55 protein-coding genes and 3 tRNA genes (1 of these 58 running past the window's edge) are annotated in these 57,671 nt (G+C 40.2%); 21 read left to right on the top strand and 37 right to left on the bottom strand.

Features of this window, described 5'->3' with window-relative positions:
* Positions 1–20: 20 nt before the first annotated feature.
* Positions 21–587, bottom strand: coding sequence for a D-glycero-beta-D-manno-heptose 1,7-bisphosphate 7-phosphatase (gene gmhB / locus PR809_RS15280; RefSeq protein ID WP_102139911.1), 567 nt, complete (start codon positions 585–587; stop codon positions 21–23).
* A 168-nt stretch (positions 588–755) separates the two neighbouring features.
* On the opposite strand from gmhB, the gene metN reads away from it, so the two are divergent.
* The 6 genes from metN to proS all read left to right on the top strand — a co-directional run bounded on the left by metN (position 756) and on the right by proS (position 6,387).
* Entirely contained in the window at positions 756–1,787 is a 1,032-nt protein-coding gene (metN, locus tag PR809_RS15285; protein WP_102139912.1) for a methionine ABC transporter ATP-binding protein MetN, read from the top strand.
* The gene (gene metI / locus PR809_RS15290) at positions 1,780–2,433 is read left to right on the top strand and encodes a methionine ABC transporter permease MetI (protein WP_004257375.1); all 654 of its coding nucleotides are present in this window, start codon (positions 1,780–1,782) and stop codon (positions 2,431–2,433) included. Before metN ends, metI begins: the two co-directional genes overlap by 8 nt.
* 59 nt (positions 2,434–2,492) lie before the next feature.
* Positions 2,493–3,314 (top strand): MetQ/NlpA family lipoprotein, encoded by an 822-nt coding sequence (locus tag PR809_RS15295; protein WP_004257378.1) that lies wholly within the window; start codon positions 2,493–2,495, stop codon positions 3,312–3,314.
* Positions 3,315–3,440: 126 nt separating this feature from the next.
* Complete coding sequence (gene rcsF, locus PR809_RS15300; RefSeq protein WP_102139914.1) at positions 3,441–3,842, top strand: Rcs stress response system protein RcsF; 402 nt, start codon at positions 3,441–3,443, stop codon at positions 3,840–3,842.
* A 7-nt stretch (positions 3,843–3,849) separates the two neighbouring features.
* Positions 3,850–4,569 carry a tRNA (N6-threonylcarbamoyladenosine(37)-N6)-methyltransferase TrmO gene (tsaA, locus tag PR809_RS15305; RefSeq protein WP_195697652.1) on the top strand — a complete coding sequence of 240 codons (720 nt, stop codon included), beginning with the start codon at positions 3,850–3,852 and terminating at the stop codon, positions 4,567–4,569.
* Positions 4,570–4,668: 99 nt separating this feature from the next.
* Positions 4,669–6,387: a proline--tRNA ligase gene (gene proS / locus PR809_RS15310; protein WP_102139915.1), complete on the top strand. Its 1,719-nt coding sequence runs from the start codon at positions 4,669–4,671 to the stop codon at positions 6,385–6,387.
* 65 nt (positions 6,388–6,452) lie between these two features.
* Here the strand turns inward: proS and chbG are convergent, their stop codons facing one another.
* The 7 genes from chbG to PR809_RS15345 form a co-directional block, all read right to left on the bottom strand.
* Positions 6,453–7,208, bottom strand: a complete 756-nt coding sequence (gene chbG / locus PR809_RS15315; protein ID WP_206275846.1) for a chitin disaccharide deacetylase — start codon at positions 7,206–7,208, stop codon at positions 6,453–6,455.
* 55 nt (positions 7,209–7,263) lie between these two features.
* Positions 7,264–8,601 (bottom strand): 6-phospho-beta-glucosidase, encoded by a 1,338-nt coding sequence (locus PR809_RS15320; protein ID WP_206275845.1) that lies wholly within the window; start codon positions 8,599–8,601, stop codon positions 7,264–7,266.
* 109 nt (positions 8,602–8,710) lie between these two features.
* Positions 8,711–9,577, bottom strand: coding sequence for a transcriptional regulator ChbR (gene chbR, locus PR809_RS15325; RefSeq protein ID WP_102139918.1), 867 nt, complete (start codon positions 9,575–9,577; stop codon positions 8,711–8,713).
* A gap of 10 nt (positions 9,578–9,587) precedes the next feature.
* A complete protein-coding gene (chbA, locus tag PR809_RS15330; protein ID WP_102139919.1) occupies positions 9,588–9,935 on the bottom strand; it encodes a PTS N,N'-diacetylchitobiose transporter subunit IIA in 348 nt (115 codons plus the stop codon).
* Between the two features lie 43 nt (positions 9,936–9,978).
* Entirely contained in the window at positions 9,979–11,337 is a 1,359-nt protein-coding gene (gene chbC, locus PR809_RS15335; RefSeq protein WP_036957985.1) for a PTS N,N'-diacetylchitobiose transporter subunit IIC, read from the bottom strand.
* Positions 11,338–11,451: 114 nt separating this feature from the next.
* Positions 11,452–11,772, bottom strand: a complete 321-nt coding sequence (locus PR809_RS15340) for a PTS sugar transporter subunit IIB (RefSeq protein WP_102139920.1) — start codon at positions 11,770–11,772, stop codon at positions 11,452–11,454.
* A gap of 406 nt (positions 11,773–12,178) precedes the next feature.
* Complete coding sequence (locus PR809_RS15345) at positions 12,179–12,835, bottom strand: copper resistance protein NlpE N-terminal domain-containing protein (protein ID WP_166264474.1); 657 nt, start codon at positions 12,833–12,835, stop codon at positions 12,179–12,181.
* A gap of 271 nt (positions 12,836–13,106) precedes the next feature.
* On the opposite strand from PR809_RS15345, the gene rof reads away from it, so the two are divergent.
* The gene (gene rof, locus PR809_RS15350; protein WP_102139922.1) at positions 13,107–13,370 is read left to right on the top strand and encodes a Rho-binding antiterminator; all 264 of its coding nucleotides are present in this window, start codon (positions 13,107–13,109) and stop codon (positions 13,368–13,370) included.
* A gap of 63 nt (positions 13,371–13,433) precedes the next feature.
* Here rof and tilS read toward each other — a convergent pair whose 3' ends face one another.
* The 19 genes from tilS to rpsB form a co-directional block, all read right to left on the bottom strand.
* The gene (gene tilS, locus PR809_RS15355) at positions 13,434–14,786 is read right to left on the bottom strand and encodes a tRNA lysidine(34) synthetase TilS (protein WP_206275844.1); all 1,353 of its coding nucleotides are present in this window, start codon (positions 14,784–14,786) and stop codon (positions 13,434–13,436) included.
* A gap of 13 nt (positions 14,787–14,799) precedes the next feature.
* A complete protein-coding gene (locus tag PR809_RS15360; protein ID WP_206275843.1) occupies positions 14,800–15,687 on the bottom strand; it encodes a DMT family transporter in 888 nt (295 codons plus the stop codon).
* Positions 15,688–15,807: 120 nt separating this feature from the next.
* On the bottom strand, positions 15,808–16,767 hold the full coding sequence (accA, locus tag PR809_RS15365) for an acetyl-CoA carboxylase carboxyl transferase subunit alpha (RefSeq protein WP_166264467.1): 960 nt from the start codon (positions 16,765–16,767) through the stop codon (positions 15,808–15,810).
* 12 nt (positions 16,768–16,779) lie between these two features.
* A complete protein-coding gene (gene dnaE / locus PR809_RS15370) occupies positions 16,780–20,262 on the bottom strand; it encodes a DNA polymerase III subunit alpha (RefSeq protein WP_206275842.1) in 3,483 nt (1,160 codons plus the stop codon).
* Between the two features lie 11 nt (positions 20,263–20,273).
* Positions 20,274–20,867: a ribonuclease HII gene (rnhB, locus tag PR809_RS15375; RefSeq protein WP_206275841.1), complete on the bottom strand. Its 594-nt coding sequence runs from the start codon at positions 20,865–20,867 to the stop codon at positions 20,274–20,276.
* Positions 20,867–22,018 carry a lipid-A-disaccharide synthase gene (gene lpxB, locus PR809_RS15380; RefSeq protein ID WP_166264465.1) on the bottom strand — a complete coding sequence of 384 codons (1,152 nt, stop codon included), beginning with the start codon at positions 22,016–22,018 and terminating at the stop codon, positions 20,867–20,869. Before lpxB ends, rnhB begins: the two co-directional genes overlap by 1 nt.
* Positions 22,019–22,062: 44 nt before the next feature.
* On the bottom strand, positions 22,063–22,860 hold the full coding sequence (gene lpxA, locus PR809_RS15385) for an acyl-ACP--UDP-N-acetylglucosamine O-acyltransferase (protein ID WP_102139929.1): 798 nt from the start codon (positions 22,858–22,860) through the stop codon (positions 22,063–22,065).
* A gap of 1 nt (position 22,861) precedes the next feature.
* Entirely contained in the window at positions 22,862–23,314 is a 453-nt protein-coding gene (gene fabZ, locus PR809_RS15390; protein ID WP_004257450.1) for a 3-hydroxyacyl-ACP dehydratase FabZ, read from the bottom strand.
* A gap of 128 nt (positions 23,315–23,442) precedes the next feature.
* On the bottom strand, positions 23,443–24,480 hold the full coding sequence (gene lpxD / locus PR809_RS15395) for a UDP-3-O-(3-hydroxymyristoyl)glucosamine N-acyltransferase (RefSeq protein WP_102139930.1): 1,038 nt from the start codon (positions 24,478–24,480) through the stop codon (positions 23,443–23,445).
* Positions 24,481–24,483: 3 nt separating this feature from the next.
* On the bottom strand, positions 24,484–24,978 hold the full coding sequence (skp, locus tag PR809_RS15400; protein ID WP_004908780.1) for a molecular chaperone Skp: 495 nt from the start codon (positions 24,976–24,978) through the stop codon (positions 24,484–24,486).
* Between the two features lie 89 nt (positions 24,979–25,067).
* Complete coding sequence (gene bamA / locus PR809_RS15405) at positions 25,068–27,482, bottom strand: outer membrane protein assembly factor BamA (RefSeq protein ID WP_102139931.1); 2,415 nt, start codon at positions 27,480–27,482, stop codon at positions 25,068–25,070.
* Between the two features lie 42 nt (positions 27,483–27,524).
* On the bottom strand, positions 27,525–28,877 hold the full coding sequence (gene rseP, locus PR809_RS15410; RefSeq protein ID WP_102139932.1) for a sigma E protease regulator RseP: 1,353 nt from the start codon (positions 28,875–28,877) through the stop codon (positions 27,525–27,527).
* An 8-nt stretch (positions 28,878–28,885) separates the two neighbouring features.
* A complete protein-coding gene (gene cdsA / locus PR809_RS15415) occupies positions 28,886–29,746 on the bottom strand; it encodes a phosphatidate cytidylyltransferase (protein WP_102139933.1) in 861 nt (286 codons plus the stop codon).
* Between the two features lie 9 nt (positions 29,747–29,755).
* Positions 29,756–30,511: a polyprenyl diphosphate synthase gene (gene uppS, locus PR809_RS15420; RefSeq protein WP_102139934.1), complete on the bottom strand. Its 756-nt coding sequence runs from the start codon at positions 30,509–30,511 to the stop codon at positions 29,756–29,758.
* Between the two features lie 186 nt (positions 30,512–30,697).
* On the bottom strand, positions 30,698–31,891 hold the full coding sequence (ispC, locus tag PR809_RS15425) for a 1-deoxy-D-xylulose-5-phosphate reductoisomerase (RefSeq protein WP_102139935.1): 1,194 nt from the start codon (positions 31,889–31,891) through the stop codon (positions 30,698–30,700).
* Positions 31,892–32,040: 149 nt separating this feature from the next.
* A complete protein-coding gene (gene frr / locus PR809_RS15430) occupies positions 32,041–32,598 on the bottom strand; it encodes a ribosome recycling factor (protein WP_102139936.1) in 558 nt (185 codons plus the stop codon).
* 110 nt (positions 32,599–32,708) lie between these two features.
* Positions 32,709–33,437: a UMP kinase gene (gene pyrH, locus PR809_RS15435; protein WP_004257499.1), complete on the bottom strand. Its 729-nt coding sequence runs from the start codon at positions 33,435–33,437 to the stop codon at positions 32,709–32,711.
* A gap of 121 nt (positions 33,438–33,558) precedes the next feature.
* Positions 33,559–34,410, bottom strand: coding sequence for a translation elongation factor Ts (tsf, locus tag PR809_RS15440; protein WP_004908761.1), 852 nt, complete (start codon positions 34,408–34,410; stop codon positions 33,559–33,561).
* A 142-nt stretch (positions 34,411–34,552) separates the two neighbouring features.
* A complete protein-coding gene (rpsB, locus tag PR809_RS15445) occupies positions 34,553–35,278 on the bottom strand; it encodes a 30S ribosomal protein S2 (protein ID WP_102139937.1) in 726 nt (241 codons plus the stop codon).
* A 657-nt stretch (positions 35,279–35,935) separates the two neighbouring features.
* Between rpsB and map the strand changes: the two genes are divergently transcribed.
* From map to PR809_RS15465, 4 genes are all read left to right on the top strand, one after another.
* Positions 35,936–36,733: a type I methionyl aminopeptidase gene (map, locus tag PR809_RS15450; protein ID WP_166264459.1), complete on the top strand. Its 798-nt coding sequence runs from the start codon at positions 35,936–35,938 to the stop codon at positions 36,731–36,733.
* 109 nt (positions 36,734–36,842) lie between these two features.
* Complete coding sequence (glnD, locus tag PR809_RS15455; RefSeq protein WP_206275840.1) at positions 36,843–39,479, top strand: bifunctional uridylyltransferase/uridylyl-removing protein GlnD; 2,637 nt, start codon at positions 36,843–36,845, stop codon at positions 39,477–39,479.
* 62 nt (positions 39,480–39,541) lie between these two features.
* Entirely contained in the window at positions 39,542–40,369 is an 828-nt protein-coding gene (gene dapD, locus PR809_RS15460; protein WP_102139940.1) for a 2,3,4,5-tetrahydropyridine-2,6-dicarboxylate N-succinyltransferase, read from the top strand.
* A 418-nt stretch (positions 40,370–40,787) separates the two neighbouring features.
* Positions 40,788–41,168, top strand: coding sequence for a DUF3461 family protein (locus tag PR809_RS15465; RefSeq protein WP_004908747.1), 381 nt, complete (start codon positions 40,788–40,790; stop codon positions 41,166–41,168).
* A gap of 83 nt (positions 41,169–41,251) precedes the next feature.
* On the opposite strand, the gene PR809_RS15470 is transcribed toward PR809_RS15465, so the two are convergent.
* Genes PR809_RS15470 through PR809_RS15480 form a run of 3 tightly spaced genes read right to left on the bottom strand, consistent with a single transcriptional unit; the run spans position 41,252 to position 42,827 of the window.
* Complete coding sequence (locus PR809_RS15470; RefSeq protein ID WP_102139941.1) at positions 41,252–41,704, bottom strand: flavodoxin; 453 nt, start codon at positions 41,702–41,704, stop codon at positions 41,252–41,254.
* A 21-nt stretch (positions 41,705–41,725) separates the two neighbouring features.
* Positions 41,726–42,484 carry a tRNA pseudouridine(65) synthase TruC gene (truC, locus tag PR809_RS15475; RefSeq protein ID WP_206275839.1) on the bottom strand — a complete coding sequence of 253 codons (759 nt, stop codon included), beginning with the start codon at positions 42,482–42,484 and terminating at the stop codon, positions 41,726–41,728.
* Positions 42,485–42,491: 7 nt separating this feature from the next.
* Positions 42,492–42,827, bottom strand: coding sequence for a YqcC family protein (locus tag PR809_RS15480; RefSeq protein WP_102139942.1), 336 nt, complete (start codon positions 42,825–42,827; stop codon positions 42,492–42,494).
* Positions 42,828–43,079: 252 nt separating this feature from the next.
* Between PR809_RS15480 and PR809_RS15485 the strand changes: the two genes are divergently transcribed.
* Positions 43,080–43,976 (top strand): DUF535 family protein, encoded by an 897-nt coding sequence (locus PR809_RS15485; RefSeq protein WP_206275838.1) that lies wholly within the window; start codon positions 43,080–43,082, stop codon positions 43,974–43,976.
* Positions 43,977–44,453: 477 nt separating this feature from the next.
* Here the strand turns inward: PR809_RS15485 and syd are convergent, their stop codons facing one another.
* Positions 44,454–45,014, bottom strand: a complete 561-nt coding sequence (gene syd / locus PR809_RS15490; RefSeq protein ID WP_102139944.1) for a SecY-interacting protein — start codon at positions 45,012–45,014, stop codon at positions 44,454–44,456.
* A gap of 146 nt (positions 45,015–45,160) precedes the next feature.
* On the opposite strand from syd, the gene queF reads away from it, so the two are divergent.
* The 3 genes from queF to xni all read left to right on the top strand — a co-directional run bounded on the left by queF (position 45,161) and on the right by xni (position 48,231).
* Positions 45,161–46,006, top strand: coding sequence for an NADPH-dependent 7-cyano-7-deazaguanine reductase QueF (gene queF, locus PR809_RS15495; protein WP_206275837.1), 846 nt, complete (start codon positions 45,161–45,163; stop codon positions 46,004–46,006).
* Positions 46,007–46,090: 84 nt separating this feature from the next.
* Positions 46,091–47,458: a nucleotide 5'-monophosphate nucleosidase PpnN gene (gene ppnN / locus PR809_RS15500; protein WP_102139946.1), complete on the top strand. Its 1,368-nt coding sequence runs from the start codon at positions 46,091–46,093 to the stop codon at positions 47,456–47,458.
* A 17-nt stretch (positions 47,459–47,475) separates the two neighbouring features.
* A complete protein-coding gene (xni, locus tag PR809_RS15505) occupies positions 47,476–48,231 on the top strand; it encodes a flap endonuclease Xni (RefSeq protein ID WP_102139947.1) in 756 nt (251 codons plus the stop codon).
* 55 nt (positions 48,232–48,286) lie between these two features.
* Here the strand turns inward: xni and rlmM are convergent, their stop codons facing one another.
* Genes rlmM through PR809_RS15520 form a run of 3 tightly spaced genes read right to left on the bottom strand, consistent with a single transcriptional unit; the run spans position 48,287 to position 50,747 of the window.
* Positions 48,287–49,390, bottom strand: coding sequence for a 23S rRNA (cytidine(2498)-2'-O)-methyltransferase RlmM (gene rlmM, locus PR809_RS15510; RefSeq protein WP_102139948.1), 1,104 nt, complete (start codon positions 49,388–49,390; stop codon positions 48,287–48,289).
* Positions 49,383–49,778: a DUF423 domain-containing protein gene (locus tag PR809_RS15515; protein WP_004908716.1), complete on the bottom strand. Its 396-nt coding sequence runs from the start codon at positions 49,776–49,778 to the stop codon at positions 49,383–49,385. The genes rlmM and PR809_RS15515 overlap by 8 nt, the downstream gene beginning before the upstream one ends.
* 27 nt (positions 49,779–49,805) lie before the next feature.
* Entirely contained in the window at positions 49,806–50,747 is a 942-nt protein-coding gene (locus PR809_RS15520; protein WP_102139949.1) for a transcriptional regulator GcvA, read from the bottom strand.
* A gap of 699 nt (positions 50,748–51,446) precedes the next feature.
* Between PR809_RS15520 and csdA the strand changes: the two genes are divergently transcribed.
* Together csdA and csdE are read left to right on the top strand one after the other, a co-directional pair.
* Positions 51,447–52,652, top strand: coding sequence for a cysteine desulfurase CsdA (gene csdA / locus PR809_RS15525; RefSeq protein ID WP_195697664.1), 1,206 nt, complete (start codon positions 51,447–51,449; stop codon positions 52,650–52,652).
* An 18-nt stretch (positions 52,653–52,670) separates the two neighbouring features.
* Positions 52,671–53,129 (top strand): cysteine desulfurase sulfur acceptor subunit CsdE, encoded by a 459-nt coding sequence (gene csdE / locus PR809_RS15530; protein ID WP_206275836.1) that lies wholly within the window; start codon positions 52,671–52,673, stop codon positions 53,127–53,129.
* Positions 53,130–53,170: 41 nt separating this feature from the next.
* Here csdE and tcdA read toward each other — a convergent pair whose 3' ends face one another.
* Both tcdA and mltA read right to left on the bottom strand, forming a co-directional pair.
* Positions 53,171–53,986 carry a tRNA cyclic N6-threonylcarbamoyladenosine(37) synthase TcdA gene (gene tcdA / locus PR809_RS15535; protein WP_102139952.1) on the bottom strand — a complete coding sequence of 272 codons (816 nt, stop codon included), beginning with the start codon at positions 53,984–53,986 and terminating at the stop codon, positions 53,171–53,173.
* A gap of 30 nt (positions 53,987–54,016) precedes the next feature.
* Positions 54,017–55,138, bottom strand: a complete 1,122-nt coding sequence (gene mltA, locus PR809_RS15540) for a murein transglycosylase A (RefSeq protein WP_195697666.1) — start codon at positions 55,136–55,138, stop codon at positions 54,017–54,019.
* 232 nt (positions 55,139–55,370) lie between these two features.
* On the opposite strand from mltA, the gene PR809_RS15545 reads away from it, so the two are divergent.
* The 3 genes from PR809_RS15545 to PR809_RS15555 all read left to right on the top strand — a co-directional run bounded on the left by PR809_RS15545 (position 55,371) and on the right by PR809_RS15555 (position 55,680).
* A tRNA-Met gene (locus PR809_RS15545) sits at positions 55,371–55,447 on the top strand.
* 61 nt (positions 55,448–55,508) lie between these two features.
* Positions 55,509–55,585, top strand: a tRNA-Met gene (locus PR809_RS15550).
* Positions 55,586–55,603: 18 nt separating this feature from the next.
* Positions 55,604–55,680: transfer RNA gene (locus PR809_RS15555), tRNA-Met, on the top strand.
* 135 nt (positions 55,681–55,815) lie between these two features.
* Here the strand turns inward: PR809_RS15555 and amiC are convergent.
* Positions 55,816–57,066 carry an N-acetylmuramoyl-L-alanine amidase AmiC gene (gene amiC / locus PR809_RS15560; protein ID WP_102139953.1) on the bottom strand — a complete coding sequence of 417 codons (1,251 nt, stop codon included), beginning with the start codon at positions 57,064–57,066 and terminating at the stop codon, positions 55,816–55,818.
* Positions 57,067–57,428: 362 nt separating this feature from the next.
* On the opposite strand from amiC, the gene argA reads away from it, so the two are divergent.
* Positions 57,429–57,671 carry the 5' end (the start) of an amino-acid N-acetyltransferase gene (gene argA, locus PR809_RS15565; RefSeq protein WP_102139954.1) on the top strand. 1,101 nt of this gene lie beyond the right edge of the window, so only the first 243 of its 1,344 coding nucleotides appear in the window; the start codon lies at positions 57,429–57,431; its stop codon lies beyond the right edge, outside the window.

Raw genomic sequence — 57,671 nt, forward strand, 5'->3', positions numbered from 1 at the left:
TTGCTTATCACTCAAAACGACTATTTTTTGATTCTTTTTAAGGCTTCTGGCAGTTCTGCAATGCTACTAATAACAATATCAGCGTTATTTATTCCTTCATCTGTTACAGCTTCGCCACTTTTTACTAATACCGTTGTGCCAACTTTAGCTGCTTTTCCTGCTTGTATATCAGCGAGCTTATCACCCACCATAATAGAAGAAGCCATATCTATATTTAAAAATGATTGCGCATCTAATAGCATTCCAGGTTTTGGCTTACGGCAATTGCAGTCTTGGCGATATTCTTCAACATCAGCATCAGGATGATGCGGGCAAAAGTAAATACCGTCTAAGTCCACACCTCTGTCAGCTAATGACCAATCCATCCATTCAGTTAGTTGCATAAATTGGTCTTCTGTATAGATACCACGCCCAATACCAGACTGGTTAGTTACCACAACTAATGCATAACCCATTTTCTTTAATTCAATCATTGCCTCAATTGAACCTTCGATAAATTCGAAATCATCAATTTTGTGTACATAGCCATGATCGATATTAATTGTTCCATCTCTATCTAAAAAGACTGCTGGGATCCCGTTACTCACCTGTTCACTCCTAAAATTTAATCTCTTTTTAGTATCTCATGAAAAGAAATAAAAGGAGAATAGAATAAATAGAACAATCTTTATTGACTTAGACGTCTAGACGCCTTAACATCCAACATTATTAGATACACTATCTAAAAACAATTCAGATAAAGTTAGAAACTATAAATGATAAAGCTCTCAAATATTAATAAAGTTTTCCAGCAAGGAAGCCGTAACATTCAAGCGCTTACTGATATTAGCTTGCATGTGCCTGCTGGTCAGATCTATGGCGTTATTGGCGCTTCAGGTGCGGGTAAAAGTACGCTTATTCGTTGCGTGAACATGCTTGAGCGTCCAACTTCAGGCCAAGTTATTGTCGATGGACAAGATTTAACATCAATGACTGAAAAAACGTTGACGAGAGCACGTCGCGGCATTGGCATGATTTTCCAACATTTTAACCTGTTATCTTCACGTACTGTTTTTGATAACGTTGCTCTTCCTTTGGAGCTAGATAATACGCCTAAAGAAAAAATTAAAGAGCGAGTGAATGAATTACTCGATTTGGTTGGGTTAACTGAAAAGAAAGATGCATACCCAGCAAACCTTTCTGGCGGACAAAAACAACGTGTTGCTATCGCTCGCGCATTAGCTAATTCGCCTAAAGTATTGCTCTGTGACGAGGCGACAAGTGCATTAGACCCCGCAACAACGCGTTCAATTTTAGAATTATTGAAAGATATTAATCGCCGATTAGGCCTAACTATCTTATTGATTACTCACGAAATGGACGTTGTAAAACGTATTTGTGATCAAGTCGCTGTAATAAGTGGTGGGCAATTAATCGAGCAAGACAAAGTGAGCGAAGTATTCTCTCACCCGAAAACACCTGTCGCTCAAGCGTTTATTCAATCAACATTAGTGATTGATATTCCAGATGATTATAAAGAACGATTAAAAACAGAGCCAGGTAAGGACTCATCACCATTACTCAAACTTGAATTTACAGGGCAGTCTGTTGATGCTCCTTTAATTTCAATGGCTGTACGCAAGTTTGATATTGATATTAATATTTTAAGTTCACAAATTGACTACGCTGGTGGCGTAAAATTTGGGGTGATGTTAGCCGAGCTACATGGCATTAATGGTGGCGTTGAATCCACAATTGCATTTCTGAAAGAGCATCACGTGAAAGTAGAGGTTTTGGGTTATGTCTGAGAGAATGATTTATCTGCTGATTAACGGCACAATTGACACTATCACAATGACCTTTGTTTCCGGCTTTTTGGGCTTTGTTTTAGGTTTGCCATTAGGTGTATTGCTCTATATTACACGCAAAGACCAAGTAATGGAGAATGTAGGGCTATATCGAGCTCTTGCAGTTGTCGTAAATATTTTCCGTTCAGTGCCATTTATTATTTTACTGGTTTGGATTATTCCATTAACTTCGTTTCTTGTTGGGACGACTATTGGTTTAAAAGCGGCAATCGTGCCTTTAACAATTGGCGCTGCACCGTTTATCGCTCGCATGGTTGAAAATGCGTTATTAGAAATTCCAAGTGGCTTAATTGAATCAGCCCGTGCGATGGGAGCGACTCCGCTTCAGATTATTCGTAAGATTTTAATCCCAGAAGCATTACCAAGTTTAATTAATGCAGCCACTATCACATTAATTATGTTAGTCGGATATTCCGCCATGGGTGGTGCTGTTGGTGCCGGTGGTTTAGGACAAATCGCACTGCAATATGGTTATCAAACTTATAATCCTGTTGTGATGAATACCGTTATTGTTCTCCTCGTCATTTTAGTAAATCTAATTCAGTTTGGTGGCGAGTATTTAATGAAAAAAGTTTCACATCGATAGTTAGTAAAATAGCTGCGCCGTTGAGGTGCTTATAAAGTCCGTATTAAAGGGGTAAAACAATGTCTATTAAATTAAAATCTATCGCAGTTGTCGGCGCGCTATTAGGCACACTCGTTCTCACTGGTTGTGGTGAGAAAGAGAAAGATGCTAACAGCATTAAAGTTGGTGTGATCATGGGCAAAGAATTAGAAGTTGCTGAAGTCGCGCAAAAAGTTGCTAAAGAAAAGTATGGTTTAAATGTTGAGCTTGTTTCATTTAATGACTTCGTTTTACCTAATGAAGCATTGAGCAAAGGCGATATCGATGCAAATGCATTCCAACACAAACCTTATCTTGATCAGCAAATTAAAGATCGTAACTATAAATTAGTCCCTGTTGGAAATACCTTTATTTATCCAATTGCGGCTTACTCTAAAAAAATCAAGTCGGTAGATGAACTCGCTGATGGTTCACAAATTGCGTTACCAAATGACCCAACTAACTTGGGCCGTTCATTACTGTTACTACAGCAACAAGGTCTAATTAAATTAAAAGATGGTACAGGTTTAATGCCAACTGTTTTAGATGTTGTTGAAAATCCAAAGGATCTAAAATTTGTTGAGTTAGAAGCCCCTCAATTGCCTCGTGCTTTAGATGACCAAAAAATTGCATTAGCGATTATTAATACGACTTGGGCAAGTAGTGCGACACCTAAATTAACCCCAGCAAAAGATGGTTTATTTGTTGAAGATAAAGATTCACCATACGTAAATATTATTGTTGCTCGTGAAGATAATAAAGATAGCGAGAACGTAAAGAAATTTATTCAAGCATATCAATCGGATGAAGTGGCAAACAAAGCTAATGAAGTCTTCGATGGTGGTGCAGTTAAAGGTTGGTAATCTTTTTTATTATTTAAAAAGCGATTAAAATACTAGACGGCTTAACGCCGTCTAGTATTTTTTGTAATTTATAGACTATAAAAATATCACGGCATTATTTTGAACCACATAAGAAAGGTATAATTTATGAGACTGTTATTGCTCACTTTGGTGACATTTGTGTTAGCTGGGTGTGGAATTAACCAATACACGAGTCCAGGGCAAAATAAAGGTTTCACTAGTATGAAATTGTCTAAACCTGTACCGAGTGTGACAGAGCCAGACACAGCAAACGTTAAATTAATGAATAGCCCAGAAGAGTTATTAGGGATGCCTTTCAAAGATTTGGGTGTTGTCTCTGGGGAATCTTGTCGAGAAAGCGTTCAAAGCCCTCCGGCAAATTTAAATACCGCAAAAAACAGCATGTTATCACAAGCTGCCTATATTGCTGCTGATGCCGTACTTTTACATCAGTGCCAAACCATGACCTCTCCGGGGTGTTATCAGGCAACAATTTGTGAAGGCAGTGCATTACAAATTGTTGAATAAAGATCTTATGCAATCTTTTCAGTTTAATGTTATTGGGCACATTGAATCTCCGTATAAAGAAAAGTTTGCAATCCCTCGCCAACCTGGACTTGTTCAGGGAGGTGCGGGGCGCTTACATTTGCATTCGCCATTTAACGACCCTAATTCGGTACGAGGACTCAATCAATTTAGCCATGTGTGGGTTTTATTCGTTTTTCATCAAACGATGGAAAATGGTTGGAAACCACTGGTGCGTCCTCCAAGACTCGGTGGCAATGAAAAAATGGGGGTTTTCGCAACCCGTTCAACATTTAGGCCAAACCCAATAGGTATGTCACTTGTTGAATTACATGGAATAACAGTAAAAAACAACCAGGTGATCCTTGAGCTTGGTAGCCTTGATTTAGTTGATGGCACTCCTGTTATCGATATAAAACCTTATTTACCTTTTGCTGAAGCAGTATCAAACGCAACCGCAGGGTATGCGCAGGACACTCCTTCAGATGATATGCAGGTTATATTTACCCCACAAACAGAAACTGAATTAGATGCTTATCAAAATCACTATCCGGGCATTAAACAATTTATTTCACAAGTCTTAATGCAAGACCCTCGCCCCGCATACAAAAAACAATCGACTGAAACTCGTGAGTATGCAGTCCATTTATTAGATTTTAATATTCGTTGGCGAGTAATTGATGGTGTGACTGAAGTATTCGCTATCGAACCATGCGAAAAATCACGTTAACCCCTTTTGGCAAGCCTCCGTCACTGGTAGACTAGCTCACTATATACCTTGGCAAATAAATCGTTTGCCATAACTTATTGTTCTAATGGAACCTATACAATGCGTACTAGCAAATATCTGCTCTCAACTCTAAAAGAGACCCCTGCGGATGCAGAAGTTATCAGCCATCAGCTGATGCTGCGTGCAGGAATGATCCGTAAACTTGCTTCAGGTCTGTATGACTGGTTACCCACCGGTGTGCGTGTTCTACGTAAAGTAGAAACCATCGTTCGTGAAGAAATGGAAAATGCAGGCGCTATAGAGGTATCTTTACCCGTTGTTCAACCTGCAGATTTATGGCAAGAAAGTGGTCGTTGGGAACAGTATGGTCCTGAATTGCTACGTTTTGTTGATCGTGGTGAGCGCCCGTTTGTTCTCGGTCCGACTCATGAAGAAGTGATCACAGATTTAGTGCGTAACGAAATCACATCTTACAAACAATTGCCATTGAATTTATTTCAAATTCAAACCAAATTCCGTGATGAAGTTCGCCCACGTTTTGGTGTGATGCGTTCACGTGAATTTATTATGAAAGATGCATATTCTTTCCACATTAGCCAAGAATCATTGCAAGAAACCTATGATGCAATGTACGAAGCCTACACCAAAATTTTCACACGTATTGGTTTTGACTTTCGTGCTGTTCAAGCTGATACCGGTTCTATCGGTGGCAGCGCATCCCACGAATTCCAAGTATTAGCGAAAAATGGTGAAGATGACGTCATTTTCTCTACTGAATCTGATTACGCAGCTAATATTGAATTTGCAGAAGCATTAGCACCAACAACACCACGTGGCGCTCCAACAGAAGAAATGCGTCTGGTGGATACACCAAATGCAAAAACAATCGCGGAGCTTGTTGAACAATTCAATTTACCTGTTGAAAAAACCGTTAAAACATTGATTGTTCATGCGAAAAAGGATTCAGGCCATACACTAGTCGCTTTGTTAATTCGAGGCGACCATGAGTTAAATGAAATCAAAGCAGAAAAACATCCTTTAGTCGCTAGCCCATTAGAATTTGCCACTGAAGCTGAAATCAGAAATGCGGTGAATGCAGGCCCTGGATCTTTAGGCCCTGTAAATATGCCACTACCGATTGTTATCGACCGTAGCGTTGCAGTAATGAGCGATTTTGGTGCAGGTGCAAATATTGATGGTAAACACTATTTTGGCATCAACTGGGAACGTGATTTAGCATTACCACAAGCTTTTGATTTACGTAACGTTGTTGAAGGTGACCCAAGCCCAGATGGTAAAGGTGTACTGCAAATTAAACGCGGTATCGAAGTTGGTCATATATTCCAATTAGGCACTAAATATTCAGAAGCAATGAAAGCTTCAGTCCAGAATGAGGATGGGCATAACCAAATCGTCACTATGGGTTGTTATGGTATTGGTGTAACGCGCATTGTTGCCGCTGCTATTGAACAAAGCCATGATGATCGCGGAATTATTTGGCCGGATGCAATTGCTCCGTTCCAAGTGGCTATTTTACCGATGAATATGCACAAATCTTATCGTGTTAAAGAAGTTGCAGAAAAACTTTATGCTGACCTAAAAGCAAACGGTATTGATGTAATTTTCGATGACCGTAAAGAGCGCCCAGGCGTGATGTTTGCCGATATGGAGCTGATTGGTGTTCCATACACTATCGTTATTGGTGACCGTAACTTAGACAACAACCAAATTGAATATAAATCACGCCGTAGTGATGATAAAGAACTGGTTGGCCTAGAAAATATCATTAGCTTCCTAAAAGGTAAGCTCGGTAAATAAAATAGGTTAAAAGCTAGAAAATAAAGCCCAAATGTCAGTTATTTCATTGAATTTGGGCTTTTTCTTTAAATATCGCGATACGAACCAATCTTAAAACCATGCGCCAAAATCTGTGATTTTAAACTCTCAGATGTTAATACTTCCAATTCATTTAAACGTGGATAAGCATAGTTACTTTTTAGTAGTGCATTATCAATAAAAGCAGGATGGCTCATAACTTCAATAGAGTTATTCCCTTGCGCTTTAGCTTCATTAATAATCTTCAAAAACAACGCTTCTGAAATTTCATCACCATAAAACTCACTACTGAAACAGTCAGTGCTTGCCACTTGATATGATAATGGCGGCCAATTTTTCTCTAATTGGCGATCAACTCGTAACGCAACCCCCTTTTCTTGGGCGAAAGCTACAACAATTGGAAAAATACCCTCAATCATATGAACATGATGATGGCTATCAATATGGCTCGGTTTTCGACCAAAAATTTCGATAAATTTTTGATATTGCTGATTTAGTTCTTGTTCAATTTCAACCAATGGTAAGTCATTAATATCAATATCCCAAAGCCATTTACCCAACATTCCATCACGGCTGAGTGTCGGCATTGATGAGAAAGGCTTCCCAGCCGTTAAAACAAAATGCATACCCACAGCTAGATTCGGATTTTCTTGGCTTAATTTAGCTGCATGGGATATTGCGGGCATATTCATCATCGCGCTTGTTGAATGAACAACCCCATTACGATGAGATTCGATAATGCCGTAATTAACCGCTTCACAGAGTCCAAAATCATCGGCATTCACAATAAGTAATATAGCCATATGCTCTCCCTTAACACTATAAGCTATTAGCTTATTAACCTTCTTGCTCAAGCTGTTATATTGCTTTAGCAAAGTTCGGTAGATATTTTTTATGAGCGATAAGTAATTCCTTAGAAATTAAACGCGCATCGTTATCAGAGTGAATTAATGGGTTCAAATTCATCGCCAATAATACATCATTAAACTGGCCATTTACTGCGGCTTGGCTAGTGGTAATTTCAAAATTTTTTAAGGTATAAATTAAGCCAAGGACTTTATCATCAAAGTGTTTTACACGTGGGTGCGGTTTTGCACCATCACGGCCTAATATACATGTCATTTCGACTGTCCAGTCTTCAGGGATATTATCGATATGTCCATGATGTGGAATATTGACGTAGTGCTCAGTTTGTTTGTCATTGTATATCGCATTGATGACTTCACAAGCCGCATCTGAATAATAAGCTCCACCTCTTAATTCAAGCTCTTTAGGTTTTACATCTAATGTCGGGTTTTTGTATAGTTCAAAGAGTTGATGTTCAACTTTTTGGACAATTTGTGCCCTAGCGCCACCTTTATAATATTCGCCAAGCTCAATTGCTAGCATCTCCTTAGGTTTAAAGTAATACAATAAGTAAGAGCATGGGATCAGATTTAATCCACGAATTAGGCCTTCGTCAAAAGCAAGATCAGTAATGTTTTTAACTGAATTTGCACTTAACGTTCCAGAGGCAATACCCTCTAATAATTCATTAAATCGCGATGAACCATTTACAATAACATCTTTGATAAAAACCATATGGTTTAAACCAAATAAATCGATAGATAACTCATCGCTATTAGATAATTTTAAAACATCGGTAATAAACATTTTCATACCGATTGGGATATTACAAACACCAATAAAACGTTTGAAGTTGGTATGGCGATATACCGCTTCAGTTACCATCCCTGCTGGGTTGGTAAAATTAATCACCCATGCGTTAGGGCAGATCTCTTCGACATCTTTAATAATGTCAAAAATCACAGGTATAGTTCGTAGCCCTTTAAATAAACCACCAGCTCCATTGGTTTCTTGTCCTAAATAACCATGTTTTAAGGGGATTGATTCATCTAATTCACGTGCTTTTAATTGCCCAACTCTTAATTGAGTTGTGACAAAATCAGCGTCTTTTAATGCTTCTCGCCTATCAAGCGTTTTAAATATTTTGAGTGGTATATTGGCATGTTTAACCATTCGCTCGCATAAATTATAGATAATATCTAATTTTTCTTTACCTTCTTCAACATCCACTAGCCACAATTCAGTAATAGGTAATTCATGGTAGCGTTTAATAAAACCTTCCAGCAATTCAGGAGTGTAGCTACTCCCCCCACCAATAGTGACAACTTTTAATTTCTGTTTCTGAGTCATATTAACCTCATTGTACCTTTATAATAGACATAGAAAAGCACACCATCTTTATAAAAAAGATGGATATGCTAGAGATTTTTAGAAATGGAAAGCTTATTTAGGTAATAATTTAACCTACCATTTTTTGTTCAACACTAAATAGATTTTTTCGGTAATCACTCGGTGTTAATGAAGTTAGCTCTTTAAATTTTTTCACAAATAAACTTGGACTGCTATAACCTGATTCAAAAGCAATATCTGTAATTGAATAGTTAGTTATTTCAAGTTGCTTTTTAGCAAAATTAATTCTGATATCATTAATAATCTGCATTGGCGTTTTGCCATAATAACGTTTTGTTGCTCGGGTTAAGTATTCTTGTGATTTCCCCGTTATAGAGATCATATTTTGTAGAGCACTTTCACTAAACATAGCGATATCATGCATTTCTTCCAATGTACTTTTTAGCCACTGAGGTGCATCATCTCGCATACTTTTTTCACGATAATGACGCAATCGATTTACCACATTAAATGTAACTAATTCAATAAATTCATTAAATTCACTGTCGCGAAAATTTAACGATGCGATCACAGACTCTATATAAGCCATAAATTCATTTTTCAATTGATAGCCTTGTGATGCAACAAAACAACTTGGTAATAGTGGTAAATAATGTTTATCAAAAAATGATTTGCTAATACCTACATTCAATATTCGTGTTGGCCCAAAATCATAAGAGCTTTCGTGATAAGAGCCTATCGGAAGAAAAATAAAATCACCTCGCTCTAATAAAACTTTTTTTCCATTAATTATTTGATAACAACGACCCGTTAAAACGATCATATACTCATAATAATCATGTTGATGCAGTCCACTTGCACTCTCAACTTTATTATAAATAAAGACATGAAAGGTTTTATTATTAAAAAGCTCACTTTCTTGAACTAGTTTAACTTCAGCATTAGTGTCGGTTCTATTCATCAGTGCCTGCATCATGGCTCCCTCTCTAATGGTTTAATTTTTCATGTAACTCAATTAACTCTGTAATTAATTCACGGGCTAACATGGCATTCATTAAATGATCTTGTGCATGAACCAGAACTAAACTAACTTTGATCCGCCCCTCCCCCATATCACTTTCAATCAATTGAGTTTGCACTTTATGCGCCTCATTCAGCGAAGAGTGCGATTGCTCCATTAAACTTTTTGCTGTCGCAAAATCACCTTCTTTCGCCTTTTTTAATGCGGTATAAGCTAAGCTTCTTGCTTGTCCTGCATTAATAATCAGTCCCATGACAACTTCTTCAAGTTCATCTGTAGTGGTATCGTCTTGGATATCATTAAGTTCAAACATATTTTTATCTCTTTTTAATGGGAGGAGCACGCTCCTCCCTATTTTAAAACTTCAGTGCGTTAGCAATATCTTCTTCACTTTCTTCTTCATCGATTGTGTTTTGTGCTTTATTCGAAATCACAACGAATGGAAGATAAACGAGTACCGCCACACCAAGGTTAAATAATGCAAGTAATAAGGCAGCGATACTACCATTAGTATTGAAGAATGCAGCTAGCCCTGTTGGCATTGTCCATGGTGCGATATTCGTCACTGGTGGGATAATCCCTAAATAATAAGCTGCAACCATTATTCCTGCTAATAGAGGCTGAATAAGAATAAATGGAATAAACATTACTGGGTTCATAATGATCGGCAGACCAAAGATAATCGGCTCATTAATTTGGAAAATACCTGCTGGTAATGCTAATTTCGCAACCTGGCGATGATCGGCACGACGAGATGCAATAAAGATAGCAATAATTAATCCTAATGTAGCCCCGGTTCCACCTAAGAATACATAGGAATCAAGCATCGGTTTTGCCCACATATGGAAAGATTTACCCGCGGCAATCGCAGCGTCAACTGAACCATACTCTGCATATAAAGACACGTTTTCTAATGCCCACGGAGTCATTATTCCACTGTCTAATGCGGTTAATGCGAGAGAGCCGTGAATACCAAAGAACCATAATAGAGAGGTAAATACAACATATGCCCAGCCAACAACATTCCCCATAGAGGCAAGTGGTGTGGATACTGTGTCCATAATGATTTGATGGAAATTACTACTAATACCACTTAGTGCCCACGACACAATTCCCATAATCGATAAGATAATAAAACCAGGAATAAGTGCAGAAAATGAGCGAGATACGGATGGCGGTACACTATCTGGTAATCTAATCACCCAATTACGGCGAACAATAAAAGTGAACATTTCAGCAACGACTAGCCCTAGAATGATCCCTGAAATGATATTTGCCCCACCGAGCCAATTAGCACCAACGGCATAAGCACCATTGACGTCATATGGTGTGACTGTCATAAAAGAAGCAACAGCCAACAAACCAGCAGCAAGTGGATCAACCTTGCGCTCTTCCGCAAGTGCCATTGCAATAAAGAAAGGGGCCATTAAGGACATAATTCCCAATGTCCCGTTATAAACGTTTCCACCAATGGCTTTAAAACCATTTAGTGTTTCTATCGTTGAAGGCTCTAGTCTAACCCCCAAAGAATAGAAAAATGACCCTGTATCAAAGCTCAGAAAAACATTATTAATTAACACAAACATTGCCCCAACTAAGGTCAGAGGCATAATTCGAATAAAACCATTCTTTATTGCATTAACATGAGGTTGCTTTCCCAATCTAACCGCGAATGGAAGGAGTACCTTTTCAAGCGAAGTGATAAAAAGACTCATAAAAATACCCTCAATTTTTTGAGTGTGCTCCATTCTTAACTCATTACGTTATATTAATAGCGTTAATGTTGATGGAGTTATTATGTTGTAGAGGTAGTAAATAGCTTGTGGGTATTAGCTTGCTGTCTGTTTTCTTATAATTGCAACAGCGGCTTTTAGTACACCAAGCCCATCCACTTTTCCGTATAAAAGTGAATCAATAACTTCAACTGGCTTATTAGGCAATAATTTCTGAATATCAGATAACATCCATGCAATTTGCGGGCCCAGCAATATGACATCCGCATCTACACCTTTTTCTGAAGCTAAGCTTTCAGGGAAGGCTTCTATATTGACAGGTACATCGTATTTTTCTGCTTGCTGTCTCATTTTGTTAACTAGCAGTGAGGTAGACATTCCTGCAGAACAAAATAGATAAATATTTTTCTTATTCATTCCTTATCCTTTGATTCGTTCTATTTTTCATTACCGCTGTGACTTATAAATTTTCTTATAGACTTATCATGTAATCAAACCTTGCACACTAAAGAAAATAATTATCTCTAGTTGAATGGAGTATACTGCCTTCCCTGCATTTCCGATAATTCAAACTAGCTAACAATTGTCTCCTATTGACCAATAGCCATGACGACCTTCACATTTATATAAATATTTTGCGTCAATAAAAAAGTTATACTGATATCAAATAATGATAAAAATGAATGAGAATTAGGTAATACGAGGTTTTAGTTGATAATTTAGGAAACCTGAAACAAAAAAGACCCACTTCAACAGAAGTGGGTCTCAGGCTGCGGCCAAACATATGATGTTTGGCCGCAAGTTTAATAGGTTTTTAAATAAATTAGTTACAAGAAGCCGTTTTGTCGAATTTAATTGCACCTGTTGGTACTAAAGCAGCATCAAACTGGCCATCTTCCATTGAAGGGCGGATTGTATAATAACCTTCAATTTCAGCGTAGACAGGTGTACCACCATCTACCCCCGTTTCACCATATGCTTTTTCTAATTCAACACCAGAAACAGCGTATTGGCGACCACTATCGCACTCTTTGAAAACAGCTGCATCTGCCATATAGCGGTACTGCCCCACTTTTTTACTTGGCTTAACTTGGTCTAGTGTATAATTCATCTGTGTTTCAATCGGATTACCTTCTAAATCCAGTAAGGTCACTGATTGGCCATCTGCCGATTGGGCAAAATAAGTACTTTCACCTTTAGGATTAGTTGCACGTAATTTGTTATTTTCTATATCCCATTTACCAGTATCATGGAAAGCGGTATCGCCATCTCGGGTTCCTAAATAAACGAGTTGCTCAACATAACTACCATCTTGGTTAACTAACAATGTTGCCTCAATACCAGAGCAATCAGCGCAAGGTAAAACCCCTGTATACACTTTATCGACTGGTGCTGTATCGGTATTTTTTGTCGCACTCTGGCAACCAGCTAACGTAATGCTTCCAGTCACCATTAAGACTAACATTAGTGATTTTTTCATTATAATTCCCTTAAAACCGTGGATTTTGACTTATTAACCAATGTAAACATCATAGCATTTCATCTAATAAAAATATGGCATACCTAAGAAAATTCGGACATTACTGATAAAATACGTCATGCATTGATTTGGTGAATAAGAATTGTCTTTTTCCCTTCGCTGTGATTATAGTTATTAAAGTTACTGTGCTATTATCGTATTAAGCACATTTCTGCTTGGTACAACATGTTCAAGGCGGCAATAACCGCCACTAACACAGTGGTGAGGGAATATGTCTACAGATACTGAATATCAACCTATCAATTGTGATGATTACGAATATCTAGAAATCGCATGCCAACGTCAGCTAAAGTTGCAAATAGCACTTAATGACGGCATGAATATTGAGGGGCAGGCCAGTGATTTACTCCTACGAAAAAAAGTTGAGTACCTGATTGTTGAAACACATGAAGGAACCAAGGAGTTAAGATTGGATTGCATAATTTCCTTCAGTCATCCAGAAATCGGCACGATTGTTGTCGACCACTCTCACTAATACTCACGATTTTGAGTCCTTCTATAGCCCCTTATGGTAATCACAGTCATAAGGGGCTTCTCATTAGTTCAACATCTTAAATTCACCCTCTTTTTGCCAATCGATGGCAATACCCAGAGACGCTTCATCAACTAGCCCTTCAGGGGTAATAAAGCACCCTACTGCGGTAATGAGCTGGTCGTTATAATAAATTAATGGCACTCTTTCTCTCATCCATGGAGCTACGCCTAATTCTTGCCAGATCTTCTTACTGCTTCTGGAACGATGACGCCCTACAATGTTTAGCGTGCCTTGCAGCCCAAAACGAATTGTCACAATTTCATCTGGTTTGGGCGGACGTATTTGCCCCTCACCTTCCATAATCTGTAAAATTCCTAAAGATCCAGGCAATTCAAAGACATCAGGGAAATTCCATTCAAACTGTTGATTTACTAAGCTATTAATACGCTTAACAACCCACAATGCGCCTTGATAACGACGAATTTCAAATTGCCCTAACTGGCAAATAGGGTCAGCGTCTTGCCGAGCTAACGCCACTTCTTGCCAAATTCGTTCCAATTGGTTAAATGGCGGCATTGGTAACTGGTGCAACCCAACCCAGCGACGGATGAGTGCATTACGCTTTGATGATGAGCAGGCTTTCAGGTCATCAATAAATAGCCCACCTCGATAGTCCATCATGTTTTCAAGGGTATCTTTTAATAATTCATCGAGTAAGCTTTCTTGCTCCGCACATAGCGCTGCACTACGGGCCACTGCACTGGAAAAGTGAGGCCAGCGCTCAACCAAAATGGGCATGATATTCAATCGCAAAAAATTTCTATCATAACGGTCATCTTGGTTACTATCGTCTTCAACCCACGATAATTTCTGCTCTTGCATATAAGCTTCTAGCGCTATGCGAGACGTTGTAAGTAATGGACGTAACAACCATGTTGAGCCACTACACGCTGTAAAAGCTAATAATTCAGGCATTGAAGATAACCCAGCAGGCCCACTGCCACGCTTTAACGCTAACATGAAAGTTTCTGCTTGGTCATCAAGGTGTTGAGCTGTGACTAACACCTCACCACCTTGTAATTCTTCTCGGTAAGCCTGATAACGAGCATCTCGTGCCGCAGCTTCAATTCCTTTTTGGCTCGAGTCAACCACTACATGTCTGCAAATGAAAGGAATGTCCCACTGTAAACATAATTGAGCACAGTGCTGCTCCCATTCATTTGCTTTACTATTCAACCCATGGTGAACATGAATAGCGCGAATTTCTAGTGAAGGGAGTTGCTGTTGCCGAATAAGATAAAGCGCATGTAATAAAACAGTTGAATCAATACCGCCACTAAATCCCACTAGAATTTTTTGAATACCATTTATTTTATTGAGAACCCGTTCAACAATGACTTGCGAATGCTGTATCATTTATTCGCCCTTCTCATAATTTTTGACCATGTTTTTTTGTACCAACACACAAAACACCAGAAATAATTACTAGTAATACCCCTGCAACATAAGCGGCTTCAAAAGCATCATTTAATATCAAGACCAACCAAAACACTGATAATACGGGAGATAAAAACACCACTGATGCAATTTTAGCCGAATGCCCTGTATTCATCGCCTTGAACCACAAAATATAAGACACCCCATTGATTAAAATGCCATTAACCAATGTTGGCCAAAAAGTCGTTTTTGATGGTAATCGCATCTCACTAAATAATATCAGTAAAACAAAAGAAACCAGCGTTGAAAAAATAAATAACCACATAGTACTAATATAGGGGTCTATCGAATATTGGCGAGAAAAAACTGACATTAGTGCAAAGCAAAATGCACCACTAAAAACCAGTAATAATGCTGTTGGATTTTCAACATGAAGTTGTGTAATTTGCCCTTTGGTAAAAGTAATAATTACTGCAATAAAACCGATGATGATACCAACTACTTGTCTTCCCGCTAATTTGTCTTTTAGCAATACCACTGATAACAAGATAATAACTAATGGCCAACTATATTGAATGACCAATACGGCGATACCATTTTCAATGGAATAGCCGTAGTACAGTAACAAATAGAATAAACAATCAAGAAAACCAAGAACAAAGACTTTAACTAGTACATCTCTTGGTAAGATAAACAATTTTGCCAGTCTATACCCTGAAGCAAGTGCAACAATAATCACAGATATCGCTGAAATTAAGTTCGACCAGAAAAGGAATTGGAAGCTATCCATGCCTTCTTGCCCAAAACGAGAGACAATAGGAATAAAGCTCCATATCAATACGCAAGTAAAAGCATATAGCAAATAATTATATTGTCGCACCCTAGCCCCTATCTATTGTTATTTTCAGCAGATGGATAATTAAAATAAATAGCTTGAATAAAAAACGGGAGCTAGCAAAAAGCAAACTCCCGTTTTTTATTAACGATTAGCGGTTAATGATCAACAATAACCATAGTCCATCAGGCGCTGATAGCGACGGTTTTTCAACGCTTCGGCATCTAATACTTCTAATTCATCTAAATCCTCAGTCAGGCGTGCTTTTAGCTGTTCTGCGATTTCATCATAATTACGATGTGCACCGCCTAATGGCTCAGGAATAACATTATCAATTAATTTCAGTTCTTTAAGACGTGGAGCAGTAATCCCCATCGCCTCTGCTGCTAATGGTGCTTTATCTGCACTTTTCCATAAAATAGAAGCACAGCCTTCTGGTGAAATAACAGAATAAGTACTGTATTGCAGCATATTGACTTTATCACCCACACCGATGGCAAGTGCACCACCAGAGCCACCTTCACCAATAACGGTACAGATGACAGGGACTGATAAACGTGACATTTCACGTAAATTACGTGCGATAGCTTCTGACTGGCCGCGCTCTTCAGCACCAACGCCCGGATAAGCACCTGGAGTGTCAATAAAGGTAATAATAGGCAAGTTAAAACGCTCAGCCAGTTCCATCAGACGCAATGCCTTACGGTAACCTTCTGGGGCTGGCATACCAAAATTACGACGGATTTTTTCTTTTGTCTCACGCCCTTTCTGATGCCCAATAATCATTACTGGGCGACCATCTAAACGCGCCATTCCACCGACAATGGCTTTATCATCTGCATAAGCACGATCACCCGCTAATTCTTGGAAATCAGTAAATATGCGAGAAATATAATCCAACGTATATGGACGACGTGGGTGACGAGCGAGTTTAGCGATTTGCCAAGCTCCTAGATCAGAGAAAATTTTACGTGTCAGTTCAACACTTTTTTCACGTAAACGAGCAACCTCTTCATCTAGGTTGACTTCTAAGTTGTTATCTTGACGGCTAACCGCTGTTAGAGAATCAATTTTCGCCTCTAATTCTGCGATTGGCTGTTCAAAATCAAGAAAATCCAGACTCATAATATTCCTATTTTAGTCAAATTCTAATTCTACCTGCTCACTACCCAGCAGAGTTCGAAGATCGTTCAGAAGGGGATCCACTGGCGTCACACGCCAAACAACACCAAATTTAAGCTTGGCTCTGGCATCATCCTTCTGGTAATACAGATGAACCGGGATCGTTCCTGAACGATGAGGTTCAAGAGTGCTACGAAGCCGGTTCAGCAATTGATCGTTAATTTGTTTATCTGACAGTGAAATTGCAAGTCCTCGAGCATATTTTTCCCTTGCTTCACTAATATCCATTAACTCACGCACTGTCATTTTATTACCACCATTGAAATCATCAAAGCTGACCTGACCGGTGGCTATCAGGATATTGTCTTTTTCCAACATATGTTGGTATTTATCGAGCGCATCTGAAAATAACATAATATCCAGACGACCGGAACGATCATCAAGCGTACAAATACCAATTCTATTTCCACGCTTGGTTGTAATCACTTTAGCTGAAAGTACTAAACCTACCACAGTTGTCACTTGACCACGAGGGGTGGGGTTCACATCTTTTAATCTAAGCCCGTTAGTATAACGCTCTATTTCGCTCAAGTATCGCGTTATTGGATGCCCTGTTAAATATAAACCAAGCGTCTCGCGTTCACCATCCAATACCACCTGCTCTGGCCATTTAGGTACGCTTGCATATGAACTTTCAACTTGTTCGGGTGCTTCAGCTAAGACACCAAACATATCTGCTTGGCCTATTGCCTCTGCTTTAGCGTGTTGATCAGCCGCTTTTAACGCATCTTCAAGGGAAGACATCAATGCTGCACGGTGAGGGCCTAATCGGTCAAATGCCCCTGCCATGATAAGCTTTTCCATCACACGACGGTTAATTTTTTTAATATCAACTCGTGCACAGAGGTCAAAAATCTCTTTAAATATGCCGCCTTGTTGACGCGCTTCAACAATCGCTTCAATCGGGCCTTCACCGACCCCTTTAATTGCACCGATACCGTAAACTATCTCACCTTCATCATTCACATGGAAGTGATAAAGCCCACTATTGATATCTGGCGGCAATACTTTTAAGCCCATTCGCCAACATTCATCAACTAAACCGACCACTTTCTCGGTGTTATCCATATCTGCGGTCATGACTGCTGCCATAAATTCAGCGGGATAGTGGGCTTTGAGCCACAGTGTTTGGTATGAAACTAATGCATATGCTGCTGAGTGAGATTTGTTAAACCCATAACCGGCAAATTTCTCTACCAAGTCAAAGATTTTCATCGATAGTTCGCCATCAACCCCGTTTTTGATTGATCCCTCTTCAAAAACAGACCGTTGTTTAGCCATCTCTTCAGGTTTCTTTTTCCCCATCGCACGACGCAGCATATCTGCACCGCCAAGCGTGTATCCGGCTAAAACCTGAGCAATCTGCATAACCTGTTCTTGGTATAAAATAATGCCATATGTGGGCTCTAGAACAGGTTTTAATGATTCATGTTGCCATTGTACATCTGGGTACGATATTTCTTCACGACCATGCTTACGGTCAATAAAGTTATCTACCATGCCTGACTGCAGTGGCCCTGGACGGAACAATGCTACCAGTGCGATCATATCCTCGAAGCAGTCAGGACGTAATCGCTTAATTAAGTCCTTCATTCCTCGTGATTCTAACTGGAATACTGCTGTGGTTTCTGAGCGCTGCAGCATATCAAAACTTTTTTGATCGTGTAGCGGAATAGCAGCAATATCAATCGGCTCTAAGTTTTTCTTAGCGCGACGCGCGTTGATCATTTCCAACGCCCAGTTAATAATCGTCAACGTACGCAAACCAAGGAAGTCAAACTTAACTAATCCTGCATACTCAACATCGTTTTTATCGAATTGTGTGACGGGGTTATTGCCTTCCGCATCACAATACAGTGGGGCAAAGTCCGTAATTTTAGTTGGAGCGATAACCACCCCACCCGCATGTTTACCTGCATTTCGTGTGACACCTTCGAGTTTACGCGCCATATCGATAAGCGCTTTAACCTCTTCATCAGCCTCATAAATTTCAGGGAGCTGAGGTTCTGCTTCGAACGCTTTTTCCAGTGTCATACCGGGATCTGGCGGCACTAATTTCGAAATTCTATCCACAAAACCATATGGGTGCCCGAGTACACGACCAACATCTCGGATCACCGCTTTTGCCGCCATCGTACCAAAGGTAATGATTTGAGAAACTGCCTCACGGCCATACATTTGAGCCACGTGATCAATCACTTGGTCTCGTTTTTCCATGCAGAAATCGACGTCAAAGTCAGGCATGGAAACACGCTCAGGATTCAAGAAACGCTCAAACAGTAAATCAAATTCCAGTGGGTCAAGGTCGGTAATTTTTAATGCATAAGCAACAAGGGAACCCGCCCCGGAGCCTCGTCCTGGCCCAACGGGTACGCCATTATCCTTCGACCATTGGATAAACTCCATAACGATCAAGAAGTAGCCGGGGAAACCCATTTGGTTGATTACGTTGAGTTCGATCTCTAAACGTTCATCGTACTCAGGACGTTTTTCTGCCCTGACTTTTTCATCAGGAAACAGAAATTCTAAACGCTCTTCGAGCCCTTCTTTAGAGCGCATAACTAAAAAGTCTTCTGTTTTCATATCCCCTGTCGGGAATTGAGGTAAGAAGTATTCACCTAAACGGATCGTCACATTACAACGCTTAGCAATTTCTACACTGTTTTCTAGCGCTTCAGGGATGTCAGCAAACAGCTCACACATCTCTTCTTCGGAACGTAAATATTGCTGAGGGCTATAATTTTTAGGCCTTTTGGGATCGGCTAATGTAAAACCATCATGAATAGCAACACGTATTTCATGAGCGTCAAAATCACTACTTTCAATGAAACAAACATCATTCGTTGCAACGACAGGTAGGCCTTTTTTAGTCGCTAACTCGACAGCCGCATGTAGATAACTTTCTTCATCAGGCCGCCCTGTTCTAACCAATTCTAAATAGTAGCTATCTGGAAAATGGGTTTCATAGAATGCAAGGCACTCATCCACTAAGGCTTGATTTCCCCTTAATAGAAATTGCCCGACATCCCCTTTACGGCCACCGGACAGTAAAATCAAGCCGTCTTTATGCTTGGCTAGCCATTCACGTTTTATGGTTGGCCCAACTGCACCATAACCTTTTTGGTATGCTTCAGAAATCAGTAGGGTAAGGTTTTGATAACCTTCATTATTACGTGCTAAAACAGTTAAGTGAGATATTTCATCACCTAATAATTCACTTTCCACATAAAAATCAGCACCAATAATTGGCTTGATCCCCGCCCCATGCGCTGCACCATAAAACCGGACTAACCCACAAAGGTTAGTAAAATCGGTGATCGCAAATGCAGGCATGCCCATCGAAGCCACTTTTTTAACCAGTGGCCCCGTTTTGGCTAGCCCATCAATCATGGAATAGTCACTGTGGACGCGTAAATGAATAAAACGAGGTGATGCCATCGACCTAATACCTACTTATTGCTGTCTAAAGCTTTTCTCACAGGAGCAAAGCTTTTACGATGGAATTCGGTTGCGCCATGCTGCGCCAATTTTTCTAAATGATAAGCCGTTGGGTAGCCTTTATGCTTCGCAAAACCATACTCAGGGAAAGCTTTGTCTAACTCGACCATTTCCCTATCTCTAATCACTTTAGCTAAAATGGATGCTGCGCTAATTTCTTGTACTAGACTGTCGCCTTTAATTACTGCCTGTGAAGGCATTGGTAACTCAGGGCAACGGTTGCCATCAATGAGAACATACTCAGGAACAATGGATAAACCCGCAACAGCACGCTGCATCGCTAACATGGTTGCGTGTAATATATTTATATTATCAATTTCTTCTGGCTCTGCGCGGCCAATGCACCAACACAGCGCTTTTTCCTGAATTTCATCAAATAATTTCTCACGTTTTTTTTCGGTGAGTTTTTTTGAGTCTGCCAGCCCTGTAATTGGCTTATTGGGATCAAGGATCACCGCTGCAGTTACTACAGCTCCAACTAAGGGGCCTCGACCCACTTCATCAACACCAGCAATTAAATTTGCTTTTGGATAGATAAATTCCATTAATTTTTGACCATCTCTAATACTGCTTCAGCCGCTTGTTTATCTGCATCACAACAAATAAGCTGATGTAATTGTAAAAAAGTTTCTTTCAGGTTTTCAACCTGCTCGCCACCTTCTAGGAGTGGAAGCAACTGCTGTGCGAGTTTATCAGGCTGGCATTCCTCTTGTAGTAACTCTTTGACAATCTCTTTTCCTGCTAACAAATTAGGCAAAGAAACATATGGCGTTTTCACTAACCGTTTTGCTAACCAGAAGGTGAAAGGTTTCATACGATACCCCACTACCATTGGGCATTTTGTTAGCATACATTCAAGTGCTGCCGTTCCTGACGCTAATAAAGTCGCATCAGCTGCAATCATTGCATCACGAGCTTGTCCATCTAAAATATGAATTTGCAGTTCAGGCGTAGTATTTTGTTTTATCTCATCAAACTGCTGGCGGCGTTTTTCATTCACCAACGGCACCACAATATGTAAATCTGGGATATTACGCTGTAATATTTTCGCTGTATTGAGAAAATCTGCGCTTAGCATTTCGACTTCTGAATGACGACTTCCCGGCAGTAAAGCTAAACATTTGACATGCTCAGGAATATTCAGCCGATGTCGAGCGGCTTGTTTATCAGGGTGTAATGGAATGGCATCGGCCATTGTGTGCCCGATAAAACGGCAAGGAACATTAAAACGATCGTAAAATGCTTTTTCAAAAGGTAAGAAAGCTAATACTAAATTCGTTGAACGACCAATTTTAAATACCCGCTTTTGGCGCCACGCCCAAACTGATGGGCTAACGTAATGAATAGTTTTGATACCTTTCGATTTTAAACGACCTTCTAAGGTAATATTAAAATCAGGGGCATCAATTCCAACAAAAACATCGGGTTGCAGTTCGGTAAAACGCTGGGTTAAATCCTTACGGATGGATAATAACCTAGGCAGGCGGCCAAGGACTTCAACAATGCCCATGACAGCAAGCTCTTCCATTTCATACCAAGCTTCGCAACCCTCGGCTTGCATTAAAGGGCCAGCGACACCAACAAAGCGAGCATTCGGTATTTGTTCTTTAAGTGCACGGATAAGCCCTGCACCGAGAATATCGCCAGATGTTTCTCCGGCAACAAGGCCAATAGTAAGTGGGCGGCTATTATTCACCGAAATTCGCTCCTTATTAAAGGCCTCGATTCATTAATGCTAGATTAACGAATAATACCACGTTTAGACTGCGCTGAATCCTCTAAGAAATCACTAAACACTTTAACGTGTTCATTGGCTTTTGCCATTTCTGCGATCTCTTCACGGGCTTCTTCTAACGATTTGCCTGAACGATACAACACCTTGTATGCATTACGGATAGCATGCAGTGATTCTTTTTCAAAACCACGGCGTTTTAAACCTTCAAGATTTAAACCAAATGGTGTCGCGTGGTTACCTTGTGCAATGACATAAGGCGGCACGTCTTGTGCAACACCAGAACAACCACCAACCATGACATGAGCACCAATTTTGCAAAATTGGTGAACTGCGGTCATACCACCAATAATGGCATAATCACCCAATGTTACATGGCCACCTAGCGTACCGTTATTTGCAATAATACAACGGTTTCCAATGATACAATCATGGGCAATGTGCACATTCACCATCAGTAAATTGTCGTTGCCCACTTTTGTCAGGCCAACATCTTGAACGGTACCACGGTGAATAGTGACGCTTTCGCGAATACGGTTTCTATCCCCGATTTCAACTCGCGTTGGTTCACCTTGGTATTTAAGATCTTGGTTAATTTCACCGATGGAAGCGAACTGGAAAATCACATTGTCACGGCCTATTTTTGTATGACCATTAACGACAACATGAGATTTCAACTCAGTACCTTCGCCAATTTCGACATTCGCGCCAATATAGCAAAAAGGGCCAATTTGAACATTGGCACCGATGATAGCTCCATCTTCTACGATAGAAGATGGATGAATATAGGCTGTATTATCAATCATATCAGACCTCACGGCGACGGGCGCACATCATTTCTGCTTCGCAGGCCACTTCTCCATCAACTTTAGCAACACCTTTAAAACGTGCAACTCCGCGACGTTCTTTGATAAATTCAACTTCTAAGACCATTTGGTCCCCAGGCAGAACTGGACGTTTAAAACGCGCATTGTCTATCGCTGCAAAATAGTACAACTCACCAGGCTCTAATTTCCCAACGCTTTTAAACGCAAGGATCCCAGTTGCTTGTGCCATGGCTTCTAAAATTAATACGCCAGGAAAAATGGGTTTGCTTGGGAAGTGCCCTTGGAAAAATGGCTCGTTAAATGACACATTTTTCACTGCACGCAATGATTTGCCTTTTTCAAAATCTAATACACGGTCAACCAAAAGGAATGGGTAACGGTGTGGAAGCAGTTCTAAGATTTCTTCTATATTCAGAGTATGATTATCACTCATCGAAATACTCTTCCTGTCTATTAATACGGTTTAATTAATGAATCGGCCTGCTTTAACCTTAGATTAGGTTAACTGGCAGGCCGGAAAACGTAACTCAGATAACTATTTTAGCCTGAATTACAAAATGATTACTGATTTTTTTGATTTTGGCTATCTAATTCACGCTCGACATGTTTCAGGCGCTTATTCATCTCATTGATATTTAAGACTAAAGCAGCTGTTTTACGCCAAGATTTATTAGGCTGTAAAGGGATCCCCGAAGAATATACTCCCGGTTCAGTGATAGGTCTCATGACCATCCCCATTCCTGTTACTGTGACCTTATCGCAAATTTCCATATGGCCGTTGATGACACTAGCACCACCAATCATACAGTAGCGGCCGATTTTTAAACTACCCGCCATGATAACACCACCAGCAACCGCGGTATTATCACCAATTATGACATTATGTGCAATTTGGCACTGGTTATCGATAATAACCCCATTACCAATCACTGTGTTATCTAAAGCACCGCGGTCAATGGTCGTGCTCGCACCGATCTCAACACGATCGCCGATGATCACCGTGCCTAATTGAGGAATTTTGATCCAATTACCACGATCATTCGCATAGCCGAAACCATCAGAGCCAATTACTGTGCCAGATTGAACCAAACAGTGTTCGCCAATCTCAACATTGTGGTATACGCTGACATTCGCCCACAAACGGGTTCCTGTACCAATACGCGTATTTTTGCCCACAAAACAACCTGCGCCAATCACCACATTATCGCCAAGCTCAACACCACTTTCGATAACCGCATTTGCGCCAATTGCGACATTCTTACCAAGTTTTGCATCATCAGCAATGACCGCTGATGCATGGATATCTTCAGCCGGACTTGGCGTTGTATCCATAATTTGAGCCATTTTCGCATAAGCCAGATACGGGTTATCAACAACCAGTGCTGCGACTTTGCAGGCTTCGAGATCTTTTGCTGTGAGAACCACCGCAGCAGCTTGGCAATCAGCCAATTTATCGCTATAACGGCTATCAGATAGAAAAGTAATCTGTTGATTATTCGCTGAATGCATTGGAGCAATACCGGTGATGGTAATATCACCATCACCGTGTAATTGCGCATTCAACTGCTGAGCAAGGTCAGCCAATCGAATTGAAGACATCTATTATTTAACCTGTTTTTGAACCTGACTTGTAATGTCAACGCTATCTTTTGCATAAGCAACTGCATTTGCATCGATAACGACATCATAGCCTTCTTTAGCTGCAACAGACTTAATAGAGTTCTGAATACGAGTTAAAATTTTAGTACGCTCTTCACCTTGACGACGACGGTTGTCTTCTTCAAATTTTTGAGCTTTTTCAGCAAATTGATCACGTTTAGTCATGAGTTCAGATTCAAGCTTTTCGCGCTCACTTTGTTTCATTGTTGCACCATCACGGCGCAATTTTTCAACACGAGTTTGCAAATCTTTTTCTAGATTTTGTAACTCAGTAGCACGACTTTTGAATTCACTTTCAAGCTGTTTAGCAACGGCTTCACGCGCAGGCATATTTTGGAAAATTTCACCAACATTGACGATAGCGATTTTCTCAGCATAAGCACCCGCAGACATTGCTAAAGCAATACTCACACCCGCTGCACACAACAATTTTTTCACACTAAACTCCTTAACCCATACGTATGGCTGGAAATTTTGGTTGCTCCCATGAAATCATGGGAGCCATCATAAGTAGAAACTGTAGTAGATTACCACGTTCTACCAATATTAAATTGGAACTGTTCTGATTTATCCCCTTCGTAGTCTTTAATTGGCTGCGCATAGGAGAAGACCAGTGGTCCAAGTGGGGACATCCATTGTAAAGCCACACCCGCAGAAGCTCGAATGTTAGATGCCTTACCATAGTCAGGCATACCTGCACGCCAAGCTGCTGGAATACTATTCCAATTAGTGTCCCATACCGTACCCGCATCAACGAACAAAGATGTACGAACTGAGTTCGAATATTTTTCATCAATAAATGGAGTCGGAGTGATTAATTCAAATGATGCTGCGTACATCGCATTACCACCGACCGCATCACTTGATGGGCTTCCAGGCTCTGGACCATCTTTTCCATTAACTTTCTTCAGGTAAACCGCTTTTGGACCGATATTATTCGAACGGAAACCACGAATGGTGCTTGAACCACCCGCATAGAAGTTTTCATAGAATGGCATTTGCTTGCTACCAATACCGTCGCCATAACCTGCTTGTGCACGCCCCAGAACGACCCAACTTTCGTCTTCATCCAGTGGGTAATACTGTGCTGTATCAAAGCGCAGTTTATAGTATTCGTTATCAGAGCCAGGTATTGTCACTTTAGCCGATACGTTTGTTTTATTACCCGATGTCGGGAAGAAACCACGATTTAACGAGTTATAAGTCCAACCTAAGTTGAGCGTAAAGTCATCCGCATCAAAGCTTTCTTTATTGCGTCCATTTTCTGTAACTGGTGGATTTTTACCCATAGAATCAAGGTAATCCCACATAGCAGCTTGAGCACGCATATCTGAAAGTCGGTTATGAACATAACCCGCACCGACACGGAAAGAGTTATTTTCATTGAATGGGAAGCTTAAGAAACTGTCTAGGCCATACGTTTTGTTGTTATAGCCTGACAAGTCAGCATCTTTCGCACTAAAGTCGTTATAGAAAATACGACCGCCTAAGCTCACACCATTAACCGTGAAATACGGGTCAGTAAATGAGAATTCAACGTTAGTTGAGTAGTCATTTTTACTTGCGTTAATACCAACCGCATTACCAGTGCCCAGCCAGTTATCTTGTGTAACCCCAACTTGGAAACTTACACCACTTTCAGTACCAAAACCGATACCGAAGTTCATTGAACCTGTATTACGCTCTTTAACCTTGTAGATAACATCAACTTGGTCAGGGCTACCAGGAACACGTTGAGTTTCAACATCAACCGTTTCAAAGTAACCAGTACGATTCAAACGTTCTTTACCTAGCTCAACAAGGTCATTTCCGAGCCATGCACCTTCCATTTGACGCATTTCACGGCGTAAAACGGTATCTTTACTGGTGTCATTACCTTGAAAACGAATTTCACGTACATAGAAACGGTTACCTGCATCAATATTTAAATGCAATTTAACTGTTTTATCTGCATCGTTGATTTCAGGCTGTGTCATGACTCGAGGATACGCATAACCATAACGGCCAAACATATCTTTGATTTTGTTTTCCATGCTCGTCACTTGAGCACCGTTATATAACTCTCCCGGTGTGATAGTGATAAGCTCTTGGATCTCGGCTAAGTGTTCCGCAGTATTACCATTAACCTCGACGCCAGATATTTTATACTGGTCGCCTTCTGTGATGTTAATCGTAATATAAATGCCTTTTTTATCTGGGGTCAGACTGACTTGCGTGGAGTCAATATTAAAACGTGCATATCCACGATCAAGATAAAAACTGCGCAGCGTTTCTAAATCACCCGCCAGTTTTTGCTTCTGATATTTTTGGTCTGCAGCAAGGTTCCACCAAGGTACATCATCACGCAATTGCAGCTTATTAACTAATTCTGCTGTAGTGTAATTTTTATTACCCACAATATTAATTTGCTGAATTTGAGCTGAAACACCTTCAGAGAAAACAAATTTTAAATCCACACGGTTACGCGGCAAAGGTGTTACAACAGCTTTTACTGTTGCATTATATTTACCAACGCTATAGTAAAAGTCTTCTAAACCTTTTTCGATATTCGCAATTGTCGTGCGGTCAAGTGCCTCACCAACGCGGATATTCGAAGCTTCCAAGTTCTGCTTGAGCATATCATCTTTAACAGACTTATTACCTGTAAAGGTGATACTTGCAATCGTTGGCCGCTCTTTAACTTGAACGATCAGCGTGTTTCCATCACGCAGGACCCTAACATCTTCGAAGTTACCGGTTGAAAATAGGGAACGGATCGAACGGCTGATATCATCGTTATCAACTGAATCGCCAACCCTAACTGGCATGTTCAATAATGCTGCACCAACGGCGACGCGTTGTAGACCTTCGAAACGAATGTCTTTAACTACGAATCCGTCTGAACCGTATGCAGTGGCACTGCCGAAAAGCAGCGACGCTATGAGCAACTTTTTCATCGCCATCGTTGTTATGCGTATTCCTTACTGGTCCCCAGCTTACAAAAATTAGAAGCGAGAGAAATCATTAAAAAGTGCAAGTCCCATTAACAGAATCAATGCCATTGCACCTATCCGAAAACTAAAGTCTTGTACTCGCTCAGACACCGGACTTCCTTTAATTTTTTCAATTAATAAGAAGAGCAAGTGCCCCCCATCTAAAACAGGCAATGGAAACAGATTGATGATACCTAAATTGACGCTAATAAGCGCAATAAACATCAAATAATATACCAAGCCTGATTCGGCGGATACCCCCGCGCCTTTAGCGATAGATATCGGACCGCTCAAGTTATTGAGTTTGACATCCCCAACAACCAGTTTACCCATCATATTGACCGTCAACTTCATTAACTGCCACGTCTTATCACTGGCTTGGTAAAACGCAGAAAATGGCCCATATTGTTGCACCATTTTATATTCATCTGCTAACGGTAACACTGAAAGTTCTACACCTGCAAACCCAATTTTCTCTCCACGCTGCCCATTTTGGCTATCAGGGGTCAGCGTGAGTGAAATCAATTGTTGCGACCGTTGTACTTCAAGTTTTAACGGAACGCCTGGGTTATTACGAATAATGCGCGTTACAGGGTTCCAAAGGCCTAATACTTCCCCGTTAACACTGACTATTCTGTCGCCTTTCTGTAAGCCTGCTCGTTCACCAGCTAACCCTTGCGTCACTTTTTGGATAACAGGGTCAATTCTTGCAGAAACGGGCATTATACCTACCGACAAAATTGGATCTTGTTTCTCAGGATCAAGCTGCCAAGTCGTTAAATCAACTGTTTTTGTAATCGGTTCATTATAACCATTTGGTAGTACTTGAGCTGTCAGCTCGCGGTCGCCTATTTTGCCGACCAATGCTAAGCGAACTGAATTCCAGTCAGGAGTTTCGATACCATCAATGGATTTTAGTTCCATTTTTGGTTCAAAATTTGCAGTTGCCGCAATAGAACCTGGTTTTACGTCTTCAATGATAGGTTTCACAGAAGGAATACCAATCATAAAGACTATCCAATAGACAACAATTGCTAATAAAAAGTTCGCAATTGGCCCCGCACTAATAATGGCCGCTCGTTGACCTACTGTTTTATTATTAAACGCTTGATGACGACGCTCAGGAGAAACGCTCCCCACTCGCTCGTCAAGCATTTTGACATAACCCCCTAGCGGGATCATCGCTAAAACAAATTCAGTGCCATGTTTATCGACTTTGCGCCATAACGTTTTGCCAAACCCAATAGAGAAGCGTTCAACATAGACACCACAGCGACGAGCAACCCAGTAGTGGCCGAACTCATGCACTGTAATTAACACGCCTATCGCGATAATAAATGCAACTAAACTCCAAATAAATCCCATGTATCTTCCTAAAGACCAAAACCGTTAAAAATTAACAAATTTAGCCCAGCAAAAACAGGAATCGCGGCTGTCAGGCTATCAATACGATCCAAAATACCGCCATGCCCTGGAATTAAGTGGCTACTATCTTTAATACCTGATTGGCGCTTAAACATACTTTCGGTTAAATCACCAAACACAGATACTACAACAACAATAATTGAAGTCACTAGCAAATAATCAGGCATCACTGGAATTGGCGCAAAGGCACTAAATAACCATGAAATAACCCCAGCAGTTATAAGGCCTCCAACTAAACCTTCCCATGTTTTACCGGGTGATACCTTAGGTGCCATTTTGTTGCGCCCAATAGTACGACCAAATGCATAAGCACCTGAATCCGCGCCCCAGACCAGCAACATGACATACAATAACCACCACGCACCGAAGAATGTATCACTTTGATAACCAACGGTTCTTAAAACCATCATTCCACAATAAAACGGGATAATCGTTAATACGCCAAATAACAATCGAATAATGACGGAGTTACCCCAAGCTGCAGATGCGGGATAGGTAACCACTAAAATAATGGCAATTCCCCACCAAATAAGGCCTGCCCATAGGCCATATAGGATCATCGGTTCAGTGGAAAACTGATTTATGTCGGAAATAGAAAATTGCATTGCAAGTAATATAGCTGCAAATACAACCGCTAAGCCTATACGCTTAGCTTGTGAGTGCCAGCCGACAAATTGCGCCCATTCCCAAGCGCCTAAAGCACAAACCGCAATCACGACAAACCCAAAATTCGCTGGAGAAAGTAAAAACAGCGCTGCAATAACAATCGGTATTAAGACTATCGCAGTAAGCAAACGATATTTCAGCACATCTTTCCCCTATTCTTTGCCCAGTTCATCATCTGATTCAGCTCCACCATAACGGCGCTCACGCTGACTAAAAGCATCAACTGCACTTTGAAACACCATTTCATCAAAATCTGGCCACAAAACGTTGGTGAAATAAAATTCCGCATAGGCGACTTGCCATAATAGGAAGTTGCTAATACGGTGCTCCCCCCCCGTTCTTATGACTAAATCAACATTCTCTTGGTCATGCATACAAATATGGTTGTCGATACTTTCTTCATTGATATCATCAATAGAAAGCTCACCACTTTGAACCTTTGCAAATACTTGTTTTACACTGTTACTAATATCCCAGCGGCCACCATAGTTCGCTGCAATATTCAGTTTTAGTCCAGTATTGTTTTGCGTTAATGCTTCCGCCTTATCAATTCTTTTTCTGAGACGTTCACTAAAACGACTAACATCACCAATAATTTTCAGTTTCACATTGTTTTTATGTAAGTTTTTAACTTCATTATCAAGAGCAAAAACAAAGAGTTCCATTAGAGAACTGACTTCTTTCTCTGGCCTTCTCCAGTTTTCACTACTAAATGCATACAATGTCAGAGAACTAATTTTATTTTTTACCGCAAAGCGCACAGAATTACGGACAGATTCAACACCTGCCTTATGACCTGTAATTCTGAGCTTCCCTCTTTGTTTAGCCCATCGGCCATTACCATCCATAATGATAGCAACATGCTTAGGTATCATTGAATCAGAGAGATTTTCACCACTAGAGTTCATTAAATATTAATCCTTGTGAGTACCACTTTGAGTAAACAGACCAATAATAACTACTATTATTGAGTTTGCTGATAAGACACATCCTTAAATCTCTAAGAGGTACTATGTTATTTTTCTTTTTTTTAACACGTCACATATTAAAGAGTTATTATGGCTGACAGCAACTAAATAAAACACATACCAGCTTTAAATTGTCTGAGCGATTATTTTTTCTGCATTTTTGCGCGCCCATCCGTCGATTTCTAAGACCTCTTCAATCGAAACTGGTTCAGAAAAAACTTGGTTTTCTAATACATTGTGGTTAATTTTTGCTATATCCGTAAAGCGTATTTTACCTTCAAGAAAAGCAGCAACGGTCATTTCATTCGCACCATTAAGTGCAGTTGTAGCGGCTTGCCCTTGATGACAGGCATCGATTGCGAGCTTCAAGCAAGGATAACGTTGATAGTCAGGCTGAACAAACGTTAATGATGAAAGAGTTGCAAAATCAAGCGGTTTCGCACCAGACATGATACGCTGGGGATAAGCCATACTGTATGAAATTGGTGTACGCATATCTGGCGTGCCCAACTGAGCTATCACGCTACCATCTTTATACCGAACCATGGAATGAATAACAGATTGAGGATGGATAATCACTTCCATTTGCTCAGCACTCGCATTAAAAAAGTAGCAAGCCTCAATATATTCTAGACCTTTGTTCATCATTGTCGCAGAATCTACTGATATTTTTCGTCCCATCGACCAATTTGGGTGGTTACACGCTTCATCAGGGGTCACATTATCAAAATGCGATAACGGTGTATCCCTAAATGGGCCACCTGAACCTGTTAATACGATGCTCGAAATACCCGAGGCAGACAAATCAGAGAAACCTAAATTTAATTGAATAATTTCAGGTAAACTTTGGAAGATAGCATTATGCTCACTATCAATAGGAAACACAGTTGCATTGTGCTTGCGAATCTCATTAAAGAATAAACGGCCACTGGTAATTAAAGACTCTTTATTCGCTAATAATATTCTTTTACCTTTGCGTATTGCCGCTAGAGTAGGAAGTAAACCGGCAACCCCGGTAATTGCTGACATCACTTGGTCTGCATCATCAAGACCAGCAAGGTCAATCGCAGCTTGTTTTCCTGACAAAACCTCAGTTTTGCAATTGTTCTCGGTCAAAATAGCTTTTAACGCTTTTGCTGATGATTCATCCGCCATTGAGACATATTTCGGATTAAACTCAAGGCACTGTTTCGCCATTTCAGTGACATTCTTTCCTGCCACTAAAGCGGTAATTTGAAATTTTTCGGGATTTTGGCGAACAACAGAAAGTGTATTGGTACCAATTGAACCTGTAGAACCCAGGATTGTCAGACGTTTCATAGTGATTGGTTGCTCTGTATTAATTCAATACTGAGATTATATCAGCTTAATGATTGGAAAGGATTTATTAATAGATATGAAAATAATAAAGCCACGCTAGCGCACACTTTTACAGTTGTTTGCTTTGGTGGCTTTATTATCATGATGGATTAAAACTCCATCAGCTCCGCTTCTTTTTGCGCTAATGACTCATCAACTTTTTTGATGAAGTTATCAGTCAGCTTTTGGATATCATCCTGTGAACGGCGCTCATCATCTTCACTGATTTCTTTATCTTTCAGTAAAGCTTTTACTTTATCGTTAGCATCACGGCGAACGTTACGAACAGCAATACGGCCTTGTTCTGCTTCACCACGAACCACTTTAATTAAGTCTTTACGACGCTCTTCCGTTAATGGAGGAAGTGGAACACGGATCACGGTACCCGCAGATGATGGGTTCAGACCTAAGTCAGACGCCATAATCGCTTTTTCAATCGCAGGTGACATACTGCGGTCAAATACAGAAATCGCTAATGTGCGTGAATCTTCAACAGTGACGTTTGCTAATTGGCGCAGAGGTGTTGCTGAACCGTAATATTCAACAGTAATACCATCTAACAGGCTTGGCGATGCACGGCCTGTACGAACTTTACTAATTTGGTTTTTGAATGCTTCAAGGCTCTTTTCCATACGGTCTTGAGCATCTTTTTGGATTTCATTAATCACGTTTTCAACCCTTAAGAACTGGTTATTAAAGGCCGCGATGCGACCTCGCTTAAATAGTCTGAATTTATATGCTAGATAATACATTTAAACTCAGGTCATGTCTCTGAGTATTAATTGTGAGAAATCAGAGTTCCTTCATTTTCACCCATAACCACGCGTCGTAAAGCGCCCGGTTTATTCATATTGAATACGCGGATCGGTAAGTTATGGTCACGTGCTAATGTGAACGCAGCTAAGTCCATCACTTTGAGTTCACGTTCTAAAACTTCTTGGTAACTCAGATTTTCATAAAGGACTGCATCAGGGTCTTTAGCCGGGTCTGCTGAATACACACCATCAACTTTTGTCGCCTTCAACACAACATCCGCTTCAATTTCAATGCCACGTAAGCATGCAGCGGAGTCTGTTGTAAAGAATGGATTGCCTGTTCCTGCAGAAAAAATAACAACACGGCCGTGACGTAACAAGCTAATGGCCTCTGCCCAGCTATAGTTATCACAGACACCGTTAAGTGGAATTGCAGACATCAGTCTTGCATTCACATAGGCGCGATGTAATGCATCACGCATCGCGAGTCCGTTCATCACAGTTGCTAGCATCCCCATGTGGTCTCCGACAACACGGTTCATTCCAGCTTGTGCCAAACCAGCACCACGAAACAGGTTACCACCGCCAATAACCACACCGACCTGTATACCCAGTTCTATGAGTTCTTTGATTTCCTGAGCCATACGATCTAAAACGCTAGCATCGATACCAAAACCTTCTGCGCCTTGTAAGGCTTCGCCACTTAATTTAAGCAGAATACGCTGATAAACGGGTTTTGCATTGGTTGCCATGGTGTTCTGTCCTAACAGATATTTATTGGGGTAACATACGTAGAATCACAGTTTTCTACATACCTAAATTTTTAAATAGACGTATATAAAACAGAGCCGCCAATTGGCGGCCCTTAGTTGATTACTTGCTCATTGCAGCAACTTCTGCTGCAAAGTCAGTTTCAACTTTCTCGATACCTTCACCTACTTCGAAACGAAGGAAACCAGAAACAGTAGCACCTTTCTCTTTCAGTAAGTCACCAACAGATTTGCTTGGGTCCATTACGAAAGGCTGGCCAGTCAGAGAGATTTCGCCAGTGAATTTGTTCATGCGACCGATAACCATTTTTTCTGCGATTTCGCGTGGTTTACCAGATTGCATAGCGATGTCTAACTGGATTTGATGCTCGTGAGCAACAACATCAGCAGGAACATCATCTGGAGTCACATATTCAGGTTTGCTTGCAGCGATGTGCATAGCAATGTGTTTCAGTAATTCTTCGTCAGCGCCTTCAGCCGCAACTAAAACACCAATACGAGCACCGTGCAAGTAGCTACCTACTTGTGCGCCTTCCAGAATAGCAACGCGACGAATATTGATGTTTTCACCAATTTTCGCAACTAATGTTGTACGAGCTTCTTCGAATTTTGCTTTCAGTGCATCGATGTCTGCATTTTTGTCAGCAACAACAGAAGCTAAAACTTCTTTACCGAATGCTAAGAAACCTGCGTCTTTAGCAACGAAGTCAGTTTCGCAGTTCAGCTCAACCAGAGCACCTGTTTTACCACCGTTGAAAACTTCAGTCAGGATAACACCTTCAGCTGCAACGCGACCTGCTTTTTTAGCCGCTTTTGCTTGACCTGATTTACGCATGTTATCAATCGCTAATTCGATGTCGCCATTAGCTTCAACAAGTGCTTTTTTACATTCCATCATACCTGCGCCAGTACGTTCGCGCAGTTCTTTTACCAATGCAGCGGTAATTCCAGACATGTGATTTATTCCTCGATATTCCCCGTGGGAATTTTCCCCACGTGGATAGTTCTGATTCATATATAAAAGGGGCCTAAATCAGGCCCCTTCTAACATATAGCAGTACCTGTATAGCAATACCTAAATAAGGGTTTAAACCTTATTATTCAGCTTCTACTAAGCTTTCTTCTGCTTGAACAGCCAGATCTTGTGAACGACCTTCACGAACGGTGCTTGCTACAGCGCCCAGATACAGTTTGATTGCACGGATTGCATCATCGTTACCAGGGATAATGAAGTCGATACCGTCTGGATCAGAGTTAGTATCAACAATAGCAAATACTGGGATACCCAAGTTGTTTGCTTCTTTAATAGCGATGTGTTCGTGGTCTGCATCGATAACGAACAGAGCGTCAGGTAAACCGCCCATATCTTTGATACCGCCTAAGCTGTTTTCTAACTTACCAAGTTCACGAGTACGCATCAGCGCTTCTTTCTTAGTCAGTTTGTCGAAAGTACCGTCTTGTGATTGAACTTCTAAATCTTTCAGACGTTTGATTGACTGACGAACGGTTTTCCAGTTAGTCAACATTCCGCCTAACCAACGGTGGTTAACGAAATACTGATCACAGCTGTTAGCAGCTTCTTGAACGGCTTCGCTTGCAGCACGTTTAGTACCGACAAACAGAATCTTGCCTTTACGAGAAGCAATTTTAGTCAACTCAGCCAGAGCTTCGTTGAACATTGGAACAGTTTTTTCCAGGTTGATGATATGAACTTTGTTACGCGCACCGAAAATGAAAGGTTTCATTTTTGGGTTCCAGTAACGAGTCTGGTGACCAAAGTGTACGCCTGCTTGTAACATATCGCGCATGGAAACAGTTGCCATTTAATACCTCTGTATTTAAGTAATTGGGGTTATGCCTCCACAAATCCCATGCTACCGACTCCAAAGCTGCGTTTAAACGCATAAGAGCACCCCGGTGCACGTGTCGATTTGTGTGTGTTATTACACAATTGAGTTTTAAGTTTCGCACATCCAAACTTTTCATTAGCCACTTCATATTGATGCCATAAAATGACATTTCGATGATGGTGATAAGAAATAATATGGATTGCCGGCGCGCTTTATACCATAAAACCAACTTAGAAGCCAACTTTTGTTGTTTTTTTCGCTCACAAAAATGGCAGTGAAGTTGATTTAATCGGAGCAATCGCACTTTATAATTATAGACGCTTTTTGATTAGATAAAAAAGCCCTATTTAAAGAATGGTTTTTATTGTTTCACATACTTCTTATATCTCTCTTGCGGTTAGTTATTTGCATTTTGTGCTACGCAAGGCTCAAAATGAACAAGCCAATCCCCTCTCATCACCTATCCTACAAACAACTTCAACTTTCGAATCTATCGTTAGCTAGTTGGCAGAAAATGCGGTGGCTGTTACCATACGTCTTATCGATGTAAAAAATGGTATTCAACCTCCATTTTCAAACCCTCTTATTTAACATGTCATTAAGCACTAATGGCATGAATGGACTGGACTCATGGCTATTATTATCAAAACTGAAGAAGATATTCAGAAAATGCGCGTTGCTGGTCGCTTAGCAGCTGAAGTATTAGAAATGATTGCACCGCACGTTGTGCCGGGTGTTAGTACAGGTGAATTAGACCGCCTATGTCATCAACATATTGTTGATGTGCAGAAAGCTATCCCTGCATGCTTGGATTACCACGGTTTTCCTAAATCTGTTTGTATTTCTGTCAATGATGTTATCTGCCACGGCATTCCTAGCGACGATAAGATTTTAAAAGATGGCGATATTGTCAATATTGATGTCACCGTCATTAAAGAGGGTTTCCATGGCGATACCTCCAAAATGTTTATCGTAGGTAAACCGACGATTCAAGGTGAACGCCTTTGCCAAGTCACTTTAGACAGCTTGTATCTAGCAATCCGTATGGTTAAACCGGGTATTCGCTTACGTACTCTGGGTAAAGCTATTCAAGAATTTGTCGAAAAACAAGATTTCTCGGTTGTGCGTGAATATTGCGGCCACGGCATTGGGCAAGGTTTCCATGAAGAGCCACAAGTTCTGCACTATGACGCTGATGACAGTGGCGTAGTCCTGCAAAAAGGGATGACTTTTACCATTGAGCCAATGGTCAACACAGGTGATCACCGCATTCGTACCATGAAAGATGGCTGGACAGTTAAAACCAAAGACCGCGGTTGGTCAGCACAATATGAGCACACATTAGTCGTAACGGATAACGGCTGTGAAATCCTCACTCTACGTAAAGAAGAAGAACCATTTATCTCTGCCGTATTAGTCAACGAATAATCTTCTCCTTAGAGCCTTCTTAATCGAAGGCTCTACCTCTGTTCATTTTTATCAAAAAACCGTAAGCTGGTAGCTATTCCCCTATTGCTATCAATACGGAAAGATAAAGATGACTGTAAATTCAGCTTCCTACCTATCTCCGAATCAATTTAGTACTCATGACCTTGAGTTGAATTCATTAAGACAACATGTCGATGATTTCGATCAGTGGTTGGAAGAGGCTTTCAACCAAGGTAAAAATGTTGCCGACCTTATTCACTTACGTAGTGATTACCTTGACGCATTGCTGACAAGATTATGGCAATCTTTTAAATTTGATAAGCAACCCGATATGTCATTGATCGCCGTTGGGGGTTATGGTCGCCATGAACTTCATCCACTTTCTGACATCGATATTTTAGTTTTAAGTAAAAACCCCCTTCCAGAACGCGTCGCCAGCGAAATTGGGCAATTTATCACGCTATTGTGGGATTTACGGTTTGATATCGGCCACAGTGTCCGTTCGTTTGCTGAATGTATTGAAGCTGGAAATGCCGACCTAACCACCGCAACTAACCTCATTGAATCACGGTTAATTTGTGGTGATGTCACCCTGTTTTTACAATTACAAAAAACCATTTTTAGCGATGACTTTTGGCCCTCTGCCCTCTTTTTTGCTGCAAAAATTGAAGAACAACAAGAACGTCATCAACGCTACCATAGTACCAGCTACAATTTAGAGCCCGATATTAAAAGTAGCCCTGGAGGATTGCGAGATATCCATACCTTACTGTGGGTCGGCCGGCGCCATTTTGGTGCAACCACCGTCGATGAAATGGTGGGTTTTGGCTTTCTCACTGAAGAAGAGCGCCAAGAACTCAAAGAGTGCTTAATATTTTTATGGAAAATTCGCTTTGCACTCCATTTAGTGGTGAAACGCCATGATAATCGCCTGCTATTTGACCGCCAATTTAGCGTAGCTCGGTTACTGGGTTATGAAGGCGAAAAGAACCAACCCGTTGAACGGATGATGAAAGATTTCTATCGCGTCACTCGTCGAGTGAGGGAACTCAATCAAATGCTATTACAGCTATTTGATGAGGCCATTTTGACACTTAATCCTAACGAAAAACCTCGCCCTATTGATTCATTATTCCAATTACGCGGGTCATTGATTGATGTCATTGATGAAGAGTTATTTATTAAGCAGCCAGCTGCTATTTTAAAAATGTTTTATCAAATGGCTAGATATCCAAATATTACAGGGATCTATTCCACCACATTGCGTCAGCTTCGTTATGCACGGCGTAACCTTTCGGTGCCATTATGCGAAATCCCTGAAGCCCGAAAACTGTTTATCAAAATTCTACGCCACCCCAGAGCAATCAAAGGGGCTTTTGTTCCCATGCACCTTCATAGTGTATTAAGTGCCTACACACCGCTATGGGGCAATATCGTCGGGCAAATGCAATTCGACCTATTTCATGCATATACCGTTGATGAACACACTATTCGCGTGCTGCAAAAAATTGATAGCTTTACATTAGAAGAAAATCGTCGTGACCATCCACTTTGTGTCAGTGTTTACCCCAAATTATTACAACCCGAACTTTTACGATTAGCTGCGATTTTCCACGATATTGCTAAAGGCCGCTCAGGGGATCACTCTGATCTCGGCTCTGAGTTTGTTTATGATTTCGCCTTACTGCATGATTTTTCTGTCAAAGAAGCTGAATTAGCTTCCTGGTTGGTAAAAAATCACTTATTAATGTCAGTGACAGCTCAACGACGTGATATTCAAGACCCTGATATAATCAAGCAATTTGCAGGAGAAGTTAAAACCGTTTCACGGCTTAACTACTTGATGTGTTTAACGGTTGCGGATATTTGTGCCACAAATAGCACGCTGTGGAATAGCTGGAAACAAAGTTTAATTCGTGAGCTATTTTTATCAACAGAACACCAATTAAATCAAGGCATGCAAAGTACCCCTGACTTACGCGAACGCATTCGTCATCACCGTTATCAAGCTTTATCATTATTGCGCCAATCATCAATTGATGAAGAAAAACTGCAAAGCTTATGGTCTCGCTGCCATGCGGATTATTTTTTACGTCATACCCCATCCCAATTAGCATGGCATGCTAAACACTTACTAGCCCATAACTTGAGCCAGCCTTTAGTGTTAATTAGCACGCAGCCTAAACATGGCGGAACAGAAATTTTTATTTGGTGCCATGATAAACCCCATTTATTTGCAGCTGTCGCTGGCGAATTGGATCGCAGAAATTTAAGCATTCACAGTGCTCAAATCTTCACCAACAAAGACAATATGGCCATGGATACCTTCGTCGTACTGGAACCTAACGGTAGCCCTCTATCCAAAGACAGATACGACCATATCCGAAAAATGTTGTTATTAGCCGTTCAGCAACCTGAAATTTCACTGCCTAAGCCACGTACTCTGCCGTCAAAGTTACGTCACTTTACTGTGCCAACAAAAGTTAATTTCCTACATTCCACTAACGAACGTCGCACTTATATGGAGCTATTTGCCTTGGATCAACCGGGTTTATTGGCTCGCATCGGTCATATTTTTGCTCAAATGGAAATTTCTCTGTATGGCGCACGCATCACCACAATTGGCGAAAAAGTGGAAGATTTCTTTGTTTTAGCTGATAAGGAACACAAAGCGTTGACTAAAAATATGCAACAAGAGTTATCAGAAAGGTTGACAGAAGCCCTAAAATCGAAGGATAAAATATAGCGTTCATCACATTTTCATGGTGAACGTTCACTTTTATATCATTCAAGAGGAAAATACAATCAATGCAGCATTTACAAGCGATCATTGAACAAGCGTTCGAAGAACGAGCTAATATCACACCAAATACCGTATCAAGTTCGGTAAAACAAGCCGTGTTAGATACCATTGCATTACTCGACAGCGGAAAATTGCGTGTCGCTGAAAAAATTGCCGGTGTTTGGGTTACCCATCAATGGCTGAAAAAAGCAGTTTTGTTATCATTTCGCATTCAAGATAACCAAGTCATTGACGGTGCAGAAAGCCGTTATTTCGATAAAGTCCCAATGAAATTCGCAGATTATGACCAAGCTCGCTTCGAGAAAGAAGGTTTCCGAGTTGTTCCTCCTGCCGCGGTTCGTAAAGGTGCTTATATCGCTAAAAATAGCGTATTAATGCCGTCATATGTCAATATTGGTGCTTACGTCGATGAAGGTACAATGGTAGATACATGGGCAACCGTTGGCTCCTGTGCCCAGATTGGTAAAAACGTGCATTTATCTGGTGGCGTAGGGATCGGTGGTGTACTAGAGCCATTACAAGCCAACCCAACGATTATTGAAGACAATTGCTTTATTGGAGCTCGTTCTGAAGTGGTCGAAGGGGTGATTGTTGAAGAAGGCTCCGTCATTTCAATGGGTGTTTATTTAGGACAAAGCACCAAAATCTATGACCGTGAAACAGGTGAAATTCATTACGGCCGAGTCCCTGCAGGTTCCGTGGTTGTTTCAGGTAATTTGCCATCAAAAGATGGTCGTTATAGCCTGTATTGCGCCGTCATTGTCAAGAAAGTCGATGAGAAAACCCGCGGTAAAGTAGGCATTAATGAATTATTAAGAACGATTGATGAGTAATTAAACGTTTAAAACTTCATGCCAAACCTATTACTGGTTTTTATAATAAGCTTTATAGTGAGCCACTGTAATTAGGTTAAAAAACCAAAGCTATCCCGAATCGCATACCCCCGTATGCAACTCGGGTGGCCATATCAGTGTTACCTTTTAATATTAGCGCATTAATTGCAAAGAGAAGTTTGTCAATTTCTACAAATCGCGCATAATATGTCCGTGGCTTTTGCCGTTTACCTATAATAAAACTGTATTATTTTATTTTTCATTATAATGATGCTGTTTGTGTAATAACATCATTCTATCTATCACCCAAACGAATGGGATAGATAACTTATTAACGAGAAATAGACCGATATTGTTACGGCCTGCTCACACTATCACTTTGTTCACCGACTCTGTCTCTACAGTAAAGCGAGCTAACATGTACGATAATTTGAAAAGTTTAGGCATCAGTAACCCTCAAGACATCGACCGCTACACCTTGCGCCAAGAAGCGAATAATGACATTTTAAAAATTTATTTTCGCAAAGATAAAGGTGAGTTTTTTGCTAAAAGTGTAAAATTCAAATATCCACGCCAGCGTAAAACTATTGCTGACGGTAATAATAATTTCAAAGAAATTAATGAAATTAACACTAACCTGCGTTATGCCATCGAAGAACTAGACCAAATTTGCCAAACAGATCAAACTGATATTGATTTAAAACACAAAATTCTTGATGACTTACGCCATCTTGAACACGTGGTTTCAAATAAGATCGCAGAAATTGAAGCGGATCTAGAAAAATTAACCCGTAAATAATTTACAGGTGAAATGATTAATTTACTGCGCCGTAGCACTGCCAATATTTATCATTAATATAGGTAATACTACGGTGCAGACATTTAGAGCAGCCCCGCCCACGCTTCAACCCAAGGCTTAGCAAACTCCTCTGGAACATCCACCTCAATTGCATCAATAAATAAAATATCACCAATACGGGTCGCTGATTGTTCAGATAACAGCTCATCAAAACGAATACCAGCCCCACAAAAACTTTCATAACTGCTATCACCTAAAGCAATTAGGCCATAACGTAAATCAGGTTGATAACCGACAACATCTTTGATTTCACTATATAACGGAGCGATGGTGTCCGGTAAATCCCCTTGCCCTGTCGATGAGGTAACAATAAGTGCAATTTCATTACCTGAATTATAAAGTTGCCAATCGTTCAAGGTGGGCTCATCAAAAACAACCACTTCATGCCCTTGCTGCTCTAAAATTTCTTGTGCTGTTTCTGCAACAGCTAAAGAGTTACCGTAGACAGTTCCAACAAAAATGCCTATTTTTGACATAACTTTCCCTCTATTTTATCGTTAACTTGATGAGTTAATAACGTTTATCCCTAGTTTTTCAACTCTGCCTGACCATCCAAATTGCTCAATTAATGACAACCATTGTGTATCCCATGTGGCAACCAACGATATATTTTCTTTTGTTATTGGGTGGTTTAAATTTAATAAGCTGGCATGTAGCATCAGGCGAGACACTGAAAAATGCGTATTCACACCTCTATTTTGGCGTAAGTCTCCATGCTTGCTATCACCAATAATAGGGTGACGAAGGTGAGACATATGCCTTCTCAATTGATGTTTACGGCCAGTTTCAGGTTTTAATTCAACTAAACTATATCTTGATGTTTCATACCGCCCAATCCCAATGGGACATTCAACTGTCGCTATCGGTTTACAGTGGGTAACACACTCCTGCAAAACAGGCTCACGTGATGCATGTTTATCCGCAATTTTATCTAACTCTTCTAATAGCGGATAATCGATGGTTTGCTCTTCGGTTAAATAACCACGAACAACAGCGTGATACACTTTTTCTAACTGATGGTTTTCAAATTGAGCCGATAACAGCCTTGCAACCTCACTCGATAATGCAAAAAGCAATATACCTGATGTTGGCCTATCGAGACGATGAATGGGATAAACATACTGGCCAATTTGGTCCCGTAATGTTTGCATCACAAAGACGGTTTCTTTACTGTCTAGCCAACTGCGATGCACTAGCATCCCCGCGGGCTTATTCACTGCGACCATATACTCGTCGTGATAAATAATTTCCAACATCAATAAATTACCCACGGGTCTTCGTTGAGAAAAATCCATCTAATTCACGCAAATAATTAATAATTAGCGTGTATTGTTCTTCTTCATCATGTTTATAAGCTTCTTCAAAATAAGGAGCAACCGCAAAATTAGTTGGCAGCGTAGCCCCTTGCTCAATTAACATTTGCAGGCGGGGGATCAAAATCCACTGTAACCACTCTATCGCCTCCATCGTGTCTATACAAAAAGGCTCTACACTGTTAAAAGCATCTGGCAAAGGCGGTTGTTCCCCCCAAAGAGATTTTAATTTCATTTCCTCTTCTAAGTGACGAAGTTTCTCAATGATACGTTGTTCAATATTCATACTTAAACTCATTTAGTGATGACAATGGCAAATATACGGTATTTTCTATCACAATTCTGTCGAATAAATGGGGTTAAAAATGAGTAAATACAAGTTTATTCATTTTTCTTATCTATAGTTATTATCACCACCATCAATCTGACAACTCACTTAATAAGATTTGTTTATATTTCGTTGCAGATAACACATGTAAAATTAAATGTTTTATCAATTTAGAACTTACAAAATAATTAACAACAAAATGGTTTATTTATGGGACGACTAAAACAGTGGCGCAAGGAAAGTAAAGTTTGGAAAGCCTTAAACTCTAAGTATTTTGAATTAAAAAGAAAAATACGCATTTCAAAGCTACCTTCGTCACAATATCAGCAGTATCAATTTATGTGTCAAAACTACCGTAGCGCTCAGTTTTCTTCAGTTATTGAAGGCGTTCCTCACTTCATTGAGCGCCCAATCAATAAGTACCTACATAAAAGCTGGAATGGAAAACAAAAATTATTAACTGCCAGCTATACGCTCAATTTAATTGAAAACACATTTACACCCGAAGCTATTGATACAATGTTCTGTACAAAGCGCAAAGGGCTTCTTGTGGCAAACATTGAATTAAAATCAGGGGAATTTGCTCAGTTAACGTTGATTTATTCTCAATATCCTCGGGAAGGTGACCTCACTTTACACTTGAGAAATGAAACGGGTGACGATATTTATTTAATGAGTTTTTCCTTTGGCCCAGAAGGACAATTGTACGTGTGCTCTTTGCAAGGCCCTTCCACTGAACAAAGTGTCGACCAAGTTAGGTTGATAACTAAGCAAATGCACGGAATGAGGCCCAAAAACCTATTAATGTCCGCGGTTTATGCAGTAGCAACCTTCTTTCAGGTAAAATCAATATTAGGGATTTCAAACCAGTGCCATATTAAGAGCCAGCATTTGAAATCAAGCTACGATACGTTTTGGCAAGAATGTAGTGCGACGAAAACACCTGATGGTTGGTTCCAATTACCTATTCAAGAACCTGTACGAGATATAGAGTCAGTGAAAAGCCAGCGTCGTGCTGAATTTCGCCGCCGAGAAGCACTTCGCGATACCATGACCCAAGATATTATTGCCTCGTTAACCGAAAATTCGATTAAAGCAGAGCATTGATTTTTAATCAATTAACGTATCTTTGATACTTTTTTCACCACTCTACTGCAATAAACGCATAACTAAAAAAGCCAGTCAACCGAAGCTGACTGGCTCATACTTTAAAATTTACGCATCCTGCAAATGACTTCCCGTCACTCAACATCCTGTTGATTAAAACAAATTTATAGATCCGTCACCTAGTCGCGTTCCATCGCCTTGTTTTAAACAATTTTCACACCTTACACTAAGCAGTAAGGTATAAAAAGCTAAACGAGTTTACCCTGTCCAGCGAGATAAGAATGCATTAAATGTATTAATGAAACAACCTAGCAAAATAAACAATAACATAGTGAAAACACATACAAATCACAAACCAGATAGTAACGCCATGAAATTAAAAGTTAAATAATTATCATTACAATATAAAGAACATTTTTTAAGAAATGACTTAGCTCAATTGTAGGCATTTACTTACACAAACCCACTTAAAAACACTTACCCCTGAGGTTCAATGACAACCACGAGTTCATCGAGAAAATTTGTTAAATTCGAAGAAAGTACACGCCTTTGCTGACTACCAAATTTTTCTAATATAATTTCTCCCGTGAGATTACACATTGAAATCATTTCAATCTCTGATTCTAAAGTCGCAATAAACAGCGTGGGTGATAGCTTTAAACGCTTCTGAGTAACTAAATGACCAATTAAATTTTCTTGCAAACGGATGAAGTCATCTTCATTCCATACCTGCACTAAACTCAGCGTAATATCACGAAATGTGGCTTTCATATCACCAGCAAGCTGTGTCGTATAAAAAGCATGGATATCACCTTGCAAATTTATCTCCAATGCTGCCGCGACTTTGTCTAAGCTCGCATCCTTTATTGGAAATGGCTGAGGTTCCCAATAAACCCAGTTTTCACCTGTACGGACAATACATGGAGATGGAACACCATATAAGTCTGTTGAAGCAGGAGGCAAACCCGTTTGTTGGTGCCATTGCGAAATATATTTCTGCGTAAAATTTTGTAGTGCGACAGAGTGTGATGTATTCATAGTTATGTGTTTTCTGTAGCCTATTTAAAGAGAAAGGCGTCAATGTGGTAGATAAATGGTATTATGACAGAAGTTTGCAAATGAAGAAAATATCCCAATTTTTACCTGTTAGCCTCATTTTAAGTTTATGAAGTATAAGGACCCCTATGTCACACTACCAAAATAATCCCGCACTTAATAATTTAACACTTGGGAAGAAAACGGCTTACCATGACCAGTATGATGCCACATTATTGCAAGCCGTCCCTCGTAGTTTAAATCGTGACCCTTTAGCTATTCATGCTAAAGCACTTCCGTTTCACGGTGCCGATATTTGGACAATGTATGAGCTTTCATGGCTAAATCAGCGTGGGGTTCCTCAGGTAGCAATAGGTTCGGTTAGTGTTGATACTAATAGCGAAAATTTAATTGAATCAAAAAGTTTTAAGCTTTATCTAAACAGTTTTAACCAAACACGTTTTGAAACTTGGGAAAATGTGCGAAGCGCTTTGCAAAATGATTTAAGCCACTGTGCTAATGGCCAAGTAAGCGTTACACTTCATAAATTAGCCCATTTTTCTCATCAACCTATCCAGCCATTACTTGGCGAATGTATTGATGAGCAAGAAATTGATATTGATAATTATGAGTTTAATCGAGACTATTTGGCGAATTGTACTCAGCAACAGATTGTCGACGAAACGTTAGTGAGCCATTTATTAAAATCAAACTGCTTAATTACCAATCAACCTGACTGGGGCTCTGTGCAGATCCACTATCGTGGGCCCAAAATTGATCGCGAAGCCTTATTACGTTATTTAGTTTCATTTCGCCATCATAATGAATTTCATGAACAATGCGTTGAACGCATTTTCACTGATATTATGCAATTGTGTAAACCTGAAAAATTAAGTGTTTACGCACGCTATACTCGCCGTGGAGGGCTTGATATAAACCCATGGCGTAGTAATGAAGAATTTAAGCCTGAATTAGGTCGTTTATCACGGCAATAAATGTATACAGTTGAAAAATAAATGTAATTAATACATTTACAGTACAATCACATATCAAGAACCCATTGGGTAAAGGAGTACTACTTGATTACTCATATCAGTCCATTAGGATCTATGGATCTACTCTCTCAACTTGAAGTTGACATGCTAAAACGCACGGCCAGTAGCGATTTGTACCAATTATTTAGGAATTGCTCTTTAGCCGTTTTGCATTCAGGCAGCTTAACCGATAGCAGTAAAGAGCTTTTAGAAAAAAGTAAAGATTTTGATATCAACGTATTACGCCGTGAGCGTGGCGTTAAGCTTGAACTTATCGAGCCACCAGAAAAAGCCTTCGTTGATGGCAAAATCATCCGCACCTTACAAGCAAACCTGTTTGCTGTATTACGTGACATTTTATTCGTACATGCGCAAATTACACATGCCAAAGAGCGATTCAATCTAGACCTCGAAAATGGCACACACATCACTAATATGATTTTCTCCATCTTACGTAATGCTCGCGCACTGCATATTGATGAAGACCCAAGTATGATTGTTTGCTGGGGCGGCCACTCAATTAATGAAATTGAATACCTATATGGTCGTAAGGTCGGTAACGAACTTGGCTTACGTGAACTCAATATCTGTACAGGCTGTGGTCCTGGAGCTATGGAAGCACCAATGAAAGGTGCCGCTGTTGGCCACGCCCAACAACAATACAAAAATAGCCGTTTTATTGGCTTAACTGAACCTTCAATTATTGCGGCTGAGCCACCAAATCCATTAGTGAACGAGCTCATCATTATGCCTGATATCGAAAAACGTTTAGAGGCATTCGTTCGATTAGGTCATGGGATTATAATCTTCCCAGGTGGTGTCGGTACTGCTGAAGAGTTGCTTTATTTACTTGGTATTTTGATGGATCCGGCTAACAGTGAACAAGTTCTGCCATTAATTTTAACGGGTCCAAAAGAAAGTGCAGAATACTTTGAAGTATTAGACGATTTTATTCGTCACACTTTAGGTGATGAAGCCAGTAAGCACTACCAAATTATTATTGATGATGCACCAGAAGTTGCTCGTGTGATGAAACGTAGCATGCCACAAGTTAAAGAAAATCGCCGTAGCACTGGTGATGCCTATAGCTTCAACTGGTCGATCAAAATTGCTCACGATTTACAGCATCCATTCGAACCAACCCATGAGAATATGGCATCACTGAACCTACACCCAGGACAAGCGCCTGAAAAATTAGCTTCAGATTTACGTCGTGCTTTCTCAGGTATTGTCGCTGGTAACGTGAAAGAAGTTGGTATGAAAGCCATCGAAAAACATGGCCCATTCAAAATTCACGGTGATAGTGAGCTAATGAAGCGTATGGATGTGTTATTACAAGGCTTCGTTGAACAACATCGTATGAAATTACCTGGTGGTACAGCATACGAACCTTGCTATGAAATCGTGAAATAAATAATGATGGCGTATTTATGATCCATTTATTAATTATTGATGCATTAAACTTAATACGCCGGATCCACGCGGTGCAAGGAAGCCCGTGTGGAGAAACTTGTTTATCTGCAATAGCACAGTTGATCACCCATACAGACGCCACACACATTGTTGCAGTGTTTGATGAAGAAGGTCGTCATCAAAGCTGGCGTCATGAAAAACTGCCTGATTATAAAGCTGGCCGGCAACCGATGCCTGAAGATTTGCATGCCGAACTCCCTGCATTAATCGCTTTATTTAAAGAAAAAGGAATTCACTGCTGGCAGTCTGAAGGGGATGAAGCTGATGACTTAGCCGCAACCTTAGCAACACGCATTGCGGGCTCAGGGCACACGGTTACCATCGTATCCACAGATAAAGGTTATTGCCAACTACTTTCCCCTAACTTAAGAATTCGCGACTATTTTCAAAAGCGCTGGCTTGATATCCCTTTTATCGAAAAGGAATTTGGTGTTTCTCCTGAGCAACTTCCTGATTATTGGGGACTCGCAGGGATCAGTAGCAGTAAGGTTCCTGGGGTTGCAGGTATTGGCCCCAAAAGTGCTACAACCCTATTGCAGCAATACCATTCTATTGAAAATATATTTGCTAATTTAGATAAACTTGAAGATAAGTGGCAGAAAAAACTCATCAATCAACAGGAAATTGCATTGATTTGTCGAGATATCGCGACTTTAAGAACCGATATCGCGCTACAAGGAAATTTGAATCAGCTGCGTTATATAACCAACTAATATAAAAAAGGCCACTTTATTAATTAGTGGCCTTCTCATTGACTGATTTTATGGATTAATAATACTCGCGTGCCATTGGATTTGCCGACCATATCCTCATCACGTGCACAGTCACTTCTTCACGGTCATGATAAAGCTGCTTCGCTTGAATCAACACATTAATGCCTTGCTCTTTGAGCTGTGTTTTCATCTTTTCTAAGATATGTGAAACTTCTTCATAGCGCTTTTTCATCGGCAATTTTAAGTTGAAAATGGCTTCTCGGCACCAACCTTGTGCAAGCCAATCCGTCATTAACGCAGCAACTTTAGCGGGTTTTTCAACCATATCACAGACTAACCACGTAATGTTGTGAGAAGTAGGCTTAAATTTAAACCCATCTTCACGGTGATGCTTAACTTGCCCTGTATCCATAAGGCTTTCTGCCATTGGGCCGTTATCTACAGCATCCACCATCATACTGCGTTTTACCAATTGATAAGTCCATCCACCTGGACATGCACCAAGGTCGACTGCTTTCATCCCGCTCGCTAGACGCTCTTCCCACTCTTCATAAGGAATGAAGACATGGAAAGCTTCCTCAAGTTTTAAGGTTGAACGACTCGGAGCATCCGATGGGAATTTTAATCTTGGGATCCCCATATAGAAATTCGAACTATTATTGGTATATGAATACCCGGTATAACAACAACCTGGGGCTATAAAAAATACATGAATAACAGGCCGCTTAAAGTTTTCGAGTGGCAATAAGATTTTTTCTTTACGTAATGCATTACGTAAAGGTACCGTAAACTTGCGGCAAAATTTCAGCAGCTCTTTCGATTCATTGGTATCAGCAACTTCAACACGGATATCACCTGCCCGCGCAACTTGCTGACTCAATGCATTTACAATCGGAGTAATACGGTCTTCAGGCGGTAAGTCCTTAAGTAAATCCCCTATTACAATCATTTGACGAGCAAAAATTAATTCTCGAAAAGGCAACGTCCGTGCGAGTGTGTCTGCATCTTCTGCTTGATAGCACTCAAAAATAACATAACCACTGTTTTCTTTTACGCGAGCAAAACCATAAATCTCTTTTTGCCCTGCTTTATCTGTAATCTCTGCTGCACATTCTTTTTCAAAGCCTGGACGGCAATATAGTGCAATTTTATTACTCATTGCGTGACGCCGATTTCCTTAGACGCATAGCGCCAATAACCACTAACAGCCAACCAATTAGGAAACATACACCACCTATTGGCGTAAAATAAGAGAAGTATTTTACCTGCAATAGTGCCATACAATAAAGGCTACCGCTAAAAAGAAGTATCCCAACAGAGAAAAACACACCTGACCAATAGAACCATAGGATAATTTTACGTAATAAAATTGCCCCGAGCACCATCAGTGCTACAGTATGCAACATTTGATAACGCAGTCCTATTTCAATCCAGTCCATTTGATGGACACTCATAATTGACGATAACGCATGTGAACCAATAGCCCCAAAAGCAACAGTAAAGAAGCCACTAATTCCAGCAAAAATTAACATCAAACGACTATTCACAGTAACACCTTTTATTTAAATACTTGATTACTGAATAAGCGCCACATCTTGGTCACCCGTAATAAAGCCTAATTTCTCTTGTTCACTTGCTGCCTGCCCAAGGATCCATTGGCGAAATGCAGCTATTTTGCCTAAATCTGCCTGATTTTCTTGGCAAACTAGGTAGAATGCGTTTTTACTAACTAACACCTCACTAAAAGGGCAAACTAAGCGCCCAGCGTCAATTTCATTTTTGGCCATCACATTATTCGTTAATGCAACCCCCTGACCATGAACAGCAGCTTGAATAACCATAGCACTATGACTAAAAATGGGACCTTGCTGTACATTGACTACATTTTGTAACTCTAGTTGCTTAACATATGCCTGCCAGTCTCTTCGTGAAGAATCGTGAAGTAACGTATGTTTTGCTAGATCTTCAGGAACTTTTAGTTGGCTATCCCCAGTTAATAAAGATGGCGAACACACAGGCATTAAATATTCAGCATAAAGCCTATCTGTTCTTAATCCAGGCCAATTACCTTTACCGTAGAAAATAGCGACATCAACGTCATCAGCCAATTTATCTTCTTCTCTATCTACAGCCTGGATCCGCACATCAATGCCTGGATAGGCTTGATTGAAGCCTGAAAGCCTTGGTACCAGCCATTGAATTGCAAAGCTTGGGGATAAACTCACTGTTAATGCCCCCTTCGCGCTTCTTGCTTGTAACTTACGCGTCGCCTCATTCAAAGAAGAAAAAATTTCTTTAATATCAAGGTAATAACTTTGTCCCTCTTCTGTCAACAACAATGAGCGATTGCGCCGACGAAATAATTTCAACCCAAGGAAATCCTCCAAACTTTTCATCTGGTGGCTAACGGCCGCTTGAGTAACAAATAATTCTTCTGCTGCCTTAGTAAAACTTAAATGACGAGCTGCAGCGTCAAAGACTCTCAGTGCATTTAGGGGCGGTAATCTTTTAGACATAATCACTTCTACTTGGCATCTTGTTATGCATTAGTTTTTTTCATCCGAAGCATTATAATTTGTCCCTTGAGGATACGCTAGTAAATACCTATAGTATGCACACTTCCTAAGCCGGAACGAAAAGTTACAGAGTTTAGTTACTTTGAAACTTTTGGCTTTGTGGTTGTGATGTTGTGTTTGCAAGTTGTCTGGTTGAACCAGACCTTTGTAGCTTTAGCTACTGTTTTTTCACTTCCTGTACATTTACCCTGTCTGTCCATAGTGATTTTATATAGTGCACCGCCAACGCGCGGTGCTTTTTTTTACTCTTTTTTTAATGCTATTTCGGTATTTACTTAAGCAATTTAACTTAATAAATACAAATATCTATAGATAAATACAAGTGTACCGAAAAAACTTTCAGTAAGATATTTAAGATAAATCTTGAAAATTATTCACTAAGTACTTAAAAAAATAAATTTATAAACAAAAGGCGTTGCATTGCAATGCAAAACACTGAATCATCTTGAAACCACATCTGGAAGAATTGCTAACAATTAATACCAAACGTAACAGAATATTTCAATGATTAGATTGAAAAATGATAAGTTTAAATTAATCAGAAAATAACTATAAATGTACTAATAAATGTACAATCAACTAATACAGCACTCAGTAAAATCAAAACACATTGAAATTTTGACTAAAAAGAAAATACTCATGGATCATTTTAGCGCTACCACATTTCGCCTCGCCTTCCCAGCGATAGACTCGTCAACACTATTTTTTGATAGTGCGGCCACGGCTCTGAAGCCTATTGCCATGATCAATACATCAAATGACTATTATCGCTTGTCAGGCAGTTCCGTATACCGAGGTCAGTCACCTGAATCACTAAAATTAACACGTGATTATGAGCAGGGGCGAATTCGTGCCGCAAAATATATTCATGCTTCAAATGAAAAAAATATTATTTGGACACGCGGGACAACAGAATCAATTAATTTAATTGCACAAGGTTATTTTCGCTCAACATTACAACCTGACGATGAAATTATTGTTAGTGAAATAGAACATCATTCAAATTTATTACCATGGATTATGCTTTCGCAACAAACAGGTGCCAAAATTATAAAATGGCCTGTTGAAAAAAACCTGACGTTAAGCCTTGATGTACTCAAATCTAAATTATCTGAAAAAACGAAAGTTATCGCTATCACACAAATGTCCAATGTAACTGGGTATCAACCAGATATACAGACAGTAACTCAACTTGCTCACCAAGTAGGAGCTCTCGTCGTTGTTGATGGTGCACAAGGTGTCGTTCATAGCCCTATTAATGTCAGTGAGCTGAATGTCGATTTCTATGTATTTTCAGCACATAAGTTATATGGACCCACAGGGCTTGGGGTTTGCTATGCCAAAACAGAACTTTTAGAGCAAATGACCCCTTGGCATGGTGGCGGTAAGATGTTGACTCACGTCACATTTGATAATTTTACGCTTGCTCCTATTCCCCAACGATTCGAAGCAGGAACACCGAATATTGCTGGTGTAATTGCCTTTTCAGCTGTTCTAGAGTGGCTGGAAGAGATAAATTTAACACTAGCAGAAACATATACTTGCTCATTAACCGAATATGCAGCTAAAAAACTATCGGCACTTCCCGGCTTTATTAGCTATAGTGTGCCTCATTCTCCTTTGCTATCATTTAACTTCAAAGATGTTCATCATAGTGATCTGGGAGCCCTCTTGACCGAGCAAAATATTGCACTACGCTATGGTCAACACTGCACCCAACCATTAATGGATGCATTAAATATAAGTGGCTGCTTGCGCGTCTCAATGATGCCTTACAACAACCTGCAAGATGTCGATAAATTTATTGACGCAGTCACCGTTTCACTTTCTATACTCAATGAATAAATCAATAAAGGAAGCCTAATGACTTCGACTAACCATGAACTTGCTCCGCACCCATTCGGTACAGAGATTAAAATTCAAGAAATAGTTGAACAGTTTTCCACACATAAAGCATGGGAAGATAAATATCGTTTATTAATTCAATTTGCGAGAAAGCTGCCTGTATTGTCTGATGATGAAAAACTGCAAACTCAAGAAGTTAAAGGCTGTGAAAACCGAGTTTGGATCGGAGCACGGCTCAATGATAATGAAACATTTCATTTTTATGGGGATAGTGAAGGCCGGGTAGTAAAAGGGTTATTTGCTATTTTATTAGCCGCGGTAGAGCAAAAAACAGCAAAAGAGATCATGGAAATTGATTTTGACCACTTATTAGCTCAAACCGGCTTACCTTCGCAACTCAGCGAATCTCGCCAAAATGGTATTCAATCACTCATTACTGCAATTCAAAATATTGCCAATGAAATGACACCTGCGTAATTCATTAAATGAGGCTATCTATCGCAATAGCCTCATTCGCTTTACAGATTTTCCATTTCTCGTTGTGACTTTGCTATCATTTTTTTAAGTGCATGTGAAACGGCAACAAACCCAAAACTCGCTGTAACCATAGTAACTGCGCCAAAGCCTGAAGCGCAGTCCATACGCTTAGAACCATCCGCAGTACTTTTTGCCGCACATACCGTGCCATCGCTTTGTGGATAAACAAGTTGCTCGGTAGAAAAAACACAGTCAATCCCAAGCTTTCCTTTCCCGTTTTTAATGACGTTAAAATCAGATTTTAAGCGTTCTCGCAACTTAGCCGCTAATGGGTCTTGGATAGTCTTAGCCAAGTCTGCCACTTGAATTTTTGTTGGGTCGATTTGCCCACCAGCGCCCCCTATGGTGATAATAGGTATTTTAAAGCGCCTACAATACGCTAGTAACGCTGCTTTAGGCCTCACACTATCAATAGCATCAATAACATAATCAAACCCCGTACTAAGGTAGTGAGCGACATTATCGACAGTAATAAAGTCATCAATAACATTCACTACACACTCAGGGTTAATTTCTAAAATACGATTTTTCATCACCTCAACTTTTGGTTGCCCAACCGTCGACTTGATGGCATGTAATTGACGATTAGTATTAGTCACACAGATATCATCCATATCAATCAATGTGATGAACCCAATACCTGAACGAGCAAGCGCCTCCGCGGCCCATACACCTACCCCACCAACCCCAATGACACAAACGTGAGAACGTGCAAAAAGATGAAGAGCATGTTGCCCATATAAACGCCCGATCCCAGCAAAACGCTGCATCCAAGCATCAGAAAGCTTAGCTTGCATAATAACGAACAACCTCAGTTAAATCTGTAACTACAGTGAACCAAATAGCGGCTGGCTTTTTTTCAGCACCCAAACTCGCCCATAATGGTTATAAAAACCGGCCATTTTCCCAGCGTCATGACCTATACCGTGGTAAATATCAAAATGATGCCCTTTAATTGCACCACCGACATCCAAGGCTATCATCATACGCATTTCATACTGCCCCGTAAATTTCCCGTTATTATCTAATACAGGGATTTCTGCGAGCAAAGCTGTACCCGGTGGAATGAGGGTTTTATCTGATGCAACGGATGCCTTAGCAATTAAAGGAACCGCACTTGCACCTCTAACAGGGACAAATGATTGCGGTTTAAAAAAGACAAATGACGGGTTTTCTTCTAAAAGCTGGCGAACTTCTTGCTCGCTATGCTGGTCCGTCCAATCATGGATAGCTTGTAATGACATTTGGCTTAGAGGAACCTCACCGCGGTCTACCAGCACTTTTCCGATACTTTTGTACGCATGGCCATTTTTACCTGCATAACCAAAGAAATTCAAAGGACTACCATCCCCAAAATCAACATAGCCACTTCCCTGAACTTCCATCATAAAATTTTCAACGGGTGAATTACTATAAGCTAAAATTAAATTATCACTCAGGGCACCGTTATAAATCGCGGCTCGGCTAGGTAAACGCTTCTTTCCTTTTGGGGGCATACCGTATAACGGATAACGAAATTCACCTTGTGCCATACGACGGGCCTCAATCACAGGTGTGTAATATCCTGTAAATTGCACGTTTCCATAATTATCGGCACCTTCCATTTGGAAAGCCGTTAAATTGAAATTTGCCAATTGAGCCGGATCTCCTCCCGCCATCAACCAATTTTCTATGGCATGGTAAGCATCATTGTTATTTTTAAACAACCGTGGTGATGCATTTTTGATTTCATTAACCTGCTGATTAAAATCTGGCGCATTGATTGGTCGTCCCTGTACATTCACTTGATTTACTTTCTGTAAATCTTGAACTAAGCGACCATCTTTATATTGTTGGCCTTTATCCGTTGGATGGGTTTGGCACCCAGCTAATAAGGAAAGAAATACACTGGTTACTAACCACTTTTTTACTGTTTGTTTATTGACGATTTTTGTTAGCCCTATATTCATGCTCTACCACCCAGATAAATCCAACAATCCAATATGAAGCGCACAATAGCAAACCCAATTAGGGAATGAAACGTGTAAATATATTTAGAGTGGTTATTTTCCTTCACCAACTCATCAAAGTGTAAAAAACAGCCAAACAGAACAAATTTTGTTCTGTAAATGCTAAATTTTGAAAAAAAAACACGAAAAAACTTGCATCAGATCTCATCCCGAGTATAGTGCCCGCATCGGACGCGGGGTGGAGCAGCATGGTAGCTCGTCGGGCTCATAACCCGAAGGTCGTTGGTTCAAATCCAGCCCCCGCAACCAATTACTGATTAAATCAGTAAAGTAACAAAAAATCTGCAGTATAAAGTCGTAAAAATTCAGTCGCGGGATGGAGCAGCATGGTAGCTCGTCGGGCTCATAACCCGAAGGTCGTTGGTTCAAATCCAGCTCCCGCAACCAATTTTTTACCTCTTCAGTCGCGGGGTGGAGCAGCATGGTAGCTCGTCGGGCTCATAACCCGAAGGTCGTTGGTTCAAATCCAGCCCCCGCAACCAATTCTTTTGAGTCCCCTTTCTGGTCCCCCATCACCTTTTTAATATCACTATAAAAATTCTATTTTTAATCATAACTGAAAAATAAAAAAGGCGATCCACATACGTTTATCACCTTTCTTAATCTTTTTAAATTAACTAGTTGCGGATCGCTAATGCACCACCGTTACGGAAATAAGCTTTTACTCCTTCAAAAATGGATTCTGCCATTTGCTGTTGGAATTTTGCTGTTTTTAATTTCTTCTCTTCTTCCAAATTACTAATAAAAGCGGTTTCGACTAGAATCGATGGGATCTCAGGTGCTTTAAGTACCGCGAATCCGGCTTGGTCAACTCTGTTTTTATGCAGCTTGTTAACTTTTCCCATTCGTTTTAGTACTTCGTCACCGAATTTCAAGCTGTCATTAATTGTCGCAGTTTGCACGAGATCAAACATCGTATGGTCAAGATACACATCACCACTTTTACTCACTCCGCCCACTAAGTCCGCTTCGTTTTGTGTTTGTGCAAGGTAACGAGCCGTATTACTGGTCGCGCCTTTCGTCGATAGTGCAAAAACAGAAGAGCCTCGGGCTGAACGATTAGTAAATGCATCCGCATGAATTGAAACGAATAAATCTGCCTGCATTTTACGCGCTTTCGCCACTCGGACTTTTAATGGAATAAAGACATCTTCATTGCGTGTCATATAGGAGCGCATTTTAGGATCTTTATCTATCAGTGCTTTTAGCCGACGTGCGATCTGTAAAACCACATCTTTTTCACGCGTTTTATATTTGCCGATCGCACCGGGGTCTTCGCCACCATGTCCTGGGTCGATCATAATAATAATTGGGCGATCCGTCCCTGCTTTACCCGGTTTCTTCGCTTGAGCAGGCATGCTCTCCTCAAGATCACCTTTATTATAATCCTCAAGTAATGCCAATAGAGGATCATCATTGGTGTCAACGCCTTTACCTGGATAAAAATCAAGAACTAAGCGATGCTTAAATTCCGCAACAGGGGCCATCGAGAAGAATTGAGGACTGACTTTATTTTTAACTTCAAATACCAAGCGAACCGTTTTCGGATCAAATTGCCCAACTCTAACTAGTTTAAGGTAGGGATCACGTGTTTGAATTTGAGTTCCCATATCCTTCAATACATTATTTAACTGCACCCCTTCAAGATCGACCACAATACGCTCAGGGTTATTAAGCACAAACTGACGGTACTTCAATGGAGTACTAGATTCCAATGTAACTCGTGTATAGCTCGATGCTGGCCAAATGCGCACAGCCACCACGCTGCTACTCGCAGAAAAACCGAATGGGCTAATGCTCAGTAACATAACTGCTGCTGCGCCTTGAATAAAACGACGCTTCGATGGGTTGTGATCTTGGTGACTCATCAATAATTCCGAACCTAGAACTGAGAAATAAAGTGATTTTAGGATAAATGCTAATAGTTAGCCTTGAAATACGCACTCTAACTAATCATTTGCACTCTGTCATTAAGAATATATCAAAGCATCTATAGAGTTACAGACATGAGTATAACCTAATCATACTGAGAGAAAATATTTGTGAGTGACTTTCTGTGTCAATTTTATGCAATTTAGTTTTCATAGAGTATATCGAGTTAAATTTAGAGATATGTAAATGTAAAAAATAAAAATGTTACTTTTTTTATCCCATCTTTTACTTGATATTTACCGACAAAAAGAATAAAAATACATTATTAACGAATAAAAATTCAATTAGGAGGGTTGTTATGAAAGAGCGCAGCACCGAGTTGGTTGATGAGTTTCGCCATTCGGTTCCTTATATAAACGCCCACCGCGGCAAAACATTTATTATTATGCTTGGTGGTGAAGCGATTGCGCATGAAAATTTTCCTAGCATTGTCAATGACATAGGATTATTGCATAGTTTAGGCATCCGAATTGTTGTCGTTTATGGCGCTAGGCCTCAAATTGAGGACATTTTAGCAGAGCATAAATATGATGCGGTTTAT

The sequence above is a fragment of the Providencia sp. PROV201 genome (genome assembly GCF_028479545.1).
Taxonomy (GTDB): Bacteria; Pseudomonadota; Gammaproteobacteria; order Enterobacterales; family Enterobacteriaceae; genus Providencia; species Providencia huaxiensis.

Coding starts and splice junctions, on each gene's coding strand:
- metN (WP_102139912.1), top strand. CDS start 756: ATGATAAAGCTCTCAAATATTAATAAAGTTTTCCAGCAAGGAAGCCGT.
- metI (WP_004257375.1), top strand. CDS start 1,780: ATGTCTGAGAGAATGATTTATCTGCTGATTAACGGCACAATTGACACT.
- PR809_RS15295 (WP_004257378.1), top strand. CDS start 2,493: ATGTCTATTAAATTAAAATCTATCGCAGTTGTCGGCGCGCTATTAGGC.
- rcsF (WP_102139914.1), top strand. CDS start 3,441: ATGAGACTGTTATTGCTCACTTTGGTGACATTTGTGTTAGCTGGGTGT.
- tsaA (WP_195697652.1), top strand. CDS start 3,850: ATGCAATCTTTTCAGTTTAATGTTATTGGGCACATTGAATCTCCGTAT.
- proS (WP_102139915.1), top strand. CDS start 4,669: ATGCGTACTAGCAAATATCTGCTCTCAACTCTAAAAGAGACCCCTGCG.
- chbG (WP_206275846.1), bottom strand. CDS start 7,208: ATGGCTATATTACTTATTGTGAATGCCGATGATTTTGGACTCTGTGAA.
- PR809_RS15320 (WP_206275845.1), bottom strand. CDS start 8,601: ATGACTCAGAAACAGAAATTAAAAGTTGTCACTATTGGTGGGGGGAGT.
- chbR (WP_102139918.1), bottom strand. CDS start 9,577: ATGATGCAGGCACTGATGAATAGAACCGACACTAATGCTGAAGTTAAA.
- chbA (WP_102139919.1), bottom strand. CDS start 9,935: ATGTTTGAACTTAATGATATCCAAGACGATACCACTACAGATGAACTT.
- chbC (WP_036957985.1), bottom strand. CDS start 11,337: ATGAGTCTTTTTATCACTTCGCTTGAAAAGGTACTCCTTCCATTCGCG.
- PR809_RS15340 (WP_102139920.1), bottom strand. CDS start 11,772: ATGAATAAGAAAAATATTTATCTATTTTGTTCTGCAGGAATGTCTACC.
- PR809_RS15345 (WP_166264474.1), bottom strand. CDS start 12,835: ATGAAAAAATCACTAATGTTAGTCTTAATGGTGACTGGAAGCATTACG.
- rof (WP_102139922.1), top strand. CDS start 13,107: ATGTCTACAGATACTGAATATCAACCTATCAATTGTGATGATTACGAA.
- tilS (WP_206275844.1), bottom strand. CDS start 14,786: ATGATACAGCATTCGCAAGTCATTGTTGAACGGGTTCTCAATAAAATA.
- accA (WP_166264467.1), bottom strand. CDS start 16,767: ATGAGTCTGGATTTTCTTGATTTTGAACAGCCAATCGCAGAATTAGAG.
- dnaE (WP_206275842.1), bottom strand. CDS start 20,262: ATGGCATCACCTCGTTTTATTCATTTACGCGTCCACAGTGACTATTCC.
- rnhB (WP_206275841.1), bottom strand. CDS start 20,867: ATGGAATTTATCTATCCAAAAGCAAATTTAATTGCTGGTGTTGATGAA.
- lpxA (WP_102139929.1), bottom strand. CDS start 22,860: ATGATTGATAATACAGCCTATATTCATCCATCTTCTATCGTAGAAGAT.
- fabZ (WP_004257450.1), bottom strand. CDS start 23,314: ATGAGTGATAATCATACTCTGAATATAGAAGAAATCTTAGAACTGCTT.
- lpxD (WP_102139930.1), bottom strand. CDS start 24,480: ATGTCTTCAATTCGATTGGCTGACCTTGCTCAGCAGTTGAATGCGCAA.
- bamA (WP_102139931.1), bottom strand. CDS start 27,482: ATGGCGATGAAAAAGTTGCTCATAGCGTCGCTGCTTTTCGGCAGTGCC.
- rseP (WP_102139932.1), bottom strand. CDS start 28,877: ATGGGATTTATTTGGAGTTTAGTTGCATTTATTATCGCGATAGGCGTG.
- uppS (WP_102139934.1), bottom strand. CDS start 30,511: ATGAACTCTAGTGGTGAAAATCTCTCTGATTCAATGATACCTAAGCAT.
- ispC (WP_102139935.1), bottom strand. CDS start 31,891: ATGAAACGTCTGACAATCCTGGGTTCTACAGGTTCAATTGGTACCAAT.
- pyrH (WP_004257499.1), bottom strand. CDS start 33,437: ATGGCAACCAATGCAAAACCCGTTTATCAGCGTATTCTGCTTAAATTA.
- tsf (WP_004908761.1), bottom strand. CDS start 34,410: ATGTCTGGAATTACCGCTGCATTGGTAAAAGAACTGCGCGAACGTACT.
- rpsB (WP_102139937.1), bottom strand. CDS start 35,278: ATGGCAACTGTTTCCATGCGCGATATGTTACAAGCAGGCGTACACTTT.
- map (WP_166264459.1), top strand. CDS start 35,936: ATGGCTATTATTATCAAAACTGAAGAAGATATTCAGAAAATGCGCGTT.
- glnD (WP_206275840.1), top strand. CDS start 36,843: ATGACTGTAAATTCAGCTTCCTACCTATCTCCGAATCAATTTAGTACT.
- dapD (WP_102139940.1), top strand. CDS start 39,542: ATGCAGCATTTACAAGCGATCATTGAACAAGCGTTCGAAGAACGAGCT.
- PR809_RS15465 (WP_004908747.1), top strand. CDS start 40,788: ATGTACGATAATTTGAAAAGTTTAGGCATCAGTAACCCTCAAGACATC.
- PR809_RS15470 (WP_102139941.1), bottom strand. CDS start 41,704: ATGTCAAAAATAGGCATTTTTGTTGGAACTGTCTACGGTAACTCTTTA.
- truC (WP_206275839.1), bottom strand. CDS start 42,484: ATGTTGGAAATTATTTATCACGACGAGTATATGGTCGCAGTGAATAAG.
- PR809_RS15480 (WP_102139942.1), bottom strand. CDS start 42,827: ATGAATATTGAACAACGTATCATTGAGAAACTTCGTCACTTAGAAGAG.
- PR809_RS15485 (WP_206275838.1), top strand. CDS start 43,080: ATGGGACGACTAAAACAGTGGCGCAAGGAAAGTAAAGTTTGGAAAGCC.
- syd (WP_102139944.1), bottom strand. CDS start 45,014: ATGAATACATCACACTCTGTCGCACTACAAAATTTTACGCAGAAATAT.
- queF (WP_206275837.1), top strand. CDS start 45,161: ATGTCACACTACCAAAATAATCCCGCACTTAATAATTTAACACTTGGG.
- xni (WP_102139947.1), top strand. CDS start 47,476: ATGATCCATTTATTAATTATTGATGCATTAAACTTAATACGCCGGATC.
- rlmM (WP_102139948.1), bottom strand. CDS start 49,390: ATGAGTAATAAAATTGCACTATATTGCCGTCCAGGCTTTGAAAAAGAA.
- PR809_RS15520 (WP_102139949.1), bottom strand. CDS start 50,747: ATGTCTAAAAGATTACCGCCCCTAAATGCACTGAGAGTCTTTGACGCT.
- csdA (WP_195697664.1), top strand. CDS start 51,447: ATGGATCATTTTAGCGCTACCACATTTCGCCTCGCCTTCCCAGCGATA.
- csdE (WP_206275836.1), top strand. CDS start 52,671: ATGACTTCGACTAACCATGAACTTGCTCCGCACCCATTCGGTACAGAG.
- tcdA (WP_102139952.1), bottom strand. CDS start 53,986: ATGCAAGCTAAGCTTTCTGATGCTTGGATGCAGCGTTTTGCTGGGATC.
- mltA (WP_195697666.1), bottom strand. CDS start 55,138: ATGAATATAGGGCTAACAAAAATCGTCAATAAACAAACAGTAAAAAAG.
- amiC (WP_102139953.1), bottom strand. CDS start 57,066: ATGAGTCACCAAGATCACAACCCATCGAAGCGTCGTTTTATTCAAGGC.